Origin of the sequence: Citrobacter sp. C5_2 (genome assembly GCF_014596845.2) — a bacterium.
GTDB lineage: Bacteria > Pseudomonadota > Gammaproteobacteria > Enterobacterales > Enterobacteriaceae > Citrobacter > Citrobacter werkmanii.
This window is the reverse complement of the sequence record NZ_CP115032.1, coordinates 4,837,822-4,895,095: the sequence shown is the minus strand read 5'-3', so window position 1 is coordinate 4,895,095 and position 57,274 is coordinate 4,837,822. Positions and strand designations below refer to the sequence as shown.

Annotated in this window: 56 protein-coding genes and 1 pseudogene (2 of these 57 running past the window's edge); 25 read left to right on the top strand and 32 right to left on the bottom strand. The window is 52.4% G+C overall.

The genetic code is table 11. The annotated features are described in order from the left end of the window. Window positions 1-654, bottom strand: partial view of a formate dehydrogenase O subunit beta gene (gene fdoH, locus ICA20_RS23725; RefSeq protein WP_003028691.1) — the 5' portion only. It extends 249 nt beyond the left edge of the window; 654 of the gene's 903 nt are visible here — the first part of the coding sequence; it begins with the start codon at window positions 652-654; the stop codon falls past the left edge of the window. Window positions 655-666: 12 nt separating this feature from the next. Continuing rightward, window positions 667-3,717, bottom strand: a complete 3,051-nt coding sequence (gene fdnG, locus ICA20_RS23720; protein ID WP_137350704.1) for a formate dehydrogenase-N subunit alpha — start codon at window positions 3,715-3,717, stop codon at window positions 667-669. Between the two features lie 194 nt (window positions 3,718-3,911). Between fdnG and fdhD the strand changes: the two genes are divergently transcribed. Then, a complete protein-coding gene (gene fdhD, locus ICA20_RS23715) occupies window positions 3,912-4,763 on the top strand; it encodes a formate dehydrogenase accessory sulfurtransferase FdhD (RefSeq protein WP_071888059.1) in 852 nt (283 codons plus the stop codon). Window positions 4,764-4,876: 113 nt separating this feature from the next. Continuing rightward, window positions 4,877-5,089 (top strand): DUF1471 domain-containing protein, encoded by a 213-nt coding sequence (locus ICA20_RS23710; protein WP_038635907.1) that lies wholly within the window; start codon window positions 4,877-4,879, stop codon window positions 5,087-5,089. Window positions 5,090-5,131: 42 nt separating this feature from the next. Here the strand turns inward: ICA20_RS23710 and ICA20_RS23705 are convergent, their stop codons facing one another. Continuing rightward, window positions 5,132-5,455, bottom strand: a complete 324-nt coding sequence (locus ICA20_RS23705) for an AzlD domain-containing protein (protein WP_038635909.1) — start codon at window positions 5,453-5,455, stop codon at window positions 5,132-5,134. Next, complete coding sequence (locus ICA20_RS23700; RefSeq protein ID WP_038635911.1) at window positions 5,455-6,114, bottom strand: AzlC family ABC transporter permease; 660 nt, start codon at window positions 6,112-6,114, stop codon at window positions 5,455-5,457. Before ICA20_RS23700 ends, ICA20_RS23705 begins: the two co-directional genes overlap by 1 nt. Window positions 6,115-6,215: 101 nt before the next feature. Here ICA20_RS23700 and ICA20_RS23695 point away from each other — a divergent pair, with 101 nt between their 5' ends. Next, window positions 6,216-6,764 carry an XRE family transcriptional regulator gene (locus ICA20_RS23695; protein WP_038635914.1) on the top strand — a complete coding sequence of 183 codons (549 nt, stop codon included), beginning with the start codon at window positions 6,216-6,218 and terminating at the stop codon, window positions 6,762-6,764. 46 nt (window positions 6,765-6,810) lie between these two features. Here ICA20_RS23695 and rhaM read toward each other — a convergent pair whose 3' ends face one another. The 5 genes from rhaM to rhaB all read right to left on the bottom strand — a co-directional run bounded on the left by rhaM (window position 6,811) and on the right by rhaB (window position 11,975). Then, a complete protein-coding gene (gene rhaM / locus ICA20_RS23690) occupies window positions 6,811-7,125 on the bottom strand; it encodes an L-rhamnose mutarotase (RefSeq protein WP_038635917.1) in 315 nt (104 codons plus the stop codon). Beyond that, entirely contained in the window at window positions 7,122-8,270 is a 1,149-nt protein-coding gene (fucO, locus tag ICA20_RS23685) for a lactaldehyde reductase (RefSeq protein ID WP_038635920.1), read from the bottom strand. Before fucO ends, rhaM begins: the two co-directional genes overlap by 4 nt. Before the next feature lie 11 nt (window positions 8,271-8,281). Beyond that, a complete protein-coding gene (gene rhaD, locus ICA20_RS23680; RefSeq protein WP_038635923.1) occupies window positions 8,282-9,106 on the bottom strand; it encodes a rhamnulose-1-phosphate aldolase in 825 nt (274 codons plus the stop codon). Between the two features lie 143 nt (window positions 9,107-9,249). Further along, window positions 9,250-10,509, bottom strand: coding sequence for an L-rhamnose isomerase (gene rhaA, locus ICA20_RS23675; protein WP_038635926.1), 1,260 nt, complete (start codon window positions 10,507-10,509; stop codon window positions 9,250-9,252). Then, the gene (gene rhaB / locus ICA20_RS23670) at window positions 10,506-11,975 is read right to left on the bottom strand and encodes a rhamnulokinase (protein WP_038635929.1); all 1,470 of its coding nucleotides are present in this window, start codon (window positions 11,973-11,975) and stop codon (window positions 10,506-10,508) included. The genes rhaA and rhaB overlap by 4 nt, the downstream gene beginning before the upstream one ends. A 300-nt stretch (window positions 11,976-12,275) precedes the next feature. Here rhaB and rhaS point away from each other — a divergent pair, with 300 nt between their 5' ends. From rhaS to tssD, 5 genes and pseudogenes are all read left to right on the top strand, one after another. Continuing rightward, window positions 12,276-13,124, top strand: a complete 849-nt coding sequence (gene rhaS / locus ICA20_RS23665; protein WP_038635932.1) for an HTH-type transcriptional activator RhaS — start codon at window positions 12,276-12,278, stop codon at window positions 13,122-13,124. A gap of 79 nt (window positions 13,125-13,203) precedes the next feature. Continuing rightward, complete coding sequence (rhaR, locus tag ICA20_RS23660) at window positions 13,204-14,043, top strand: HTH-type transcriptional activator RhaR (RefSeq protein WP_038635935.1); 840 nt, start codon at window positions 13,204-13,206, stop codon at window positions 14,041-14,043. Between the two features lie 182 nt (window positions 14,044-14,225). Then, window positions 14,226-14,939, top strand: a complete 714-nt coding sequence (locus tag ICA20_RS23655) for a hypothetical protein (protein ID WP_038635938.1) — start codon at window positions 14,226-14,228, stop codon at window positions 14,937-14,939. A gap of 153 nt (window positions 14,940-15,092) precedes the next feature. Further along, a protein-coding gene (locus tag ICA20_RS23650; RefSeq protein ID WP_096755719.1) for an IS3 family transposase occupies window positions 15,093-16,240 on the top strand; the annotation gives its coding sequence in 2 pieces (ribosomal slippage) (window positions 15,093-15,330 and window positions 15,330-16,240; 1,149 coding nt in all). Window positions 16,241-16,357: 117 nt separating this feature from the next. After that, a pseudogene (tssD, locus tag ICA20_RS23645) lies at window positions 16,358-16,838 on the top strand (type VI secretion system tube protein TssD). Window positions 16,839-16,927: 89 nt separating this feature from the next. Here the strand turns inward: tssD and rhaT are convergent. Then, window positions 16,928-17,962, bottom strand: a complete 1,035-nt coding sequence (gene rhaT, locus ICA20_RS23640; RefSeq protein WP_038635940.1) for an L-rhamnose/proton symporter RhaT — start codon at window positions 17,960-17,962, stop codon at window positions 16,928-16,930. Between the two features lie 288 nt (window positions 17,963-18,250). Between rhaT and sodA the strand changes: the two genes are divergently transcribed. Both sodA and kdgT read left to right on the top strand, forming a co-directional pair. Continuing rightward, window positions 18,251-18,871, top strand: a complete 621-nt coding sequence (gene sodA, locus ICA20_RS23635; protein WP_038635943.1) for a superoxide dismutase [Mn] — start codon at window positions 18,251-18,253, stop codon at window positions 18,869-18,871. Between the two features lie 236 nt (window positions 18,872-19,107). Continuing rightward, window positions 19,108-20,091, top strand: coding sequence for a 2-keto-3-deoxygluconate transporter (gene kdgT / locus ICA20_RS23630; protein WP_038635946.1), 984 nt, complete (start codon window positions 19,108-19,110; stop codon window positions 20,089-20,091). A gap of 41 nt (window positions 20,092-20,132) precedes the next feature. Here the strand turns inward: kdgT and ICA20_RS23625 are convergent, their stop codons facing one another. Continuing rightward, complete coding sequence (locus tag ICA20_RS23625) at window positions 20,133-21,029, bottom strand: dihydrodipicolinate synthase family protein (protein ID WP_038635948.1); 897 nt, start codon at window positions 21,027-21,029, stop codon at window positions 20,133-20,135. Window positions 21,030-21,181: 152 nt separating this feature from the next. On the opposite strand from ICA20_RS23625, the gene yiiM reads away from it, so the two are divergent. Further along, window positions 21,182-21,883, top strand: a complete 702-nt coding sequence (yiiM, locus tag ICA20_RS23620) for a 6-hydroxyaminopurine reductase (RefSeq protein WP_038635951.1) — start codon at window positions 21,182-21,184, stop codon at window positions 21,881-21,883. After that, window positions 21,883-22,284: a membrane protein gene (locus tag ICA20_RS23615; protein ID WP_038635954.1), complete on the top strand. Its 402-nt coding sequence runs from the start codon at window positions 21,883-21,885 to the stop codon at window positions 22,282-22,284. Before yiiM ends, ICA20_RS23615 begins: the two co-directional genes overlap by 1 nt. A gap of 64 nt (window positions 22,285-22,348) precedes the next feature. Here ICA20_RS23615 and cpxA read toward each other — a convergent pair whose 3' ends face one another. Together cpxA and cpxR are read right to left on the bottom strand one after the other, a co-directional pair. Next, window positions 22,349-23,722, bottom strand: coding sequence for an envelope stress sensor histidine kinase CpxA (gene cpxA / locus ICA20_RS23610; protein WP_038635957.1), 1,374 nt, complete (start codon window positions 23,720-23,722; stop codon window positions 22,349-22,351). After that, window positions 23,719-24,417: an envelope stress response regulator transcription factor CpxR gene (cpxR, locus tag ICA20_RS23605; RefSeq protein WP_038635960.1), complete on the bottom strand. Its 699-nt coding sequence runs from the start codon at window positions 24,415-24,417 to the stop codon at window positions 23,719-23,721. The genes cpxA and cpxR overlap by 4 nt, the downstream gene beginning before the upstream one ends. A gap of 150 nt (window positions 24,418-24,567) precedes the next feature. Between cpxR and cpxP the strand changes: the two genes are divergently transcribed. Further along, window positions 24,568-25,068, top strand: a complete 501-nt coding sequence (cpxP, locus tag ICA20_RS23600) for a cell-envelope stress modulator CpxP (protein ID WP_038635963.1) — start codon at window positions 24,568-24,570, stop codon at window positions 25,066-25,068. A gap of 124 nt (window positions 25,069-25,192) precedes the next feature. Here cpxP and ICA20_RS23595 read toward each other — a convergent pair whose 3' ends face one another. Next, window positions 25,193-25,651, bottom strand: a complete 459-nt coding sequence (locus ICA20_RS23595; protein ID WP_038635965.1) for a DUF3757 domain-containing protein — start codon at window positions 25,649-25,651, stop codon at window positions 25,193-25,195. Between the two features lie 325 nt (window positions 25,652-25,976). Here ICA20_RS23595 and fieF point away from each other — a divergent pair, with 325 nt between their 5' ends. The 6 genes from fieF to ICA20_RS23565 all read left to right on the top strand — a co-directional run bounded on the left by fieF (window position 25,977) and on the right by ICA20_RS23565 (window position 33,039). Beyond that, window positions 25,977-26,879: a CDF family cation-efflux transporter FieF gene (gene fieF / locus ICA20_RS23590; protein ID WP_038635968.1), complete on the top strand. Its 903-nt coding sequence runs from the start codon at window positions 25,977-25,979 to the stop codon at window positions 26,877-26,879. A gap of 185 nt (window positions 26,880-27,064) precedes the next feature. Further along, window positions 27,065-28,027, top strand: coding sequence for a 6-phosphofructokinase (gene pfkA, locus ICA20_RS23585; RefSeq protein WP_006686196.1), 963 nt, complete (start codon window positions 27,065-27,067; stop codon window positions 28,025-28,027). A 204-nt stretch (window positions 28,028-28,231) separates the two neighbouring features. Then, window positions 28,232-29,221 carry a sulfate/thiosulfate ABC transporter substrate-binding protein Sbp gene (gene sbp, locus ICA20_RS23580; protein WP_038635971.1) on the top strand — a complete coding sequence of 330 codons (990 nt, stop codon included), beginning with the start codon at window positions 28,232-28,234 and terminating at the stop codon, window positions 29,219-29,221. A 104-nt stretch (window positions 29,222-29,325) separates the two neighbouring features. Continuing rightward, window positions 29,326-30,075, top strand: coding sequence for a CDP-diacylglycerol diphosphatase (locus tag ICA20_RS23575; RefSeq protein ID WP_038635973.1), 750 nt, complete (start codon window positions 29,326-29,328; stop codon window positions 30,073-30,075). A gap of 73 nt (window positions 30,076-30,148) precedes the next feature. Continuing rightward, on the top strand, window positions 30,149-31,453 hold the full coding sequence (locus ICA20_RS23570) for an SLC13 family permease (protein ID WP_038635976.1): 1,305 nt from the start codon (window positions 30,149-30,151) through the stop codon (window positions 31,451-31,453). A gap of 113 nt (window positions 31,454-31,566) precedes the next feature. Continuing rightward, window positions 31,567-33,039 (top strand): DASS family sodium-coupled anion symporter, encoded by a 1,473-nt coding sequence (locus ICA20_RS23565; protein WP_038635979.1) that lies wholly within the window; start codon window positions 31,567-31,569, stop codon window positions 33,037-33,039. A gap of 40 nt (window positions 33,040-33,079) precedes the next feature. Here the strand turns inward: ICA20_RS23565 and tpiA are convergent, their stop codons facing one another. Then, the gene (gene tpiA, locus ICA20_RS23560; protein WP_038635981.1) at window positions 33,080-33,847 is read right to left on the bottom strand and encodes a triose-phosphate isomerase; all 768 of its coding nucleotides are present in this window, start codon (window positions 33,845-33,847) and stop codon (window positions 33,080-33,082) included. Between the two features lie 111 nt (window positions 33,848-33,958). Continuing rightward, a complete protein-coding gene (locus ICA20_RS23555) occupies window positions 33,959-34,555 on the bottom strand; it encodes a YiiQ family protein (RefSeq protein WP_038635984.1) in 597 nt (198 codons plus the stop codon). Window positions 34,556-34,655: 100 nt separating this feature from the next. On the opposite strand from ICA20_RS23555, the gene ICA20_RS23550 reads away from it, so the two are divergent. Next, entirely contained in the window at window positions 34,656-35,084 is a 429-nt protein-coding gene (locus tag ICA20_RS23550) for a DUF805 domain-containing protein (RefSeq protein WP_038635986.1), read from the top strand. Window positions 35,085-35,153: 69 nt separating this feature from the next. On the opposite strand, the gene fpr is transcribed toward ICA20_RS23550, so the two are convergent. The 4 genes from fpr to ICA20_RS23530 all read right to left on the bottom strand — a co-directional run bounded on the left by fpr (window position 35,154) and on the right by ICA20_RS23530 (window position 39,523). After that, window positions 35,154-35,900 carry a ferredoxin--NADP(+) reductase gene (fpr, locus tag ICA20_RS23545; protein WP_038635988.1) on the bottom strand — a complete coding sequence of 249 codons (747 nt, stop codon included), beginning with the start codon at window positions 35,898-35,900 and terminating at the stop codon, window positions 35,154-35,156. Window positions 35,901-35,995: 95 nt separating this feature from the next. After that, on the bottom strand, window positions 35,996-37,006 hold the full coding sequence (glpX, locus tag ICA20_RS23540) for a class II fructose-bisphosphatase (protein WP_038635990.1): 1,011 nt from the start codon (window positions 37,004-37,006) through the stop codon (window positions 35,996-35,998). A gap of 140 nt (window positions 37,007-37,146) precedes the next feature. Further along, window positions 37,147-38,655 (bottom strand): glycerol kinase GlpK, encoded by a 1,509-nt coding sequence (gene glpK, locus ICA20_RS23535; protein ID WP_038635993.1) that lies wholly within the window; start codon window positions 38,653-38,655, stop codon window positions 37,147-37,149. A gap of 22 nt (window positions 38,656-38,677) precedes the next feature. Then, on the bottom strand, window positions 38,678-39,523 hold the full coding sequence (locus ICA20_RS23530; RefSeq protein ID WP_038635996.1) for an MIP/aquaporin family protein: 846 nt from the start codon (window positions 39,521-39,523) through the stop codon (window positions 38,678-38,680). A 428-nt stretch (window positions 39,524-39,951) separates the two neighbouring features. Between ICA20_RS23530 and zapB the strand changes: the two genes are divergently transcribed. Further along, entirely contained in the window at window positions 39,952-40,197 is a 246-nt protein-coding gene (gene zapB, locus ICA20_RS23525; RefSeq protein ID WP_019077914.1) for a septal ring assembly protein ZapB, read from the top strand. Between the two features lie 206 nt (window positions 40,198-40,403). Here the strand turns inward: zapB and ICA20_RS23520 are convergent, their stop codons facing one another. From ICA20_RS23520 to priA, 11 genes are all read right to left on the bottom strand, one after another. Next, complete coding sequence (locus ICA20_RS23520; RefSeq protein WP_038635998.1) at window positions 40,404-42,335, bottom strand: sigma 54-interacting transcriptional regulator; 1,932 nt, start codon at window positions 42,333-42,335, stop codon at window positions 40,404-40,406. Between the two features lie 159 nt (window positions 42,336-42,494). Beyond that, window positions 42,495-43,454: a 2-keto-3-deoxygluconate permease gene (locus tag ICA20_RS23515; protein ID WP_038636001.1), complete on the bottom strand. Its 960-nt coding sequence runs from the start codon at window positions 43,452-43,454 to the stop codon at window positions 42,495-42,497. An 86-nt stretch (window positions 43,455-43,540) separates the two neighbouring features. Beyond that, on the bottom strand, window positions 43,541-44,704 hold the full coding sequence (locus ICA20_RS23510) for a UxaA family hydrolase (protein WP_038636004.1): 1,164 nt from the start codon (window positions 44,702-44,704) through the stop codon (window positions 43,541-43,543). Between the two features lie 21 nt (window positions 44,705-44,725). After that, window positions 44,726-45,016, bottom strand: coding sequence for a UxaA family hydrolase (locus ICA20_RS23505; protein ID WP_038636007.1), 291 nt, complete (start codon window positions 45,014-45,016; stop codon window positions 44,726-44,728). Window positions 45,017-45,243: 227 nt separating this feature from the next. After that, entirely contained in the window at window positions 45,244-45,729 is a 486-nt protein-coding gene (rraA, locus tag ICA20_RS23500) for a ribonuclease E activity regulator RraA (protein WP_008787034.1), read from the bottom strand. Between the two features lie 92 nt (window positions 45,730-45,821). Continuing rightward, complete coding sequence (gene menA / locus ICA20_RS23495; protein ID WP_038636012.1) at window positions 45,822-46,751, bottom strand: 1,4-dihydroxy-2-naphthoate polyprenyltransferase; 930 nt, start codon at window positions 46,749-46,751, stop codon at window positions 45,822-45,824. A 67-nt stretch (window positions 46,752-46,818) separates the two neighbouring features. Then, complete coding sequence (gene hslU, locus ICA20_RS23490) at window positions 46,819-48,150, bottom strand: HslU--HslV peptidase ATPase subunit (RefSeq protein ID WP_038636017.1); 1,332 nt, start codon at window positions 48,148-48,150, stop codon at window positions 46,819-46,821. A 9-nt stretch (window positions 48,151-48,159) separates the two neighbouring features. Continuing rightward, the gene (gene hslV, locus ICA20_RS23485) at window positions 48,160-48,690 is read right to left on the bottom strand and encodes an ATP-dependent protease subunit HslV (protein WP_003028805.1); all 531 of its coding nucleotides are present in this window, start codon (window positions 48,688-48,690) and stop codon (window positions 48,160-48,162) included. Between the two features lie 91 nt (window positions 48,691-48,781). Beyond that, entirely contained in the window at window positions 48,782-49,756 is a 975-nt protein-coding gene (gene ftsN, locus ICA20_RS23480; protein WP_071888065.1) for a cell division protein FtsN, read from the bottom strand. Window positions 49,757-49,849: 93 nt separating this feature from the next. After that, on the bottom strand, window positions 49,850-50,875 hold the full coding sequence (gene cytR / locus ICA20_RS23475) for a DNA-binding transcriptional regulator CytR (protein ID WP_003028807.1): 1,026 nt from the start codon (window positions 50,873-50,875) through the stop codon (window positions 49,850-49,852). Between the two features lie 154 nt (window positions 50,876-51,029). Continuing rightward, window positions 51,030-53,228: a primosomal protein N' gene (gene priA / locus ICA20_RS23470; RefSeq protein ID WP_038636023.1), complete on the bottom strand. Its 2,199-nt coding sequence runs from the start codon at window positions 53,226-53,228 to the stop codon at window positions 51,030-51,032. Window positions 53,229-53,485: 257 nt separating this feature from the next. Here priA and rpmE point away from each other — a divergent pair, with 257 nt between their 5' ends. The 3 genes from rpmE (at window position 53,486) to ICA20_RS23455 (ending at window position 56,231) form a co-directional block, all read left to right on the top strand. Further along, window positions 53,486-53,698: a 50S ribosomal protein L31 gene (gene rpmE / locus ICA20_RS23465; RefSeq protein WP_038636025.1), complete on the top strand. Its 213-nt coding sequence runs from the start codon at window positions 53,486-53,488 to the stop codon at window positions 53,696-53,698. Window positions 53,699-54,036: 338 nt separating this feature from the next. Further along, complete coding sequence (locus tag ICA20_RS23460) at window positions 54,037-54,717, top strand: oligogalacturonate-specific porin KdgM family protein (protein WP_038636028.1); 681 nt, start codon at window positions 54,037-54,039, stop codon at window positions 54,715-54,717. An 89-nt stretch (window positions 54,718-54,806) separates the two neighbouring features. Then, window positions 54,807-56,231 carry an MFS transporter gene (locus ICA20_RS23455; RefSeq protein WP_038636031.1) on the top strand — a complete coding sequence of 475 codons (1,425 nt, stop codon included), beginning with the start codon at window positions 54,807-54,809 and terminating at the stop codon, window positions 56,229-56,231. Between the two features lie 53 nt (window positions 56,232-56,284). Here ICA20_RS23455 and metJ read toward each other — a convergent pair whose 3' ends face one another. Beyond that, a complete protein-coding gene (gene metJ / locus ICA20_RS23450; protein ID WP_003825168.1) occupies window positions 56,285-56,602 on the bottom strand; it encodes a met regulon transcriptional regulator MetJ in 318 nt (105 codons plus the stop codon). Window positions 56,603-56,867: 265 nt separating this feature from the next. Here metJ and metB point away from each other — a divergent pair, with 265 nt between their 5' ends. After that, window positions 56,868-57,274, top strand: the 5' portion of a protein-coding gene (metB, locus tag ICA20_RS23445) for a cystathionine gamma-synthase (protein ID WP_038636034.1). The gene runs 754 nt beyond the window's last position; 407 of the gene's 1,161 nt are visible here — the first part of the coding sequence; it begins with the start codon at window positions 56,868-56,870; the stop codon falls past the right edge of the window.

Below are 57,274 nucleotides of genomic sequence, written 5' to 3'. Positions count from 1 at the left end.
GCCTGCCGGATCGTACAGGCCCGCGTTTTCGTAGCCACGCGTTTTCAGTTCCGCCACGCGCTCACCGGCCAGCGTTTTCATCGACTCTTTGGTGCCGAAATGAATCGCCCCGGTTGGGCAAGTTTTCACGCAGGCCGGTTCTTGCCCGACCACCACACGGTCGACGCACAGCGTACATTTGTAGACGCGGTTGTCTTCCGGGTTGAGGCGCGGCACATCGAACGGACAGCCAGCAATGCAGTAGCCGCAGCCGATGCACTGCTCGGACTGGAAGTCGACGATGCCGTTGGCATACTGAATGATTGCGCCTTCAGCCGGGCATGCCTTCAGGCAGCCTGGATCGGCGCAGTGCATACAGCCATCCTTGCGGATCAGCCACTCAAGTTTGTCGTTCTGTTCCACTTCCGAGAAGCGCATCACCGTCCAGGATTTGGCGGTCAAATCAGCCGGGTTATCGTACACCCCAACGTTGTTGCCCACTTCATCACGGATGTCGTTCCACTCGGAACACGCAACCTGACAGGCTTTACAGCCGATACAGGTCGTGACGTCGATAAGTTTCGCCACCTCTTCCTGGTGATCCCGCGCCTGAGGCGCGGGGGTGAAACCGTTAGTGGCGGATCGACGAATGATGTCTTGCGATTGATAAGCCATAGGTCGTCTCCGTTACACCTTTTCCACGTTCACGAGGAAGGACTTAAATTCCGGCGTCTGCGTGTTCGCATCACCGACGAATGGCGTTAACGTGTTAGCGATAAAGCCTTTTTTCGCCACACCTTCGTAGCCCCAGTGAATCGGAATACCGATGGTATCGATATCCTTACCGTTGGCCTGTAGCGTACGAATACGTTTGGTCACCACTGCTTTGGCCTTGATGTAGCCGCGGTTAGAGGAAACTTTAACGGTATCGCCATGGGAGATGCCGAGCTTATTCGCCAGCTTCTCGCCAATTTCCACAAACTGCTCCGGCTGGGCGATGGCGTTCAGCAACGCATGCTTGGTCCAGTAGTGGAAGTGCTCGGTCAGACGATAGGTTGTACCGACATACGGGAACTTATCCGCTTTACCCAGCGCTTCCGCGTCACCTTTAAAGATACGCGCGGCAGGGTTAGAGATAACGTTCGGGTGCAGCGGGTTAGTGCCGAGCGGCGTTTCAAACGGCTCGTAGTGTTCCGGGAACGGTCCTTCCGCCATCTTATCAATAGCAAACAGGCGTCCCATCCCTTCCGGCTGCATGATGAACGGCCCGACGTCAGTACCCGGTGCGGCGGCGCTGTAGTCTGGAATATCCATCCCGCTCCATTTCGCGCCATCCCATTTCAGGATCTGACGTTTTGGATCCCACGGATTCCCCTGCGGGTCTGCGGAAGCACGGTTATAAAGAATGCGGCGGTTAAGCGGCCATGCCCAGGCCCAACCCAGCGTATTGCCAAGGCCCGACGGGTCGGCGTTATCGCGTCGCGCCATCATATTACCTTCCGGCGTCCAGCTACCGGCAAAAATCCAGCAGCCGCTGGAGGTCGTGCCGTCATCGCGCAGTTGGGCGAACGAGCTGAGCTGTTGGCCTTTCTTGACGATTACCGCGCCGGTTGCCGGGTCGATAATATCAGCCAGCGCTTTCCCGTTGCTCTCCATCGCCACTTCTTCCGAAGCCGGTTCATGCGGTGTAGAGTAGTTCCAGGTCATGCTCAGCACCTGTTCCGGGTTCGCGCCACCTTGTTCGGCATACATCTTGCGCAGACGCAGGAAGATACCGGCGAGGATTTCGCCATCGGTTGCGGCAATCCCTGGGGCATCCGCGCCTTTCCAGTGCCACTGCAGCCAGCGACCAGAGTTGACGATCGAACCGTTCTCTTCGGCAAAGCAGGTGGACGGCAGACGGAATACTTCGGTCTGGATTTTCGACGGATCAACATCGTTCGACTCACCATGGTTCTGCCAGAAGGTGGAGGTTTCGGTGTTGAGCGGGTCGATAGTGATCAGATACTTCAGTTTGGACAGTGAAGCCACGACCTTGTTTTTGTTCGGGAATGAGGCGACCGGGTTAAAGCCCTGGCAGATATAGCCATTCACTTTGCCCTGGTTCATCATCTCGAAGTACTGCAGGACGTCGTACCCTTTATCCCACTTCGGCAGCCAGTCGAAGCCCCAGCTGTTTTCCGCTGTCGCTTTATCGCCAAAGAAGGCTTTCATCATCGAAACGAAGAATTTCGGGTAATTGCCCCAATAGTTTACCTGGCCTTCCAGCAGCGGTTTTGGCGTGTTGGCGGCAAGGTAGGTTTGCAGGTCGGTCTGTTTTTCGCTTGGCAGCGTCAGATAACCCGGCAGACTCTGTGACAGCAGACCAAGGTCGGTCAGTCCCTGAATGTTGGAGTGACCACGCAGGGCGTTAACGCCGCCGCCGGCCATGCCCATGTTGCCGAGGAGCAACTGGATCATCGCCATCGTACGGATGTTTTGTGCACCCACGGAGTGTTGCGTCCAGCCCAGCGCGTACAGGAACGATGCAGTTTTGTCTTTGGCGCTGGTTTCTGCGATGTATTCACAGACCTTCAGGAAATCGGCCTTCGGCGTACCGCAGATATTCTCTACGACCTCCGGCGTATAGCGGGAGACGTGCTGTTTGAGCAGGTTCCATACACAGCGCGGATGTTGCAGAGTCACATCGCGTTTGGCGAAGCCGTTTTCATCCAGCTCATAGTTCCAACTGGTTTTGTCATACTTGCGTTTGTCCGCGTCGTAGCCGGTAAACAGGCCATCTTCGAAGCCATAATCCTCACGCACGATCAGGCTGGCGTTGGTATAGGCCTCGGTATATTCGCGGTTGAATTTTTCGTTATTCAGCAGGTACAGCATGACGCCTGACAGGAAGGCAATGTCAGTACCGGAACGAATGGGGGCATAGAAATCAGCCACCGCTGCGGTGCGCGTAAAGCGAGGATCAATGACAATCAGCTTGGCGCCGTTGTGAATTTTCGCTTCCATCGCCCAGCGGAACCCGACCGGGTGAGCTTCAGCGGCGTTACCGCCCATCACCACAACGAGGTTGGCGTTTTTAATGTCGACCCAGTGGTTGGTCATCGCACCGCGACCAAATGTTGGAGCAAGACTTGCTACCGTTGGTCCGTGTCAGACACGCGCCTGGTTGTCGACCGCGAGCATACCCAGCGCGCGGGAGAATTTTTGCGTCAAATAGCCGGTTTCGTTACTGGAAGCGGATGCACACAGCATCCCGGTAGAAAGCCAGCGGTTAACGGTTACGCCTTCGGCGTTTTGTGCAACGTAGTTAGCGTCGCGGTCTTCTTTCATCAGCTTAGCGATGCGGTCGAATGCCTCATCCCAGCTAATTTGCTGCCACTTATCTGAGCCTGGTGCGCGGTATTCCGGGAATTTCAAACGGCTTTCAGAGTGGATGAAGTCCACAAGACCTGCGCCTTTCGGGCACAGCGCGCCGCGGTTCACCGGGTGATCCGGGTCCCCTTCAATATGGAAAATGGATGCTTTGGCGTTTTTTGCTCCGTCACCGAGGCTGTACATTAACAGCCCACAGCCAACGGAACAGTAGGTGCAGGTGTTACGGGTTTCGCGGGTGCGCAGCAGTTTATATTGCCGTGTTTCCGCTAGCGCTACACCGGGTGCAAAGCCCAGTGCCGCAGCCGTGGTGCCTGCCATACCGCCAGCGCAGATCTTAAAGAACTGCCTTCTGCTGACCTGCATGGTTTGCTCCTTGTTTCGACATTGTCACGTTCCCTTCGCATTTCTGCCATGCCAACGCGTGGGAAGTGGTTGTTATTTTTCTTTGCGGACGGGACCGCAAAGGTCCAGAATTGGGTGAATTTCCCTCCGTCCAGGAGGGATTTGTAAAGAATACCACAATGTTGGTATGCGTGTTCCAATATGGTTAAAAGAAAGTGAATAAGATTATTCAAGAAAACATTAAGAATGTGACATCTCCGACAGGATCGCGCCAATTGACGCTCTGGAAGCGCGAGGATTTGCAACATCCTCAGCCTGATGAAGTCGCTGAAGAAGTGCCTGTTGCGCTGGTCTATAACGGAATTTCACACGTGGTGATGATGGCGTCACCGAAAGATCTTGAGCATTTCGCGATGGGTTTTTCACTTTCTGAAGGCATTATTGAGTCCCCGCAAGATATTTACGGGATGGACGTGGTTCCTTCCTGCAACGGATTAGAAGTTCAGATTGAGCTATCCAGCCGCCGTTTTATGGGGTTGAAGGAGCGTCGTCGCGCACTGGCTGGTCGCACCGGTTGTGGCGTTTGCGGCGTGGAGCAGCTCAATGACATCGGCAAACCGGTCCAGCCTCTGGCATTTACCCGGACTTTTGATCTGGCGCTCCTCGATAACGCCTTAAGGCATCTCCATGATTACCAGCCCGTGGGGCAACTGACCGGCTGCACGCACGCGGCGGCATGGGTACAGCTTTCAGGTCATCTGGCAGGTGGACATGAAGACGTTGGGCGTCATGTCGCGCTGGATAAACTGCTGGGGCGTCGGGCGCTCGAAGGGGAAACCTGGCAACAGGGCGCGGTATTAGTTTCCAGCCGCGCCAGCTACGAGATGGTGCAGAAGTCGGCAATGTGCGGCGTGGAGATTTTGTTTGCCGTTTCTGCGGCGACAACGCTTGCTGTGGAAGTTGCCGAACGCTGTAACCTGACGCTGGTGGGTTTTTGTAAACCGGGCAGGGCGACGATCTATACGCATCCGGAGCGTCTGGTGATAGCGCAATCTGAATTCAAATAATTTGAATAAGATTGGCAAATCCTTCCGCTTTTAGTTGTGTGATGAGATGGCTATTATTTATCACATCAAGGCACGGTGCCTTACTCAAACAACTAAGTTAAAGGGTTTATATCATGAAAAGCATCAAAACTTTTGTCGCAGTTATCGCTCTGGCTACTTCTTTCGGTTCATTCGCTGCTCAGACTGTTACCGCAACGGGTTCTACGCTGGAAAGTGCTGAAGCAAGCATTGCCGCTCAGGCTGAACGTGCAGGCGCCAGCGATTATAAAATCACCCAGGCTTACACCGGTAACCGCGTGCACATGACCGCTGAACTGCTGAAATAAGATACCTCAGTACTGTAGAAAGAGCGCCTTTGAGGCGCTTTTTTAGTTTATGCCCGCCATCCTCAACAGCGCGGTCACCACAGCGGCGGCAACGATCACCACGATCAGCGGCATTTTGCGCCAGGCGAGAAAGACCGCGAAGCCAACCCCAAGAACACGCGCCATTCCAGCAAAGTGTTCACCTTCATAAAAGGTGGTTGCCAGCGCGACGGAAAACAGCAATACCGTTGCGGCATCAGAAAGCAGGGCCTGCGAGCGTTCCGAGAACGCTAAACGACTCCCCAGTTTTGCTCCGCCTAAACGCATTAAATACGTTCCCAGAGATAATATGGCGATACCAACGATAAACAGCGTCATGTTGCCCATTATTTTTTCCTCGTCAGTAAACCAAACAGTGAGAGCAGTACCGGCAGGCCCACCGGCGCGAAAGGTATAGATGCGAGCGACAGCGCGGCACCGCTACAGGCGCGGATCAGCGTGGTCCGATTTTTAAAGGCCGGAACCACTAACGCCAGCAAAATGGCCGGGAAAACGGCATCCAGACCGATGGTTTCCGGGGCCGGGAGCAGTTTGCCGACACCTGCGCCAATCAGCGTGCCAATTGGCCAGAAAATGGCGACGCCCAGGCCGCATAGCCAGTAGGCGGCTTTACGCTGTTCCGGCGTTTTTTGCGACAGGCCGAACACTACGCTTTCGTCGTTCATGATATGGCAGCCGAGGAAACTGGCGGCCCGGGAGCCCACCAGGTCACGCACCGTGACGCCAAACGGCACGTGCCGGGCGTTCACCAGTAAACCGGCAGCCGCAGCCGCCAGGGGGTTACCGCCGCTGGCGACGATGCCGATAAACATAAACTCGGACGCGCCAGCCAGTACCGTTATAGAAAGCACAAACGGTACCCACAGCGGGAAACCGTAAGCCATTGCCAGCGAGCCATATGACATGCCGACAACGCCGACGGCCAGACAAACGAGAAATATTGCTTTCAGCGTGTCGCCTTTGAGACAGGAAAAATAATGTTTCATACCATTTTAGCCATATCGAACGAATTTCCATTATAATGAACGCAACCATTTGGCTTTACAAGTCGAACAATTCGTTCGATATAAAAAACATGGAGTCGTGAATGACCCAGCCCATCAGTATGATCGCGAAAAGCCTGGTGCGTGAACGTCAGCGCACCGGTTTGTCACTGGCAGAGATTGCCCGCCGCGCGGGGATTGCAAAATCGACGCTCTCACAGTTGGAAGCAGGAAATGGCAACCCTAGCCTGGAAACGCTGTGGTCGCTGTGTGTGGCGTTGGATATCCCTTTTGCGCGCCTGCTGGAGCCGCAGGAGCAAAAAACGCAGGTGATTCGCCGCGGCGAAGGGACAAAAGTGGTGGCGGAACAGGCCCACTATCAGGCCATTTTACTGGCCGCCTGCCCACCGGGCGCGCGGCGGGATATCTATTTGCTGCTGACGCAACCGGGCGCGGATCGTATTTCACAGCCGCATCCACCGGGATCGGTTGAACATATTATCGTGACACAAGGTAAAGCGATGGTGGGATTGACGGAAGCGCCGGAGGAGTTAAGCGAGGGCGACTACATTTGTTACCCCGCCGATCGGGCGCATATCTTTAAAGCGCTGGAGCCGGATACTCAGGCTATTCTGGTTTCTGAGCAGAACTAACTGCTATGTTGCGTTGTGCCGGATGCGGCGCATCCGGCCTACAAGATTATTGCAGATAAAACACTTCTTTTAGCTCTGTGCTGACCGGGCTGTTGTCCGGGTTGGCTGGCATAACGTCGCGCATATGTTTCCACCAACGCTGGCAAACGTCGGTGCTGGCAACGGCATTCCAGCGCTCCTCGGACTCTATCTCAACGGTGGCGAACAGCAGATTACGCTCCTGATCGAGATAAATCGCGTAGTGATGCGCGCCGTGTTCTTTCAGTACTGATTCCAGTTCTGGCCAGATGGGATTGTGCCGACGTTGGTACTCAACGTGCGCGTCGGCGTTTACCTGCATCACAAACGCTTTGCGGATCATAACGCCTCCAGATACAGCTCGCGGACTTCATCGCGGCTGGCGATGCGCGGGTTACACGGCGCGCATGGATCGGCCAACGCTTTATCTAACCAGCCTTCAATATCCTCTTTGGTCACGCCAAGCTGGCTGAAACCGGCTGGAATACCTACCCGCTTGCTCAGGGCGCGAATGGCGTTGATGGCTTCCATGCTTGCCGCTTTATCGCTCATGCCGCGGGTATCGACGCCCATCGCCTGCGCCACGCGGGCAAAGCGAGCCTCGGCGTTCGGTCGGTTAAAGTTTTCGATTATCGGCAGCAGGATGGCGTTGCAGACGCCGTGTGGCAGGTTGTGGGTTGCGCCCGGCTGGTGCGCCAGCGCATGCACCAGACCAAGACCGGCGCTGTTAAATGCCATACCCGCCAGATATTGACCAAATGCCATTTGCTCACGGGCTTCGAGGTTGTGGCCATCATCGACCGCTTTCGGTAGCCACAGATTAATCAGGCGAATGGCCTCCAGCGCATTGGCGTCAGTGAGTGGGTGCGCGCCGACGGAAACATAGGCTTCCACCGCGTGAGTCAGGGCGTCCATGCCGGTTGCGGCGGTAACGGAAGCCGGGATTTCCAGCATCACGCTGGCATCATCCACGGCGATATCCGGGATGATGTTCGGGTCGATGATCACCTCTTTAACCTTGCGAGCAGAGTCGATAATCACCGCATTGCTGGTCATTTCTGCAGCAGTGCCGGCGGTGGTATTGATGGCGACCAGCGGAACGCCGGCATTTTTCACTTTGCCCACGCCGGAGTATGCGGTAGAAGGGCCTGGGTTGGCGGTCAGGATTTTCACTGCTTTAGCGGTATCGATCGGACTGCCGCCGCCAAAGGCGATAATGTAGTCACATTCTGCGCTCTGATACGTCGCAAAACCTTTCTGCACCAGCTCTTCTGTCGGGTTTGGGAATACCTCATCAAACAGGTGGTAAGACATTTGATGTTCATCCAGCGCGCTAAACAGGCTATCCAGCAGGCCCAGTTTCACCAATTGACCATCGGTAACAATCAGCGCTTTGCCCCATTGCTTATTCGCCACGAGGTTCACCATATCGGCAATCGCTCCAGCGCCATGCAGGCTAATTTTGGGTAGTGCCAACATAAAGCTCATCACTATTCTCCTTATAATGCTAGTGCGCTTGCCAGCGGAGTCACGCCAAAACGTTTGCCGAGTGCGACCAGTTCTTCACGCGTGATGGTCTGCTTCATACCGCCCATCGAATAGATTTTGACTAAAACCTCAGCGGATTTCTCAGCGGTATCGATCAAACCGAATGCTTCATCGAGGGAGGGGCCGCTGCCGAACACACCATGGAACGGCCACAGAACAAGCGAATGCTTCTGCATTTCCTGCGCGGTCGCCTGGCCGATTTCATCCGTACCCGGCACCATCCACGGCAAAATGCCGACGCCATCCGGGAACACCACCAGGCACTCGGTGCTGCCTTCCCACAGTTTGCGGGTGATCAGCGCGGTGTTGTTTTCCAGCACATAGGTCAGGGCGATCAGGTTGGTGGCGTGGCAGTGCATGATCACGCGATCTTTGCCGTTCGTCGCTTTAATGCGTTCGCAGTGAGAGAGGAAGTGGGCTGGCAATTCGGAGGTTGGCACCGCTTCGTGGGTCAGGCCCCAAAGGATGTGATAGCCCGCACCGTCGCTGTCCACTTTCACTACGCCTAAATTTGCCGCCGGATCGAGCTGAACGTTCCGGAAAAATTTACCCGAGCCGGTGACGATAAATGGCGTATTCGCCAGCAATGGCATGGGTTGACTCAGCGAAATATAGCGCGGTTTGTCGTGGAAATCGCCGCTAAATGGCGTGATGTCTGCTTCATCCAGGCGCAGCGTCAGGTTGCCGCCGTTACGTTCATCCCAGCCTTTCAGCCACGCATCGGATGTGGCTTTGATCATCCCCTGGACAAACCAGGAATGAGTAATGTTCTGCATGTTCGGTGCTCCCATTTATTGCCCGAAGGTTATCGGGTCTTACGTAGGCCGGATAAGCGCAGCGCCATCCGGCAATCGTGTTTTATTTATTGCCGGATGGCGACGCGGGGCGTCTTATCCGGCCTACAGATCAGGTGTCGCTATTAGCTACGTTTGCTCAGGATCTCTTTTTCATAGGCGCGAACGCTATCCAGCCACTGGCTGCCCGCTGGTGTGTCGTGGCGCTGACAATACATTTCCCAGACGGCCTGCCACGGCAGTGATTTTTGTTCTTCCAGCAGGGCCAGACGTGCGGTGTAGTCGCCGCTGGTTTCGAGCTGACGCAGTTGCTCGGTTGGTTCTAACAGCGCGCGCAGCAGGGCTTTTTTCATATTGCGGGTGCCGATAACCCATGCCGCGATGCGGTTAATGGAAGCGTCGAAGAAGTCGAGACCGATGTGTACGCGATCAAACAGGTTGTGACGGACGATTTCGCTGGCAATCGCCTGAGTTTCATCATCCAGCAGCACCACGTGATCGCTGTCCCAGCGCACCGGACGACTGACGTGCAGCAGCAGGCGCGGTACATACAGCATGGCGGCGGAGATTTTGTCGGAAATCACTTCAGTCGGATGGAAGTGTCCCGCATCCAGGCACAGCGCGGTCTGGCGGCTGGTGGCGTAGCCCATATAGAACTCGTTGGAGCCGACGGTGTAGCTTTCGGCGCCGATGCCAAACAGCTTGCTCTCAACGGCGTCAATATGGTGCGCCGGGTTGAGTTTCTCGCTGATCACTTCGTCCAGTGCTTCCAGCAGGCGCTGGCGCGGCGCTAAACGGTCAACGGTGATATCTTTCATACCGTCCGGGATCCAGATGTTCATTACCGACGGCGTACCCAACTGTTCACCAAAATACGCCGAAACGCGACGGCTGGCTTTGCAGTGGTCAATCCAGAACTGGCGAATGTGGTCATCGGCATGGGCCAGCGTGAAGCCGTCGGCGCTCAGCGGATGAGAAAAGCAGGACGGGTTGAAATCCAGCCCTAACTGGTTTGCTTTCGCCCACTCAACCCAGTTTTTGAAGTGTTCCGGTTTGATTTGGTCGCGGGCAACCGGCGTATCGGATTCCAGATAGATCGCATGCAGATTCAGGCGTTTTGGGCCCGGTATCAGGCTCAGCGCCTGCTCCAGATCGGCACGCAGTTCGGTCGCGTTGCGCGCTTTGCCCGGATAATTGCCGGTAGCCTGAATTCCGCCAGTGAGCGAGCCTTCCGGGTTTTCGAAACCGGCGACGTCATCGCCCTGCCAGCAGTGCATGGAGACCGGCAGACGATCGAGCTGGCGTAAGGCCGCCTCGACATCAATACCTACCGCGGCGAAACGCAGTTTTGCCAGTTCCCAGGCTTGTTCAAGTTGAGTGGTCATGCGCAAAGCTCCTTTGTCTGTCGTAGTGATTGAAACTGCGCCTGGTAGTGGGCAATTTCACTTTCCGGATTGGGAATGAAGGTGGTCAGGTCGTAGTTGGCGCGCACTACCTGACGGAAATCATCGACGTTGTTAAGCTCGTCCAGCGTCATCAACTGGATGCCGATGTTGCCGAGCGTGGAGGCCTCAATCGGCCCGGACATAACGCGAATACCGCAGGCATCCGCGCACAGCTGATTCAGTAACGCGTTCTGGCAACCGCCACCAACAATGTGCAATTGGCTAAACGCTGCGCCACGCAGGTCCGCCAGCTCTTGTAGAATGTCGGCATACAGCAGCGCCAGGCTGTCGAAGATACAGCGCGCCAGTTCGGCGTTTTGCAGAGGAACAGGTTGGCCCGATTCACGACAGGCCGCCTGAATTTCCGCACTCATATCGTCGGGGTTGATAAAGCGATCGTCGTTCGGGTTTATCAGGAACTGGCAAGCCGGCAGCGTTTGCGTTTCGGCGATAAGCGTTGGCAGGTCGTCGATCTGACGCTCTTTTAATACGCGCTGGAGCAGCCATAGTCCCATGATATTTTTCAGTACCCGGTAGCGCCCTTCCGCGCCGCCTTCGTTGGTAATATTCGCCATCAACGCCGCATCGTTGGTATACGGCGTTCTGCTCTCAAACCCCATCAGCGACCAGGTGCCGGAAGAGAGATACGCGCTGTTTTTATCGGCGAGCGGCGAAGCAATGACCGCGCTGGCCGTGTCGTGACTGGCAACCGCCACGACCGGAATTTGATTTTTCTGCGGGCAAATCCAGTGGCCAATGACGTTCCCCGGATGCGTCGGGCGACCAAACCAGGCTTTGTCTGCCCCGGTCCACGCCAGCAGCGTGTCGTCCCAGTCGTCGGTATTGATATTGACTAACTGGGTGGTGGTGGCATTGGTGTATTCCCAGTTCATTTCACCGGTCAGGCGAAAACTGAAGTAGTCGGGGAGCAGCAGGGCATGCGCCACCTGCGGGAGCAATTCTGGTTGCTGTTCAACCAGCGCGCGCAACTGATACAGGGTGTTAAAGGGGAGAAATTGAATACCGCTACGCCGGTAAATCTCGTTTTTACCCGGTTGCACCATCGCCTGCGACATAATGCCTGTCGTGCGATTATCACGGTAAGAGATCGGCAGACCGACGCGCTGACCGGCGTTATCGACCAGCACGTAATCCACACCCCAGGTATCAATGCCGATGCTGTCTATCCGAATGCCTTCATCGCAGACTTTCTTCAGACCCAGACGAATGTCGTTTTCCAGGCTGTCGATGTCCCAGGTGTCAAAACCGTCCGTTTTTTGTAGGCAGTTAACGAAGCGGTGGATTTCACGCAGCGTCAGGGTGCGGTGTTCACTGTCGTAACGCGCCAGCATTACGCGCCCGCTGGATGCGCCGAGATCGACAGCGACACAATGGCGAAAAGTCATAGCGAGGTCCTTCTGAGTTTTATTGCACTCAGTCTAAGAACCCCCGATAAGACGTACCTTCTTAACAGTGACAGGCACAATTAGCGGCTGGCAACATGGCAAAGGTGAACGTGATGATGTTCACAGTTTCTACTCATGGGGCGGATTCGGGCAGATGTGACGCCTTCCGCAATTCCCGATCTTTCCCACCGTATCTTGAAGAATTGACCATGTTTACGCACTTTGGCGTCAAAAATTTAAGGTGAGGGTAGTAACCCTTAATTACTATTCAGCCATATTCGCTAAACAGGGGGAGCCGTCATGACTGTACTGCATTGCGTAGACTTTTTTCCGACAGGTAAAGCGCCAGTGGCTATTGAACCGCGGCTTCCTCAACCCGCGTTTCCTGAACATCATCATGATTTTCATGAAATTGTGGTGGTCGAGCATGGTACGGGGATCCACGTGTTCAACGGGCAACCGTATGCCATCAGCGGTGGTACGGTGTGTTTCGTCCGCGATCATGACCGGCATTTATATGAACATACTGACAATTTGTGTCTGACCAATGTCCTGTATCGCTCCCCGGATGCGTTTCAATTTTTAGCCGGGCTGAATCAGCTTTTACCTCAGGAACAGAATGGGCAGTACCCATCCCATTGGCGGGTAAACCAGGGGGTACTACAGCAGGTCCGACAGTTGGTGGGGCAAATGGAAGCGCTCGGTGAAGGAATGGATACGCCGACGGCGGCAAATCGTGAAATTTTGTTTATGCAGCTACTGGTCGTGTTGCGTAAAAGCAGCCTGATGGCAGCGGCAACCGATAACGATGCGCGGCTTAACCTTCTGATGGCGTGGCTGGAAGATAACTTTGCTGACGAGGTGTGCTGGGAGGCGCTGGCCGAAAAGTTTTCGCTCTCTTTGCGCACACTGCACCGCCAGCTTAAACAACAAACGGGATTGACGCCCCAGCGCTACCTTAATCGCCTGAGGCTTATTAAAGCGAGACATCTGCTTCGTCATAGTGAGGACAGCGTGACGGATATCGCGTATCTCTGCGGTTTCGGCGACAGTAATCACTTTTCGACGCTTTTTCGCCGAGAGTTTAATTGGTCGCCACGCGATATTCGTCAGGGGCGCGATCTCATTGCGGGAAGCAGCCTGCAGTAACGCGAAAGCTATCAACGTTTTTTACCGCCGAATCTCAGATAATCATGTTCCTTAACGCCGGATGGCAGGGAATATTGTGATGGCGAATCAGCTAATCCTTCTGACATCAGACTTTTTCGCGCATGAGCAGCAGGCTGTCGCCGTGGCTGACCGTTATCCGCAGGATGTCTTTGCGGAACATACCCATGAATTTTGCGAGCTGGTCCTGGTCTGGCGCGGCAATGGTCTGCATGTTCTTAACGATCGTCCGTACCGGATAACCCGTGGCGATCTGTTTTACATTCGCGCTGAAGACAAACATTCCTACACTTCCGTAAATGACCTTGTTTTGCAAAATATCATCTACTGCCCGGAGCGGTTAACGCTGAATGTTGACTGGGAAAGGGCGATCCCCGGATTTAACGGTACGCCACGGCAGCCGCACTGGCGACTCGGCAGCGTTGGCATGACTCAGGCCAGGCAGGTGATAAGCCAGCTTGAGCATGAAAGCAATCAACGCGATGCGCAGGCTTTTAACATGGCGGAACTGCTGTTCGGGCAACTGGTGACCCTCCTTAAACGCCATCGTTATGCGACAGATACGCTCCCGGCAACGTCGAGTGAAACACTGTTGGATAAACTCATTACCGCATTAGCCGGGAGTCATGAGCATGCTTTCGAACTGGATAAATTTTGCGAGCGCGAACAGTGCAGCGAACGCGTTTTGCGCCAGCAGTTTCGCAGCCAGACCGGGATGACCATCAACCAGTATCTCCGCCAGGTGCGGGTTTGCCATGCTCAGTATCTGCTCAAGCACAGCCGGTTAATGATTAGTGAGATTTCCATGCGCTGTGGCTTTGAGGACAGTAACTACTTTTCGGTGGTGTTTACGCGGGAAACCGGGATGACGCCGAGCCAGTGGCGTCATCTGGCTGAGTGAGTAACCATGATTACGTCGGATATCAAGATGATAAAATCTGACAGCGATCCCTCCAAAAATTGAAAATTTCGCGATGGCTCACTTCTGTAAATAAAGCCTAAAATAGGAATAACGACCATTATCAGGAGAGAATGATGAGCGTATGTTGAAATAATTTACCAGAAATTATTGGGCGTTAAACAATGCAGGCTTCTGACTATTTAAGAATGAAATTTCAAAATGACAGGCGGCTGGCGCTAACCACTCAGAATGCGGTTGGTGGAGTTTTGCAGTCAGCCCGGGGAGTTGCTTCAGATATATATTCGGGTATGGAGCGAGCTAGTTGGTATTCATCATGCTTTATACCGCAATACAATGATGTTTGTCAGGAGTTAAAGACTGAAGAAATAAGAACACTCTATTCCATAGAGTCTATATATAGATATCGTGATGTAATTGCATATATGCTCTATTTGTACTTCAAAATGATAAGTGATGATGTTGATGAAGGTAATCCAGAAGGTTCGGCGCGTCAGTTAATCAGAAAAATGTCAGCAATAGCTTCTCATATGAATATTGCAGGAGGGACCAGGTACGCTTTTGCTTCCGCGGCTTCTCTTGCGTTGTCTCAGTCTGGTTTCATGTCTAAAATCATTGTTGAACGTCTATCTGCAAAGCTACCACAAGCAGTATTCGTGCTTCAGTTTTTCGGCGTTCAACAAAAGTGTGCGCTTGCTGCCCGTCATCTAAAAGCAGTGGATTCAGATTATTATTGGATTTTATATCAGGCAAAGCTTGAAATGCTTTATTATTTTGTCGAACCAGCAATTTCCAAAATGATTAGCAGAGAAAAGTCTCAACTCTTCTCAAATCTTGATGACTTAGCTGATTTTTTACAGGGGGATTTTAGTGTTTAAGAGTTTGATAACACTTTTATTAGAAGGTGTAGTGTTTCCAGTTCTGGTAATAGGCTTTGGTTTATTATGGCTTCATCTGTTCCCTAAATATGAATCGCCACGGGTTTAACAGACACCTCAGAGTCATTTAAGATGGCTTAAAGAGAGGTGCCCATGAGCGGTAAGCGTTATCCCGAAGAGTTTAAAATTGAAGCAGTCAAACAGGTTGTTGATCGCGGTTATTCTGTTGCCAGCGTTGCAACACGTCTCGATATCACCACCCACAGCCTTTACGCCTGGATAAAGAAGTACGGTCCAGATTCTTCCACTAATAAAGAAGAGTCAGATGCTCAGGCCGAGATCCGCCGTCTCCAGAAAGAGCTGAAGCGGGTTACCGACGAACGGGACATATTAAAAAAAGCCGCGGCGTACTTCGCAAAGCTGTCCGACTGAGGTACGCCTTTATCCGTGACAACACCTGTTGCTGGCCTGTTCGCCTGCTCTGTCGGGTGCTGGATGTTCATCCCAGTGGTTTTTACGCCTGGCTTCAGCAGCCGCATTCACAACGCCATCAGGCAGACCTGAGGCTGACAGGGCAGATTAAACAGTTCTGGCTGGAATCGGGATGCGTCTATGGTTATCGCAAAATCCATTTGGATCTGCGGGACAGCGGGCAACAGTGCGGAGTGAACAGAGTCTGGCGACTGATGAAACGTGTCGGGATAAAGGCTCAGGTCGGATACCGGAGCCCGCGGGCACGTAAAGGCGAGGCCAGTATCGTGTCGCCCAACAGGCTCCAGCGACAGTTCAATCCGGATGCTCCGGATGAGAGTTGGGTAACGGACATAACCTACATCAGGACCCACGAAGGCTGGCTGTATCTTGCCGTGGTTGTTGATCTGTTCTCACGCAAAATTATCGGCTGGTCCATACAATCCCGGATGACAAAGGACATTGTCCTGAACGCACTGCTGATGGCTGTATGGCGGCGTAATCCCCAAAAACAGGTGCTGGTTCATTCGGATCAGGGCAGTCAGTACACAAGCCATGAGTGGCAGTCGTTCCTGAAATCACACGGCCTGGAGGGCAGCATGAGCCGTCGCGGTAACTGCCATGATAATGCGGTTGCAGAAAGCTTTTTCCAGTTGTTGAAACGTGAACGGATAAAGAAAAAAATCTACGGAACGCGGGAAGAAGCCCGCAGCGATATTTTTGATTACATCGAAATGTTTTATAACAGTAAGCGTCGGCATGGTTCTAGCGAACAGATGTCACCGACAGAATATGAAAACCAGTATTATCAACGGCTCGGAAGTGTCTAGATTATCCGTGGCGATTCAATATTGTTTATTGCTAACATTAATTACACTTATTATTCTGATGTGGTTGTTTCCCCGATTGACTTCACGGTTCACCAAGTTTAAATAAAAGGAGTTTAAATGTCTAACCCAGCTTATTTGTGGCTAACAGATGAAAATGGTTCTCCTATGTCAGGCTCATCTCTGGTTGTCGGACGTGTCGGAGCTATTGAAATAAAGTCACTGACTCACAACATCAATATCCCGGTTGATAGTAATACAGGGCGCCTAACGGGTACGCGAATTCATGCACCCATCATGTTTCAAAAAGAATTCGACCGGGTTACACCTTTTTTGTACAGAGCATTAAGTACCGGAGCTACGCTCAAATCAGCGACGATACAAAATGTACTCAATTAATGAAGCAGGGATTGAAAAGGAATATTTCAACATCATTCTTCACAACGTAAAGCTTACGTCCATCACGCCTGATTTGTATCCCGGCTCATCAACAGGTACACATCTTGAAACGGTACTGCTTCGCTACGAGAAAATCACCTGGAAGCATTGCGATGGTAATATCATCTATACCGATGAATGGAATCACCGTACTACCTATTAAAAAATTAATCTGGCAAATAAAAATTTGTGTGTATCAAACTAACGATAGATGACGCCGAGCCAGTGGCGTCATCTCAGTACCCAGCATGCTTAGCTGGCCATTCCCAGACCAACAATGTTTGCCGCGACAATAATTACCACGCAGCCAAGACTCAGTACGCTGACCGGACGTCGACCCGCATTTTTCCACTCTTTCAATACCAGACCAACAATCCCGCCGCACAGGACATAGAAACTCATGTGCAGCATCCAGCTTACATAGTCATACTGTGCCGGAATACGCGCGTGACCCCAGGCGTAGAAGAAAAATTGCAGATACCACATCAAGCCACCGAGCGCGGAGAGTAGCACGTTGCTGATGATCAGCGGTTTTGCCAGCGAGAAGTCGGCTTTTATCGACAAGTTCTTCACTTTTGCCAGACGAATAAAGCAAAAACCCAGGTTGACCAGCGCACCACCGCCCATGATAACCACATAGCTGGGCAGAGCGACATACAGTGGGTCCACACCCAATGTGGCGGCGGCATCGTGCATCGGTTTCGCGGCGTTCATCGCAAATGACATCCCCGCGGAGAAAATGCCGCACATGACCGCCAGAACCAACCCTTTTTTCAGGTTGAACTCTTCGACTTTGATGCCCATTTTGCGTTCTTTTAATTGACCCGCACGGGTAACAATGCCCACGCCAATCAATGCGACCAACACGCCAAGCAGCGTCATGCGTCCGCCGGAGGTATTGATCAGCACATCAAAGTTGCCGTTGATAATCGGGGTCATCAGCGTGCCGACAATCAGCGTAATACCTATCGCAATGCCGATACCCATCGACATACCGAGATAGCGCATGGTCAGGCCATAGTTAATGTTGCCAATCCCCCACATCGCCCCGAAAAGAAATACCGGGGCCAGTGTGGAAAGGCTGAAGGAACTGAAGTAGGCCCAGAAATTGGGAAGTAACATCGCGCTGATAGTCCACGGAAGGATAAGCCAGGAGACGATCCCGCCTACCGACCACATCGTTTCCCATGACCAATGTTTGACCTGCTTGAACGGGGCATAGAAACAAGCTGCACTGGCTGCGCCTATCAAATGCCAAAAGATACCCATCGTAATCGCGTTACTCATGACTTAATCCTCGTTATTTTTTATCGTCGGTAATGACCCCTCCGACCTGACGAGTTTAAAAATTACGCAGGGTATTAACCTTTTAACGCTTGCCGCCATTTTGCGCATGTTGGCAATCATCACGTTAAGTGGGTGATTCGGTTCACATCTTTTACAATAAACTGATCGATTAAAACCTTGTAAAAAGTACGGCATTGATAATCATTTTCAATATCATTTAATTAACTATAATGACCCAACTGCTTACGCGGCGTTAACACTGGCCGCCCGACAACACTGGAGATGATTATGAGTTATACACTGCCATCCCTGCCGTACGCTTATGATGCCCTTGAACCGCACTTCGATAAGCAGACGATGGAAATTCACCATACCAAACACCACCAGACTTACGTAAACAACGCAAACGCTGCGCTGGAAAGTCTGCCTGAATTCGCCAGCCTGTCGGCTGAAGAGCTGATCACCAAACTGGATCAACTGCCAGCGGACAAGAAAACCGTACTGCGTAACAACGCCGGCGGCCACGCTAACCACAGCCTGTTCTGGAAAGGCCTGAAAACTGGCACTACGCTGCAGGGCGACCTGAAAGCGGCTATCGAACGTGACTTCGGCTCTGTTGACAACTTCAAAGCTGAATTTGAAAAAGCAGCGGCCACCCGTTTCGGCTCCGGCTGGGCGTGGCTGGTTCTGCAAGGTGACAAACTGGCTGTTGTTTCCACCGCTAACCAGGATTCCCCGCTGATGGGTGAAGCAATTTCTGGCGCTTCTGGCTTCCCTATCGTCGGTCTGGACGTTTGGGAACACGCTTACTACCTGAAATTCCAGAACCGTCGTCCGGACTACATTAAAGAGTTCTGGAACGTGGTTAACTGGGACGAAGCAGCAGCGCGTTTCGCCGCTAAAAAATAAGTTCTACGCTTAAATAATGCCCCTGCAAGCGCTGCTTGTGGGGGCTTTTTTGTGATCAAAATCAACATGGGAACGATGATCCATTTAAATTGAAACAATGTTTTATTGTGCGGGTGGGATCACTTTTATAATTCCTCTGAATGTCTATCTTCTGTTCATCAAGACGGGCGCATCTCAAAAGCAAGATGCAATCGCCCATAAAAATTGCCCCATTTTTATGTCTACAGGTGATGGAAATGCAGATCAAACGAACGATAGAGAGAATCCCTGGCGGGATGATGCTGGTGCCGCTTTTCCTCGGCGCGTTATGTCACACCTTTTCACCCGGCGCCGGGAAATATTTCGGCTCATTTACCAACGGTATGATCACCGGTACGGTGCCTATTCTGGCGGTCTGGTTTTTTTGTATGGGCGCGTCGATTAAGCTAAGTGCAACCGGCACCGTGCTGCGTAAATCCGGCACGCTGGTCATCACCAAAATTTTGGTGGCGTGGGTGGTGGCGGCAATTGCCTCACGCATCCTGCCGGAACACGGTGTGGAAGTCGGGTTCTTCGCCGGGTTGTCCACGTTGGCGCTGGTGGCCGCCATGGATATGACCAACGGTGGGCTGTACGCCTCGATTATGCAGCAGTATGGCACCAAAGAAGAGGCCGGGGCATTTGTCCTGATGTCTCTGGAATCAGGCCCGCTGATGACCATGGTTATTCTGGGAACCGCCGGGATTGCTTCGTTTGAACCGCACGTGTTTGTGGGGGCTGTATTACCATTCCTGATTGGCTTTGCGCTGGGTAATCTGGACCCTGAACTGCGGGAGTTCTTCAGCAAAGCGGTGCAGACGCTGATCCCGTTCTTCGCCTTCGCGCTGGGTAACACCATCGATTTGAGCGTGATTGCGCAGACCGGCGTGCTGGGGATTCTGCTGGGCGTGGCGGTGATTATCATCACCGGGATCCCATTGATTATCGCCGATAAACTGATTGGCGGCGGCGATGGAACGGCGGGGATTGCCGCTTCCAGCTCAGCGGGTGCGGCGGTTGCCACGCCGGTACTGATTGCTGAAATGGTTCCGGCATTTAAACCGATGGCGCCAGCGGCAACCTCTCTGGTGGCGACCTCGGTGATTGTGACCTCCATTCTGGTACCGATTATCACGTCCATCTGGTCGAAAAAGGTCAAAGCCAGGGCGGCGGAAATTGATCTTCGTGGTACCGTGAAGTAAGCCTCTTTTGCCGGATGGTCTGCGCCATCCGGCTTAGTCAGTTAACCTTTGACGACGAACACCTCATCAATAGTCCGACATTCCCCCTCATTCAACTCTCCGCCAGCATTACGTGACACGCCGGTGCAGTAGCCAAACTTACGCGATACCACGGTTTTGATGGTGGTGACAAAATCTTCGCCAATGGCGTAGATGGACATATAGGTGCCAATCTGGTCCTGAATATCGCGAAGCGTCGCCAGGTCGCCCTGCTTAAACGCCTCCCGCGCGCTGACAAACAGTTCCGGCATGACGTTGTTCAACCCTGAAATAATCCCCGCCCCGCCTGCCAGCAGGTTAGGAATGTAGTATTCGTCATAACCGGACAGTACGGCAAAATCTTCCCGCACGGCGCGCGTTGTCTGAATCATACTGCGGGTATGTGACTGACAGTCGACGGTATCTTTGATGCCTGCGAAATTTGGGAACTCGGCAGCGAGAGTGGCAACCAGCTCCGGCGTTAAATCACAGCCGGTACGCGCCGGGAAATTATAGGCAAACCATTTACCGCTGAGTTTCTGTCCCAACTGGCGGAAGTAGCTCAGCAGCTGTTTCGCCGTTTGTCCGTAGTAGTAAGGCGGCAGGATCATCACGGCATCATAACCTGCGCGATACGCTTCCTGCGCCATCAACAGAACATCATTCTGGCAGGTGGATGAGACGTTGGCGACCATCTTCAGCGAGCTCATGGCCCGGGCTTCACGGATCAGCAGCAGTCGTTCTTCGAGCGTAAAGGAAGCAAACTCCCCGATGCTGCCCATCAGCAAAATCACGTCGATTTTGGCCTCGGTTAAACGTTTGAGATGCTGGCTCAGACCGTTGAGATCGATCTTGCCGTCATTGTCCATTGGCGTAATGGCAGGGCACCAGACGCCAGCAAATTGCGATTGACCAGTCACGTAGTCGACTCCTTATTTGAAATGATGTTTCAAAACCAGCTTACATTGATAGCATGTGTCCCTAAGCTTCATGTGAACCGTGCTCTCATTTTGAGCGACTGGGATAAAATAAATATGGTGTAATGGGGGAAATTTATCGGGAGAGGGAACAGATGCGATATCCGGTCGATGTTTTTACAGGCAAGATTCGGGACTACACGGGAAGTCGTCCCAGCGCGATTGCTAAAGTTCAGGTCGATGGTGAGCTGATGCTGACCGAACTGGGCCTGACGGGGGATGAACAGGCGGAAACGAAAATTCACGGCGGGCCGGATCGCGCGCTGTGCCACTATCCGCGTGAACACTATCAGCACTGGAGACAAGAGTTTCCGGAGCAGGCGGAGTTGTTTGTCGCGCCCGCTTTCGGCGAAAACCTCTCCACTGAGGGGCTGACGGAAGAGAATGTGTATATTGGCGACATTTTCCAGTGGGGAGACGCGCTGATTCAGGTCACACAGCCGCGCTCGCCGTGCTTTAAGCTGAATTTCCATTTTGGCATTAGCGATATGGCCAGCCAGATGCAGAATGCGGGCAAGACGGGCTGGCTATGCAGCGTCATCGCTCCCGGTCAGGTTTCGACGGACGCGCCGTTGATCCTGGCGTCACGCGTCAGCGACGTCAGCGTGCGCGAGGCGATTGCCATTGCCTGGCATATGCCGTTTGATGACTCGCAGTATCACCGTTTACTGTCGGCTGCCGGGTTATCGAAGAGCTGGACCAGAACGATGCAAAAGCGCCGTTTAAGCGGCAAGATCGAAGATAATGCCAGAAGACTATGGGGCGGCAATCCCCCTCAGGAACGAAAGGAAGAGTAATGACTGAATCTGAAAATGCGGTGGCGATCGTTAAAGAATTTTTGATTGCTTCTATGATCCCAGACGCTGAACGCGCTGCGACGTTTATGCACCCAGCGGTAAAAATTACCTTTACCGGGCGGCGTGAAATGGCGGGTGCCGCAGATATTGTTCTCTTTAACGGCGAACGCTATAAGCGGGTAAAAAAATTGTTGGGCGAATTCGATGCGGTAATGCGCGAAGAATGTGTGGTCGTTTATTCTAACGGCACGCTGTATGGCGAGTGGCCGGATGGACGTGCATTTGCGGGTAATCGTTATATCGATCGTTTTGAAGTCCGAGGCGGTAAAATTACCCATATGGATGTTTGGAACGACAGCGCTGAGTGGATCCTCGCACCGGAAATTTCCCGTCAGGCATAAAGCCCACAGTTCGCTTGTGTAAGATAATTAAAAAATTGGCCTACATAACGTAGGCCGATAGCTGTTAAGCACGTTTGTACAGCGGTAACCAAATCACCAGCCGTAAACCACCCAGCGGGCTGTCTTCGGCCTTCACCCAGCCACGATGCTGCTGGATCGCGGTTTCCACAATCGCCAGACCCAGCCCCGTTCCGCCAGACTCGCGATCGCGCGCCTCATCGGTACGATAGAACGGACGGAAAATCTGCTCCCGGTCTTCAGGGCTAACGCCCGGGCCATCGTCGTCCACGGTGATGGTGATCCCGTCTTTATCCACCGCGAAGCCCACTTCAATCTGCGTGTGTGAATAGCGCAGGGCGTTGCGCACAATGTTTTCCAGTGCGCTTTCCAGCGCATTTGGGTTACCGTACAGCGGCCACGGACCCGGCGGGAAATTCACCGTGAGCGATTTACCCATCTGCTCGGCTTCAAAGGCGGCGTTATCCAGCACTTCGCCCCATAGCTGATTGGCTTTCACCGTTTCACTGACCAGCGCGTTTTTCTGCTGATTACGTGACATCACCAGCAGGTCGTTGATCATGCTGTCCAGCCGGTGCGCTTCTGTTTCAATGCGCTCCAGCTCCTTGCTCTCGCCATTACGACGACGCAGCAGGGCAGTGCCCAGTTGCAGACGCGTCAACGGCGTTCTCAACTCGTGAGAGATGTCCGACAGCAGGCGTTGCTGCGTGGTCATCATCCGCTCCAGCGCCGTCACCATCTGGTTAAAGCTGGCGCCCGCCGCCAGAAACTCCTGCGGACCGGCTTCCAGTTCCGGATGCTGGCGCAGGTTGCCCTGGGCCACTTCATCTGCCGCGTTTTTCAACTTACGCGCCGGTTTCGCCAGACTCCAGGCAAGCCAGAGCAATAACGGAGAGCTGACTAACATGGTGACGATCAGCAACAACAGCGGTCGGTCGAACAGCAGGTTGATAAAGTCAGATTGCGAGCTGCTGGCAGGTCGAATGAGATACAACTGGTAGTTATCTTCACCGTCTCTGACGGAAAAAGGCCCGACCATCTCAACGCGACCGTATTTTTTCTTTTGCGGATGGTCGGCGTTATCGGCCTGACCAATAAAGTTACGAATGATCTGCATTTCGTTGCGTTCTGCGCCGATCACGCGTCCTTCCGTGGTAACAAGTAATAACCGCTGTCCTGGCGGCGCCCACTTGTCTATCGCCCGAAACAAGCGACGCCACCACATCAAATCGTTGGGTGGATCGTTCGCCAGTTCAGCTTCAACGTGTTGCTCAATCATCAACCCCTGACGCTGCTCGCTGTCCAGTAGCTCGGTCATTTGACGTGAGTCGAGCTTGGGTAGCATCAGTACCAACATCAACACCAGTGCCAGCGTCAACCAGAAGATGGCAAAGATGCGTGCGGTTAAACTCCCTATCATGAAGCGGAGACCATCAGGTAGCCGCGACCACGCAGCGTTTTAAACCACGGATGCCCATCTTTACGCTCTGGCAGCTTACGACGCAGGTTCGAGATATGCATGTCGATCGCGCGATCGAAAGGCGTCAGGCGTTTGCCCAGCACTTCCTGGCTCAGATGTTCACGCGAAACCACCTGGCCGAGATGCTGCGCCAGCAAATAGAGCAGGGTGAATTCGGTGCCGGTTAGCTCCAGAGTTTGCCCGTCGAAGCTGGCTTCCTGGCGACCAGGGTTGAGGCTTAACGCATCCACTTCCAGAGTCGGCGAACCGTTGTCGCTGCTCTGCTGCTGTTCGCTCCAGTGCGAGCGACGCAGAATAGCGCGGATGCGCGCGACCAGTTCGCGGTCGTTAAACGGTTTCGGTAAATAGTCGTCCGCGCCCAGTTCAAGGCCGAGAACGCGATCCAATTCGCTGCCGCGAGCGGTCAGCATGATTACGGGGGTCTGGTGTGTCTGGCGAAGCGCTTTCAGTGTATCGATGCCGTTTTTCTTCGGCATCATGACGTCGAGCAAAAGTAAATCGATGCTGTCATCCAGAAGCTCGAGCGCCTGTTCCCCATCATGGGCAACCAGCACATCGAAACCTTCCATTTCGAGCAACTCCTTTAACAGGGAAGTCAGCTCTCGGTCATCATCAACTAACAGGATTTTATTCATTGTTTACGTACCTCCGAGGCAGAAATTACGTCATCAGGCGTCGCTAATCTATGACTTTACGTTGTTTTACACCCCCTGACGCATGTTTGCAGCCCGAATCGTAAACTGTCTCTCGTTGAATCGCGACAGAAAAGATTTTGGGAGCAAGTGATGGGCAAAGTTACCGCTGCCGTCATGGCCTCAACGCTGGCATTCAGTACCTTAAGCCATGCAGCTGAAGTCGTCACAGGCGATCACTGGCACCTGGGTGAAGGCTCCGCGCAACGCAGCGTACAGAGCCACATGTTTGACGGTATCAGTTTAACCGAACATCAACGTCAACAGATGCGAGATTTAATGCAGCAGGCAAGACACGAACAGCCTCCTGTTAATGTTAGCGAAATGGAGACAATGCATCGCCTTGTCACCGCAGAGAAATTTGACGAAAGCGCTGTGCGCGCTCAGGCAGAAAGAATGGCGCAAGAACAGGTTGCCCGCCAGGTTGAAATAGCCAGGATTCGCAACCAGATGTATCGCCTGTTAACGCCCGAGCAGCAAGCGGTTTTAAATGCGAAACATGAACAACGAATGGAGCAACTGCGCGACGTCGCGCACTGGCAAAAAAGCTCATCGTTGAATTTATTGAGTAGTAGCAACTCACGTTCCCAGTAGTAACCCTGTTTTCCTTGCCATAGACACCATCCCTGTCTTCCCCCACATGATGTGGGGGTTTTTTTTTGCCCAAAAAACGGTCTCTGATGGGGCGTGCTTGGGTGGCAGGCGAAGGGAGAAGGGATCAGTTATTGACTGTCTGCAGTGGTTCGAATCCGCAGGCGTCTGCTGACTTGTCGCAATCATAAAAACGTTCGGTTTTTGCGGCCGATTCAGGATACCAGTTATCGTTTCCTTCAATCGACACAATCAGATTGCTGAGTATATTCTCTTTCCCTTTACGGCTATACGTCAGGTCAATTTCCTGGCCGTTTGCCAGTTCGTAAGTGCAGTTGACTAATACGCCTTCAGCCAGTTTATTTTTTGCAAAATAAAGTGCAGTGACGAAGCGTTTAATGTCCTTCTGTTGGTGTACTTGAGAATTCCAGCTCCCTTCCCATCCGGATAAGGTAACGGGAGAGGTATAAATATGGTTTTCATAAGTGATGTTTTCTGGCGCTGGGCATTGCATGCTTTCCGTCGCGGCTGCCGCAGAGCCTGAAAGCAGGGCGAGCGTAAGCGCAGTATATATACTATGTTTCATTATTTTTTCCTTTATATTCGCTTGACTTATCTATTATAGAGTGAATAAGTGACCTGCAAGGAAAATATAAGAATAAAAGAGTAGTAAAGGCAATATTAATTATGAGTAATTCAGAGGCTGTGCCGATTTTTATTATTGTTTAGGTCGTTTGATTTTTAATTGATGCTAAATGATATATATATAAAATGTTTTCTATTATTCACTTTGTTGATAATTGTTTACTCAGGCTGGTGCTAAACGGTTATATCTCATTTTCTACACTTCGCTGTCGTCAGACGATCATCGCTATGAGTTATACTACGCCAAGATGATGGCAGGAGTGTTTATGAATCAAACCTATGGGCGGCTGGTTAGTCGGGCGGCAATCGCGGCGACCGTGATGGCATCGCTGTTACTTTTGATCAAAATTTTTGCGTGGTGGTACACCGGATCGGTCAGTATTCTGGCTGCACTGGTGGATTCTTTGGTGGATATCGCGGCGTCGTTAACCAACCTGTTGGTGGTGCGCTATTCTTTGCAACCGGCCGATGATGAACATACCTTCGGACACGGTAAAGCGGAATCATTGGCGGCGTTGGCGCAAAGTATGTTTATTTCCGGCTCAGCGCTGTTTTTATTCCTGACCGGGATTCAGCATCTTATCCAACCCACGCCGATGAAAGATCCCGGCGTCGGGGTGATTGTTACCATCATTGCGTTAGTGTGCACCATCATACTGGTCTCGTTTCAGCGCTGGGTGGTGAAGCGTACGCAAAGTCAGGCTGTTAGGGCGGATATGCTTCATTATCAGTCTGATGTTATGATGAACGGTGCGATTCTCATTGCGCTTGGGCTGGCATGGTACGGCTGGCATCGCGCAGATGCCTTGTTTGCGCTCGGGATTGGCATCTATATTTTATATAGCGCATTACGCATGGGGTATGAGGCGGTGCAGTCATTGCTGGATCGCGCTTTACCCGATGAAGAACGTCAGGAAATTATTGATATCGTGACGTCATGGCCGGGAGTCAGCGGCGCTCACGATCTTCGTACGCGGCAGTCAGGGCCGACCCGCTTTATTCAGATTCATTTGGAAATGGAAGATAATCTGCCGCTCGTTCAGGCGCATGTAGTGGCTGAGCAGGTCGAGCAGGCAATTTTGCGACGTTTCCCGGGATCGGATGTCATCATTCATCAGGATCCCTGTTCGGTCGTACCCAAGGAAGGCAAGATGTTTGAGCTTTCATAATTCGTTGTAAAAAAAGTGAACCAGGCCAGCATTTTGTGTATAAATTACCACCATTTGGCCTGACCTGAATCAATTCAGCAGGAAGTGATTGTTATACTATCTGCATATTCGTTGGATCGTTTCGATATGCGGAATCGACTTCCGGCAGCAGATTTCATTTTGCATTCCAAAGTTCAGAGGTAGTCATGATTAAGAAAATCGGTGTGTTGACAAGCGGCGGTGATGCGCCGGGCATGAACGCAGCAATCCGTGGTGTTGTGCGTGCAGCGTTGACGGAAGGGCTGGAAGTCATGGGGATCCATGATGGCTACCTGGGTTTGTATGAAGACCGTATGGTCCAGCTTGACCGCTATAGCGTGTCCGACATGATCAACCGTGGCGGTACCTTCCTCGGTTCTGCCCGCTTCCCGGAATTCCGCGACGAAAACGTGCGTGCGGTGGCTATCGAAAACCTGAAGAAGCGTGGCATCGACGCCCTGGTTGTTATCGGCGGTGACGGTTCTTACATGGGTGCGAAACGCCTGACTGAAATGGGCTTCCCGTGCATCGGTCTGCCGGGTACTATCGACAACGATATCAAGGGCACCGACTACACCATCGGTTATTTCACCGCGCTGGGTACTGTCGTCGAAGCGATTGACCGTCTGCGTGATACCTCTTCTTCTCACCAGCGTATCTCTATCGTTGAAGTGATGGGCCGCTACTGTGGCGATCTGACCCTGGCGGCAGCGATTGCCGGCGGTTGTGAGTTCGTAGTGGTTCCGGAAGTAGAATTCAGCCGTGACGATCTGGTTGCTGAAATCAAAGCCGGTATCGCGAAAGGCAAAAAGCACGCGATTGTAGCGATCACTGAGCACATGTGCGACGTTGACGAACTGGCGCATTACATCGAGAAAGAAACGGGCCGTGAAACGCGTTCAACCGTACTGGGTCACATCCAGCGTGGTGGTTCTCCGGTTCCTTATGACCGTATTCTGGCGTCCCGTATGGGCGCGTATGCCATTGAATTGCTGCTCGAAGGTCACGGTGGCCGTTGCGTAGGTATTCAGAACGAAAAACTGGTTCACCATGACATCATCGACGCTATCGAAAACATGAAGCGTCCTTTCAAAGGTGACTGGCTGGACTGCGCGAAAAAACTGTACTAATTGTTTTTTGCGCGCCTGATGGCGCTACGCTTATCCGGCCTTCAGGTTGCTGAGACTTGCAGGCCGGATTAGGCGCTAGCCGCCATCCGGCAATCCCTCAGATTTATTCCTCGAAGTTATAGCAAATCTTTTTTTATTCTTTAATGTTTGGATCGCTTTCTGGCACGCTTTGCTCATCACAACACCACATAAGAGAGCTGGGCGATGAACAAATGGGGCGTAGGGTTAACATTATTGCTGGCATCGACCAGCGTTCTGGCAAAGGACATTCAGTTACTAAACGTATCGTACGATCCAACGCGTGAACTGTACGAGCAGTACAACAAAGCTTTTAGCGCGCACTGGAAGCAGGAAACTGGCGATAACGTCGTGATCCGCCAATCGCACGGCGGTTCGGGTAAACAGGCGACTTCCGTCATTAACGGCATTGAAGCCGATGTTGTGACGCTGGCGCTGGCTTACGATGTGGACGCTATTGCTGAACGTGGTCGTATCGATAAAAACTGGATCAAGCGTCTGCCGGATAACTCAGCACCTTACACCTCCACCATCGTTTTCCTGGTCCGCAAAGGCAATCCAAAACAAATTCATGACTGGAACGATCTGATCAAACCGGGCGTATCGGTCATTACGCCAAACCCGAAAAGCTCAGGCGGCGCACGCTGGAACTATCTGGCGGCATGGGGCTACGCCCTGCACCACAACAATAACGATCAGGCCAAAGCCCAGGACTTTGTCAAAGCCCTGTTTAAAAACGTCGAAGTGCTGGACTCTGGTGCGCGTGGCTCAACCAATACCTTCGTTGAACGTGGTATCGGTGATGTGCTGATTGCCTGGGAAAACGAAGCGCTACTGGCGACGAACGAACTGGGTAAAGATAAATTCGAGATAGTGACCCCGAGTGAATCAATTCTCGCGGAGCCGACCGTTTCCGTGGTCGACAAAGTGGTGGAAAAGAAAGACACCAAAGCGGTAGCGGAAGCCTACCTGAAGTATCTCTACTCGCCGGAAGGTCAGGAGATAGCAGCGAAAAATTTCTACCGTCCGCGTGATGCTGAAGTGGCGAAGAAATACGAAAATGTCTTTCCGAAGCTGAAGCTGTTCACCATTGACGAAGAGTTTGGCGGCTGGACGAAAGCACAGAAAGAGCACTTCTCTAACGGCGGTACGTTCGACCAGATCAGCAAGCGTTAAATAAATCTGTGAGTTACCAACCCGGTGGCATAACGCGACCGGGTTTTTTATTTGTCATGGTTTTGCGTTACTCTTGCCCCTCAATAGGATACAGGGAACGCGTAATGAAAAAAGCAGGCTATCTTTTACTGGCGGTGATTGTGGTGGCTGCCGCTGCTGGCATTGGTTACTGGAAATTCACCGGCAACCCGGACGCGTTACGCCAGATTGTTCTCCAGCAATGCTTGCCGCACCAGTTGCAGCAGCAGGATCCCGCACCGTGCGTGGAAGTGAAACCTGACGCCGGATATGTGGTGTTCAAAGATCGTAACGGTCCGCTGCAATATCTGTTGATGCCTGGTTACCGTATCAATGGTACGGAAAGCCCGTTGCTGTTGGAATCAGGCACGCCGAACTTTTTCTGGCTGGCCTGGCAGGCGCGTAGCTTTATGAGCCAAAAATACGGTCAGGAGATCCCTGACAAAGCGGTATCGCTGACCATTAACTCGCGTAGCGGTCGTACGCAAAATCACCTACACATTCATATCTCCTGCCTGCGGACCGATGTCAGAAAACAGCTGGATGACAACATGGCGAAAATCAGCACCCGCTGGTTGCCTTTGCCGGGTGGATTACGTGGGCATGAATATCTGGCGCGTCGCGTCACGGAGAATGAACTGGCGCAACGCAGCCCGTTTATTATGCTGGCGGAAGAAGTACCGGATGCGCGAGAACATATGGGCAGCTATGCGCTGGCGATGGTGCGCCAGAGCGATGAGTCCTTTGTCCTGCTGGCGACTCAGCGTAACTTGCTGTCGCTGAATCTCGCCTCTGCTGAGGAAATTCAGGATCATCAATGTGATATTCTGCGCTAACCCTACCTAATCTGGCGTTTACTCCGCATGCCTGTCCCCGTATTCTTGTTGAAAAAAACAACAGGAGACAGGCATGTCGCTCTGGCTTTCGCACCCTCTGTTTATCCCTTCTCTGGTGGTTGGCATCACCATTCTTCTCTGGGCGACGTCGCTGCTGCCGGAATTTATAACGGCGCTGCTGTTCTTTGCCGTGGCGATGGTGGTCAAAATCGCGTCACCGGATGTGATTTTTGGCGGCTTTGCGTCGTCGGCGTTCTGGCTGGTCTTCAGTGGATTCGTGCTGGGTATCGCGATTCGTAAAACGGGATTGGCGGACAGGGCGGCGAGGGCGCTGTCATCGCGATTGACCGACTCCTGGCCGTTAATGGTAGCGAGTGTGGTACTGCTAAGTTATGCGCTGGCATTTGTAATGCCGTCCAACATGGGGCGTATTGCGCTGCTGATGCCGATTGTTGCCGCGATGGCGAAACGGGCGGGAATTAACGACGGCACGCGAGCCTGGTATGGTCTGGCGCTGGCCGTCGGGTTTGGGACGTTCCAGCTTTCCGCGACGATTTTACCCGCTAACGTGCCGAATCTGGTGATGAGTGGCGCAGCGGAAGGTTCCTACGGTATCCACCTGAATTATCTGCCTTATTTACTACTGCATACGCCGGTTCTGGGCTGGCTCAAAGGCGCGATACTCATCGTACTTATCTGCTGGCTGTTTCCTGGTAAGCCCCATGCGCCGCGAGATTTAACGCCGCCTGAGCCGATGAGCCGGGATGAAAAACGTCTGGCATGGATGTTAGCGGTGGTGTTGTTTTTGTGGGTAAGCGAAAGCTGGCACGGCATTGGTCCAGCGTGGACCGGACTGGCGGCGGCGGTTATCACGCTGCTACCTCGGGTTGGCTTTATTAATGGCGAGGAGTTTTCCAGTGGGGTCAATATCCGTACCTGTATCTACGTGGCGGGTATTCTGGGGCTGGCGATCACCGTCACGCAGACCGGTATTGGCAGTGCGGTGGGCGAGGCGCTGTTACAGGTGATGCCGCTGGACGCGGAAAAACCGTTCACCAGCTTCCTCGCGCTGACCGGCATTACCACCGCACTCAATTTTATTATGACGGCAAACGGTGTTCCGGCGCTGTATACCACGCTGGCGCAAAGCTTTGCCGATGCCACGGGATTCCCGCTGCTGTCGGTGATTATGATTCAGGTGCTAGGGTATTCCACACCGCTGCTGCCGTATCAGGCTTCACCCATTGTTGTGGCGATGGCGCTTGGGAAAGTGCCTGCGAGGGCGGGGATGCTGCTGTGTATGGCGCTGGCGGCGGCAACGTATCTGGTGCTTCTGCCGTTGGATTACTTCTGGTTCAGTATGCTGGGTAAATTATAACTGTATCTAAATGTTAATTTTTTGTTTTGTGAGATGATGAATTGTTTTATTTGGGCTGATGGCGGTTAATACCGGGGCGCAGATTTGCGCACTGGAAACTCAAGGATTGATTCATGGACAGTTTGACCCCTATCCGCTGTTGGCCTGCCATCATTTCGCTCGCGATCACGCTGACCATCTGGTTTGTTATCCCGTGTCCGCCTGACGTCACTCCGCAAGCGTGGCATCTGCTGGCGTTGTTCATTGGTACGATCGCAGCGATTATCGGTAAAGCCATGCCCATTGGCGCCATTGCGGTTGTGGCGATTATGCTGGTGGCGATGACCGGCGTCACTAACCCCGGTAAACCCTCGGCCGCGCTGAACGATGCCTTGAGCGGCTTCTCTAATCAACTGATTTGGCTGATTGGTTTATCCATCATGCTGTCGCAAAGCCTGTTAAAGACCGGGTTGGGCGCGCGTATTGGCTACGGGTTTATTGCGCTGTTTGGTAAAAGAACGCTGGGTATTGCGTGGGCATTAACCCTTGCGGAAACCCTGATTGCGCCGGTTACGCCAAGCAACACGGCGCGTGGCGGCGGTATTATTCACCCGGTAATGCGGGCGATTGCGGAAAGCCTCGGATCGCAGCCGGGCAACAACGAGAATGGCTCAACGGGCCGCTATCTGGCGCTGGTGAATTACAACATTAACCCCATCAGCTCGGCAATGTTCATCACCGCGACCGCGCCTAACCCTTTAATTGTTAGCTTTTTAACGAAGGGAACCGATGGTGTGCTGAATATGACCTGGGGAATGTGGGCTATCGCCGCGCTGCTTCCCGCGGTGGTCTCACTGGTCGTTATGCCGATTGTTATCTGGTGGCTCTACCCGCCAGCCATCACACGCACGCCAAATGCGCCTCAGTTCGCACGACAAAAACTGGATGCGCTAGGTCCGCTTTCACTGGCAGAGAAAATTACCCTGGCCGTCTTCATTTTGCTGCTCTGCCTGTGGGCGGGAGTGCCCGCGATGTTGATGGGTAGTGGCTGGAGTGTAAACCCTACCAGCGCCGCGTTAATTGGTTTGTCGATTCTGTTGATGGCGGGCGTATTAAGTTGGGATGACATTCTTAAGTGCCGTGGCGCGTGGGATACCATAGTCTGGTTCGCGGCGCTGGTAATGATGGCGGATTTTCTCAGCAAGTTGGGGCTGGTGGGGTGGCTGGCAACCAGCGTGGGTAGCGCAATCGACCATCTTGGTGTGCACTGGAGCATCGCGACGCTATTGCTGATCCTGCTTTACGTCTACTCGCACTACTTTTTCGCCAGTACAACCGCGCATATCACGGCGATGTTCGCTGCATTCTTCGCCGCAGGATTAGGCCTCGGCGCGCCGCCGGCGCTGCTTGGGTTGATGCTCGGCTTCTCCTCCTCGCTGATGATGTCGCTCACGCACTATGGCACGGGTACTGCGCCTATCATCTTTGGTTCAGGCTATGTCACGCTGGCGGAGTGGTGGAAAACGGGGCTGGTAATGAGTGTGGTCAACCTGACCATTTGGGGGATAACCGGCGCCTTCTGGTGGCACTGGCTGGGATACTGGTAAACCTGATGCGACGGGAGGAGTGCTCCTCCCGCCATACAACTTAAGCCTGTTTAGCGGCTTCTGCTGCTTTAACGATAACTGCGAAGGCGTCTGCTTTCAGAGAAGCACCGCCAACCAGCGCGCCGTCGATGTCCGGCTGAGCGAACAGTTCAGCAGCGTTGCCCGCGTTCACGGAACCGCCGTACTGGATGATAACCTGTTCAGCGATTTTCGCGTCAGCTTTAGCAATGTGGTCACGGATGAATTTGTGAACAGCCTGAGCCTGAGCCGGAGTTGCAGATTTACCGGTACCGATAGCCCATACTGGTTCGTAAGCGATAACTACGCCTTCGAATGCCGCAGCGCCCTGAGTTTTCAGAACGGCGTCGATCTGACGTGCGCAGACTTCTTCAGTTTTGCCCGCTTCATTTTCTGCTTCGGTTTCACCAATGCACAGAACGGGAGTCAGACCCTGCTCTTTCAGCACAGCAAATTTCTTCGCGATCAGTTCGTCAGACTCTTTGTGGTAAGTACGGCGCTCAGAGTGACCGATAATGATGTACTGCGCGCCGATATCTTTCAGCATTTCAGCGCTTGTTTCACCGGTGAATGCGCCAGACAGGTTCAGGTCAACGTTCTGCGCGCCCAGGATGATGTGGCTACCGGCAGCGGCATGTTTCGCCAGGTCGATATACATTTCCGGCGGAGCAATCGCTACTGCACAGCCAGCAACGCCAGCCAGTTCTTTACGCAGATTAGCAACCAGTTCGTTTACCATATGGCGGCTGCCGTTCAGTTTCCAGTTACCCATCACTAAAGGATGTCGCATTTCATTTCTCCACGCTTGTCAGCGAATTAAGGAATATGGCCGCCCGTCAGGGCAGCATGGTCTGTGAAACAGTATAGAGATTCGTCTGCGGAAAGGCTTTGCTTTTTGTCATCAATTCGCCTTCTCAAGACTTTCTGATAGTGCCAGCTTAATCGGTTCAACAGCGAAGGTCAGCCCCTTTTCACCGTTATCTGCTATGACATAGCGAATAGCGCCTTCTGTTTCGGCGTAATAGTGCTTACCTTTGCCAGCGGCGAGCAATTTTTGCAGCTTTTTCTGACTTTGTTCTTTTGTCAGCAGCGGCGCGACGGTGTGAATGACGGCGGTCATGTATTCCAGCGCTTTCGCTTTCGCCGCCTTTTGTTCAGGCCCCTGAATCGGTAGCCAGGTGATCTGCATACTTTTGATTTTCAATGTACCGCGTTCAAGCGCGGATGACGCATACAGATTTTCGTTGATTTTGCTGGCGGCGCGGGTGAGATTCGCCCGGTCGCGGCTGCTGTCGATGGCACGGAATTCATTGAGGATAAGCTTTGGATTCTGTGTATTAAAGTTTTCACGAAACTGGCTAATCGATAGATCAAAAGTCGGCGCGCCCGCCAGCAAATAGGGGGCCGTGATTGCCGTCGATGGCTCTTCCGCCTGCGCTGTAGTGCTGACGGTTAAGGCTGAAAACAGTAATAAAAACAGTGTAAATCCTTGCTTCATCAATTGTACCTTTCATTCTCACTGCTCACGATTAAAACGGTAACCGTCCGGCTTGTCAAAAGGGTAAACTGTCCTGGAAGGTAATAATAAAGGAACCTACATGACCATACAGCAGTGGTTATTCTCATTTAAAGGGCGTATTGGACGCCGTGATTTCTGGATTTGGATAGGTCTGTGGATCGTCAGTATGCTGGCGTTGTTCTCCCTGGCAAGTAAGCAATTACTCGATATTCAAACCGCAGCATTTTGTCTGGTGTGTCTGCTATGGCCGACGGCGGCGGTGACGGTAAAGCGTCTGCATGACCGAGGGCGTTCAGGAGCGTGGGCGTTGCTGATGATTCTGGCGTGGATGCTGCTGGCCGGAAACTGGGCGATGTTACCTGGCGTCTGGCAATGGGCGGTAGGCCGTTTTCTTCCGACGCTGATTCTGGTCGGCATGCTTATCGATCTGGGCGCGTTTGTCGGCACCCAGGACGAAAATAAATACGGTAAAGATACGCAGGACGTAAAGTACAGAGCTGACTCGTAGGCCGGATAAGGCGCGTTAGCGTCTTATCCGGCAAAATGCCCGGGGTGCTTACCGGGCAGTAAAACGTTCTTACCAGTAGTGTTCAGCGGTCATATGGCCTGGTCGACGGCGCAGGTGTTTGGTCATCTGCCGGGTCTCTTTCAACAGTTGCTGCGTGTCGCGCACCATTTGTGGATTTCCACACAGCATTACGTGGCTGGTTTCTTTATCCATTGGCAGACCTACCGCTTTTTCCAGCTCACCGCTTTCAATCAGCGCTGGCACTCGTCCGGTCAACGAATTTGCCGCAGTTTCACGGCTAACAACGGTCTGGATACGTAATTTACCTTCGTAGCGTTTTTCCAGCGCCTGCATCAATGGCAGGTAGCTTAAATCGGCGGCATAGCGCGCGGCGTGGACCAGCACCAGATTTTTAAAGCGATCCAGATCTTTGCCTAACTGCAGAATCGACAAATACGGGCCGATAGCCGTGCCGGTCGCCAGCATCCATAGCGTGTCGCAATCGGGGACCTCATCCAGCACGAAGAAGCCAGCGGCTTCACTGACCACCTGAACGTCATCGCCAGGCTTCAGCGCGGCCAAACGAGGGCTGAGTTTGCCGTCGGGAACCGTCACCAGATAAAACTCTAAATCGGGATTGTCGGGCGCATTCACGTAGGAATAGGCGCGCTGGACGCGCTCGCCGTCGATTTCCAGGCCAAGCTTGGTAAACTGGCCAGCAGTAAAAGGAAGAACCGGAGCTCGCACGGTCAAACTAAATAAGGCATCGGTCCAGTTCTGCACCTTTGTGACTTTGCCTGTTACCCAATCTGCCATGGTTTTCTCCTGTCTGCTTTGATTGCCTTATCTTCGTTCGTTGGACGAAAGATTTCCAGCCCGGATGGGCTGGAAGGCTCTATTGATCAAATCAATTACAGGATGTGCGCCTGCACATCGGGATCTTTGCGATCGAGATAGTGAATCGACTGAATGCGGCGGATTGTGCGCGATTTGCCGCGGATCAGCAGCGTTTCGGTGGTCGCGATATTGCCTTTGCGGCTAATGCCTTCCAGCAGATCGCCTTTGGTGATGCCGGTGGCAGAAAAAATGACGTTGTCGCTGCGCGCCATTTCGTCCAGACGCAGCGCTTTGCCCGCTTCAATGCCCATCGCGGTGCAGCGGGCCAGTTCCTGTTCGCCAATGCGGCGGTTTTCTTCGCTGTCGCCTTTGACGTCATGACGCGCCAGGAGACGGCCCTGCATATCGCCATCCAGCGCGCGGATAACGGCGGCGGAGACCACACCTTCCGGTGCGCCGCCAATGCCGTACAGCACGTCAACTTCGCTGTCAGGCATGCAGGTCAGAATTGAAGCCGCAACGTCGCCGTCGGGAATAGCGAATACGCGCACGCCCAGTTTCGTCATCTCTGCAATAACGTCATCATGGCGAGGTTTTGCCAGGATAGTGACGGTCAGGTCACTCAGGGGTTTGTTCAGCGCGGCGGCAATGTTACGCAGGTTGGCTTCCAGCGACAGATTCAGGTCAATGGACCCTTTTGCGCCTGGGCCGACAATCAGCTTTTCCATATACATGTCCGGCGCGTTCAGGAAGCAGCCTTTATCGCCCACGGCCAGTACCGCCAGCGCATTTGCTTGGCCCATTGCCGTCATACGCGTGCCTTCGATAGGATCGACTGCGATGTCTACCGCATCGCCAAGACCCGTACCGACTTTCTCACCGATAAACAGCATCGGCGCTTCATCGATTTCACCTTCGCCAATCACGATGGTGCCGTCGATGTTGACCTGGTTGAGCATAATACGCATGGCGTTCACCGCCGCGCCGTCAGCGGTATTTTTATCGCCGCGGCCCAGCCATTTATAGCCAGCCAGCGCGGCCGCTTCGGTCACGCGTGAAAATTCAATGGCAAGTTCTCGTCTCATTGCAAACTCGTAGCTGAAAGGAATGGCGCGAAGTGTAGCACAGGGGAGGGGGCGAGATTATTGATGTGTGTGCGGGGTTGTCCCCGCACGAAGATATTGCCGGATAAGACACCTTAGCGTCGCTATCCGGCAATGACGTATTACTCGTCGTGATCTTCCCACGCCATGGCGCGTTTGACTGCTTTTTTCCAGCCGCTGTAACGGAAGTTACGTTCGGTGGTTTCGATGCCAGGACGGAATTCACGCTCGATGACCGCTTTTTCCTGCAGCTCATCCAGGTTTTGCCAGAAGCCGACCGCCAGACCGGCCAGATAAGCCGCACCCAGCGCAGTGACTTCGCGGACTTCCGGGCGCTCAACGCGTGTGCCGAGAATGTCCGACTGGAACTGCATCAGGAAGTTGTTGGCTACCGCACCGCCATCGACGCGCAGGGCGTGCAAGCGAATGCCGGAGTCAGCCTGCATCGCTTCCAGTACGTCACGGGTCTGGTAAGCGATAGACTCAAGCGTTGCGCGAATGATGTGGTTGGAGTTTACGCCACGGGTCAGACCGAAGATGGCGCCACGCGCATACGGGTCCCAGTACGGTGCGCCCAGACCGGTGAATGCCGGAACGACGTACACGCCGTTGGTGTCTTTCACTTTAGTCGCGAAATACTCAGAGTCGAATGCATCGCTGATGAGTTTCATTTCATCACGCAGCCACTGGATAGAGGCACCCGCCATAAACACCGCGCCTTCCAGGGCGTAGTTCACTTCTCCGGTCGGTCCGCAGGCGATGGTGGTCAGCAGCCCGTTTTCGGACTTAACGGCTTTCTCGCCGGTGTTCATCAGCATGAAGCAGCCGGTACCGTAAGTGTTTTTCGCCATCCCTTCTTTCACGCACAACTGGCCGAACAGCGCCGCCTGCTGGTCACCGGCGATACCGGAGATAGGAATACGAATGCCGCCCTTACCACCGATGTTGGTCTGACCGTACACTTCAGAAGAACGACGTACTTCCGGCAGCATGGCGCGCGGAATATCCAGCGCATCCAGCATCTTGTCGTCCCAGTCCAGGGAGTGAATGTTGAACAGCATGGTACGTGAGGCGTTGGTGTAATCGGTGACGTGTACGCGCCCCTGCGTCATTTTCCAGATAAGCCAGGTATCTACGGTACCAAACAGCAGTTCACCGCGACGGGCGCGCTCACGCGAACCTTCTACGTGGTCGAGGATCCACTTCACTTTGGTACCGGAGAAGTACGGGTCAATCACCAGACCGGTGTTGCTACGGATGTAATCTTCCATACCGTCGCGCTTGAGCTTCTCGCAGATATCCGCGGTACGACGACACTGCCACACAATGGCGTTATAGATAGGTTTACCGGTCTCACGTTCCCAGACGATGGTGGTTTCACGCTGGTTGGTAATACCGATCGCGGCAATTTCATCGGAACTGATATCGGCTTTCGCCAGCACTTCTACCAGCGTGGAGCTTTGGGTCGCCCAAATTTCCATTGGGTCGTGTTCTACCCAACCTGCTTTCGGGTAGATTTGCTCGAATTCGCGCTGTGAAACGGCAACGATATTTGCATCGTGGTCCATGACGACCGCGCGGGAGCTGGTAGTGCCCTGGTCGAGCGCAACGATATATTTTTTTTCAGTCATAATTTTTTGTCCCGTAGTCACATTACTGCGAAGCTTTTTGTTGAGTGTTGGCCGCAACGTCTTTCTCTTCAATCGCGCAGACATCGCACGGCAAATGACGACCAATCAGTTTGCGATAGGCCCATGCGCCCAAAATTGCGCCGGTAATCGGTCCAAACACCGGTACCAGGAAGTAAGGGATATCACGACCACCCGTGAAGGCAATCTCACCCCATCCGGCCAGTCCGGCGAAGAGTTTCGGTCCGAAGTCACGTGCCGGGTTCATCGCAAAACCTGTTAGCGGGCCCATGGAAGCACCAATAACGGCAATCAGTAAGCCGATCAGCAGTGGCGCCAGCGGACCACGAGGTACACCGTTACCATCGTCGGTCAGGGCCAGAATCAGCCCCATTAGAATAGCGGTAATGACCATTTCAACCGCGAAGGCCTGCACAAAATTGATATGCGGGTTCGGATAGGTGGAGAAAGTACCTGCCAGACCCAGGCTCTCGGTACTGCCGCGCACGATATGATTGGTTTGTTCGAAATCGAGGAAAAGATTGTAATAAAGCCCGTAAACCAATGCCGCTGCGCAAAAGGCGCCGGCAATTTGCGAAATAATAAAAGGGACGACTTTGCGTTTATCAAAACAGGCAAACAGCCAGAGTGCGATGGTGACCGCTGGATTCAGGTGTGCGCCAGAAACGCCTGCGGTCAGATAGATAGCCATCGCTACCCCCAGACCCCAGATGATGCTGATTTCCCACTGACCAAAAGTAGCCCCGGCCACTTTGAGTGCAGCGACACAGCCCACACCGAAGAAAATCAACAACCCGGTACCGAGGAATTCAGCAATGCACTGGCCTTTTAAGGTTGATGTTTGACTCATAATCGGATCCTGAAGAGAGTTTAATGTTTATTGTGTGCGAGAAGGTCACTGACATCCCCGGAGCCGGTAGGCACACTGTTAATTTATCGTTAACGCTCAAAAACGAGAAATATCGAAATTAAAATGTGTGTACTGCATCAACAAAATGAGCGTTTTCGCGCCATTGCGCGGTATTTGTTATACAAAAATAGTGTGAGCTGAATCATTTCACCGATCAATCTCTTAACACTTAAGCGTTATGACAGTCATGTCACCAGGAGAAAGACTAAAAGTGTTGCAAACCGCAATCTGCGCGGGATGCCGCTGGACAGGGATGACGCGGCTTCATACAATCGGTGTTAAGTAGAGTGCGCTCGTTTTTATTAAGGCGTCGCCGGTTATCGGGGCGAGGATTTTTATCCATCAACGCCTTGCAATTCAGGAGAGGTATGACGATGTCATTAGAAGTGTTTGAGAAACTGGAAGCAAAAGTACAGCAGGCGATTGATACCATCACGCTGTTGCAGATGGAAATCGAAGAGCTGAAAGAAAAGAACAACTCACTGTCGCAGGAAGTTCAGTCTGCACAGCAGCAGCGTGAAGAACTGGAGCGTGAGAACAACAATCTGAAAGAACAGCAGAACGGCTGGCAGGATCGTCTGCATGCCCTGCTGGGTCGTATGGAAGAAGTCTAATCCTCGTCATATTTCACGTTATGGCGGCGTTGGCTGCGTGCGTTCACCCCAGTCACATAGTGGCCTATGCTCCTGGGGATTCACTTACTTGCCGCCTTGCCCTGACGCGAAATCTATAGAGGTTTTAGTTTGTAGGCCGGATAAGGTGTAAGCCGACATCCGGCAATACTTATCTTTGATAACGGCCTTGCTTGCGGGCTTTCCCATCAATCACCAAGCCAACGGGTGAACGAGCTACGGTCAATATCCAGTTGCTTCGCTGCACGGCTTTTGTTGTTTTGCTGTCGTAGTAGCACCCCTTTGAGAATACGGCTACGGATCCGTTTATACGGCCCTTCGAGCAACTGGCAGTCCGGGCAGTGATGGCGAGGTTGTTGGGGGGAAGACGCTTTATCGGCTTGTAAATCCTCAATCAGTAACGTGGCGGCAGAAAGAGACACCACGCCGGATGAAAACGATAACGCCAGGCGCTCCATAATATTATTCAACTGACGTACGTTACCCGGCCATAAATATTTTTTCAGCTCACTCCATAAACTTTCGCTCAATGCAATGGGAGGCAACTGATAGGACTTTCTCAGCGCATCTAAAGTTGTTTGCCCGATAAGTTGGATATCGTCCGGGCGTTCACGTAACGGTAATGTGGTGACCTTGAGCACATTCAAGCGATAAAAAAGGTCTTCTCTAAAATCACCGGCTGCAATCATTGCCGGTAAGTTTCGGTTTGTGGCCGCAATAACGCGGACGTTGACCGGAATCATGTGATCTGCGCCCAGGCGCATCAGTTGGCGCTCTTGCAGAATGCGTAAGAGTTTTGCTTGTAAGAACTTATCCAGTTCGCTGATTTCATCAAGAAAGATGGTGCCGTTATGCGCCAGTTCAAACATCCCTGCGCGGCCTTTTTTAGAGGCACCGGAAAACGCGCCATCGACATATCCAAAGAGTTCGCTTTCCATAATTGAAGCGGGGATTGCGCCGCAGTTAACTGCAACAAATGGCCCATTGCGATGTGAACTGGCGTTATGAATGCTCTGCGCCAGAACCTCTTTGCCGGTACCATTTTCACCGAGTAGCAGTATTGTTGCTTCGGTTTCCGCATATATCCTGGCTAACCTTAAGCGATCCTGCATTTCACGGTTGCAGGTAATAAAATCTTCGAAGTGATACCTGGCGTGAAATCCTAACTTTTTCGCTTCTTTGATTCTTATCTTCTGCTCAGCTTTCTGTAAGTTAGATGATGTCTGGAGGGTGATCACCACGCGGTTGAGATTTTGGTTTTCTACAATGGGGAACTGGTTAACCACAAATTCGCCATAGGGTGTGTTGATTAACTCATTTTCTATCGGGATATTATTTTGCAGATCTTCCCAGTTTAGCGTTAAGGAAGGTATTTTTTTACTGATTAAATCATGTTTACTGAGTTGTAAAAGCTCGACGGCTTTATGATTACAGTGAATGACATTACCGCAATTATCAATGAGAAGAATGAATTTATTGGTGTGGTCAAGTAACAGGTTTAGCTGGTTTTGCTCAATGCGCTCATTAGCGAGCGCCTGATACAGCTGAATTGCCTCATGTAATGCCAGTTCTATGGACTCGACACCCGAATGGAAAGGGATGAAATGTTCCATGCTGTGTGTGCCAAAATAAAGCGGGCAAATGGCATCGCCAATAATAAGATCTATCTGGTTATTTTGTGTGTAATTGACAAAGTCATTTCTGACATTCTCAATGCAAGGGTTGGCCATTTCGTCAATGATAAACTCAGTGAGTTGCAGATTAAGCATCCTGGCTATTTTCATACAACCGTCGATAACGCTGCGAAACCCAATAACCCCAATATTTTTATTGAGCCCAAGATATGGCCTGAGGGCATCGATAATATCATAGGCGGATGTTTTTATTTCAATGACAGGCTGCGGTATTTTTTGTTTAAGCATCCATGCCATGCCACCGCGACTAATCACAAGATCAGGAGGATTCGTGCGCAATATCGGGATCACGGAATCAACATCGTCGAGGGTGGCATTTAATATCGTTATATTTGCGATGTGATTATATCGGATAGACAGGCGTTCAGCTTCGAGAGAGAGCGCTTGTAAAGGAGAAACGATGTAAATATTAGGTAATTTTAACATGTTGAATCCAGCATGATCATGATGTGAAGTCGATAACGGTGGAAACAGTTGTCGGCATTATTGCAAAAACAGTAATCCATTCACGACTTACTGTTTCTGCAATCTTTTTGTCACATAAATGGTGAACAGCGGAATTGTTTTCGATCAACTCTGTGGAATTTATGTTTTTGATAACTGCTGGCGTTGGGCGATTCTCCTTTGTTCGCGGCGAGCAACCCAGGCGGTTATAAACGGTACGACTAAGGAGGTGACGATCGTAGAGGCGGCAATCTGCGGCGTCGCTACGGCGATTAATGCTGACACGCTGGGGTCAACTGCGGCGATAGCTGCGGGGGTCGCAACGGCGTTACCGGCCGTCGTGGAGACTGCCGCTCCGGCGATGCCTGAACCTCCGACAAAACGGGAGACGGCAACATTAATCAGCGCGCCAATGAATGCGGTCATGAGACCCAGAATAACCCCTGCGAATCCGGCCATCAGCAGGGTGCTGAAATCGATTCCGGTACCCAGACCAAAAGAGAAGAAGGGGATCAGCATCGCGCCGCCGCTTTTCAGGAACGAACGCATATCCTCATCCAGATTTCCGAGCAGCATACCAATCAGTATTGGTAAAACAACGGCGAACAGCTCCATTATTGGGATCGACACCAGCCCAGCGGCACCCATCGCCACCATCGTCAGAAAGGGGCCTTCAAGTACGGAAAGCACAGCGATAGCGCCCGCATCGGTTTCATTGCCAAACTGTTTGGTCAGTGCAGCGTAGAGGCCCATATTCGCATTGGTCATAGCCGCGATAATGGCGAGTGCAGACAAACCAAAGAAGCCGTTGGCGCCGCAAAACTTTGCGACCAGTAAGCCAATTGCTGTCCCGACAACCAACTTGGACAGCATAATGGCGAACCCTTTTTTCAGGGCGACCGGCGCGGCCTGTAGGCGGATTTCAGCGCCCATACAGACAAAAAATACGCCCAGGATAGCGAGAGCGCCATGAGCTACCGCCGTCGAAAAGCTCCCTATTTCTAAAGCACCAGGACAAAATGTCTTTAATAATGCTCCGATCAATAACGGGATTACCATCATCCCGCCTGGGAATTTCTCAATTGTTTGTTTTATTTTCATGAGGAGACTTCCGTGTTTTCGTAACGGATATAAGTGATGGGAATATGTTATTTATTCCCACCGTATAGGGTTATATTTCTATCGTCTTAAAATGTTGGTGCGATCTTGTAAATAGAGAATTCCTTATGCCCAAGATCTTCAGCTTTGGTTGTTTTACCATTAGAAACCTTAATGATTTCCTGATAAATCACCTCGCCCATCTCATTAATAGAAGATTCTCCCCGCATAATCGATGAAACATCAATATCAATGTTGTCGCGCATTTTGGTAAATGTTTCTTCGTTGGCGGTGATTTTGATCACTGGCGCAATCGGGTTTCCCGTGGGGGTTCCGCGCCCGGTAGTAAAGATAATAATTTGTGCGCCGCCGGCCACCATCCCGGAGATGGATTCGATATCTTGTCCAGGGGAGTCCATCACCCATAGTCCACGACCGCCAGGGAAATCTGCGTATTGCAGGACGCCCTGTAGCGGTGAATGACCCGCTTTGTGCATGCAGCCCAGAGATTTTTCCTCAATGGTGGTGATACCGCCCTGGATATTACCTGGCGTCGGTTGCCCGCCCCTGATATCTGCGCCCAGGGCTTTCGCTCTTTCTTCACACCCCACAACCAGCTTGATTAAATCGTCTGCGACTTGTGAATTAATGGCCCGACGAGCAACAACGTGTTCTGCGCCAATGAATTCGGTGGTTTCTGAAAGAATCGATGTGCCACCATCGTTAACTAACAAATCAGATGCAACACCACAGGCAGGGTTGGAGGCGAGGCCAGAGGTGGTATCAGAACCTCCGCATTCCATTCCGAGGATCAACTCGCTGACGCTTATTTCTTCGTAGTCTTGCTGGGACAAATCCTGCGCATACTGACGTGCGATTGAAATTCCGCGCGCCTGACACTGCAAGGTCCCCCCTTCATTCTGAATTGTGATGCAGGAAACCGGCTTACCAAATTTCGTGATTTCTTGCGCAATGTGAGTAGGTTCAGCGCCTTCACAACCCAATCCGACAACGAGTATGGCGCCAACGTTGCCGTTCCTGGCAACGTTGATCAGTGTTTTTTCGGTTAATGCAGCATCACCAGCAATCTGGCAGCAACCAAAATCATTATTAAGCCAGGTTGAGCCATGAACCTGAGCGGAGATGTCCTGAGCCACTTTATTGGCGCAAACGCTGGTAGGTAAAATTAAGACGTAGTTGCGAATACCCACGCTGCCATCCGGACGACGATAACCTTTGATTGTTTTTTTCATTTTCACTTGTTCCTTCAGCCTTTATTTCCAATCCCCACGGCCACGTTCACTTTCAACATTATGAACATGAACATAATCTCCGGTCTGGATAGGCTTTGTTGCCCGACCAATGGATTCACCGTATTTGTAAACTTCGCCATGAAGCGCAACGGCTTTAATGGCAAATTTATGACCGTAAGGGATGTCATCCCGTAAGGTGATGGTCAGATTTTCATTGCCAACAAACATGTTGGCGACGTCTCCGGCCTTGAGGGGCTGGATAGCAGTAGCAACGCTATCTTGCGGGTTAATAACCACTGCATTTTTCTTCATAAAAAATCCTTATGCGCTTTGATTGGATACAGTGGTATAAAGCATAAGGCGTGCCATGTTTTTAACTTATTGTTTATTAAGACAAATAATATGCAGAGTGGGAAGGGGTGGAGAGAGCCGCTGTAAGTAGCTTCATCAGTTGCGGCAAATAGCTACAGTTGCAAGGCGTGCAAAAGGTGGGTACGACGGAAACGCATAAAAAAAGGCACCTTGCGGTGCCTTTTTGATCACTCGATATCGAGCGGGTCTTCGGAGAGGATTATCCCGGTGTTGTCGGCGTACAGGTGGTCGCCGGAGAAGAAGGTCACGCCGCCAAAGTTGACGCGCACATCGCTTTCCCCAATGCCTTCACCTGAAGCGCCTACCGGAATTGCGGCAATCGCCTGAATGCCGATATCCAGTTCTTCCAGATCGTCTACCTGGCGTACTGAGCCGTAGATGACCAGACCTTCCCATTCATTCTGTACGGCCAGCCGCGCCAGTTCGGCATCGACCAGCGCGCGGCGAACAGAACCGCCACCATCGACCAGCAGAATGCGACCACGGCCGTTCTGTTCGAGCAGATCGTACAGCAACCCGTTGTCCTCGAAACATTTTACCGTGATGATTTGTCCGCCAAACGACGACCGTCCCCCAAAGTTAGAGAACAGCGGTTCCACGACGTTGACATCTTCCTGATAGATGTCACAAAGCTCGGATGTATCGTATTTCATAGGCTTAACGTTTAGTTGCTGCGAGAATTTTTAGTATATCGCGCTATGTGTACTGTTGGCAAAATCATCAATTGTTAATTGATATTTGTCAGTTAAAGAGACCACTGACTTAAGAAAATTCCAACGACAAACAGCAGGTTAGTTAATAGTGCCGCTTTTACGGTGCGTTCCAGCATCGGGCGCATTGCCTCAGGGTTCATCTCACGCATCACGTAACGCGCCTGTTTGAAAAGCAGCGGAGCGGCGAGAATAAACAGCCATCCCCACAGGCTTTGCAGCGAGAACAGGTTAAACAGCGCCAGACAGACCAGCGTACCCATCAGCAGGCAGGCATGGTAGCGGCGGGCATTCACGGCGCCTAAACGCACGACCAGCGTGTTCTTGCCATTCTCTCTGTCGCTGTTGATATCGCGCAGATTGTTGACGTTGAGCACAGCGGTTGCCAGCAGGCCGCAGGCGGTGGCAGGCAGAATCAGCGCCGGAATCAGCGTATGGGCCTGTAAATACCAGCTTCCCATCACGCTGAGCCAGCCGAAGAATACCAGCACGGAAATATCGCCCAGACCGATATATCCGTAAGGGCGATTACCCACGGTGTAAGTGATCGCGGCGATAATCGACAGGCCCCCGAGCACCAGGAAACCGACAAAATCCGCCAGCGTGTGACAGGCCACGGCAACCAGGGCCAGACCAGACAGACAGATCAACACTACGGTGACGATCAGCGCGCGCTTCATCTGCTCTTGGGTGATAACCCCTTTTTGCATCCCGCGCAGCGGTCCAATGCGATCGGGCTTGTCGCTGCCTTTGACGGCATCGCCATAGTCGTTAGCGAGATTGGACAGAATTTGCAGCAGTCCCGCCGTAATCAATGCCAGCAGAGCAACCAGCGGATCGAAGTATCCTTGCCACCATGCTAATGCCGTACCGACGATGATCGCCGCGAAGGCGAGCGGTAAGGTCTTAGGTCGTAAACTTTCCAGCCAGGCTTGTGAGCGGCTAATTTGTTGTTGTTCAGTCATATTTAGCGCCAATAAAAATGGGGCTTTATCAGCCCCATCAACAGTGATGAAAATGCATTGAACGCGATTATAGGATAAAACGGCTCAGATCTTCATCTGCGACCAGCGCATCCAGATGTTTGCTCACATAATCGGCATCAATTGTGATGCTTTGGCCGTTCAAATCGCTCGCATCATAGGAAATATCTTCCATCAGACGTTCCAGAACGGTGTGCAGACGACGCGCACCGATGTTTTCGGTGGTTTCGTTAACCTGCCAGGCCGCTTCGGCAATGCGTTTAATGCCCGATTCGGTGAAGTTAATGTCCACACCTTCGGTCGCCATCAGCGCTTTGTACTGAACGGTGATGGAGGCATTCGGTTCGGTCAGGATACGCTCAAAATCGCTGGTGGTCAGCGCCTGTAGTTCAACGCGAATCGGTAGACGACCCTGCAGTTCCGGGATCAGGTCCGACGGTTTCGCGACCTGGAATGCGCCAGAAGCGATAAACAGAATGTGATCGGTTTTCACCATGCCGTGCTTGGTGGAGACCGTGCAGCCTTCAACCAGCGGCAGCAGGTCGCGCTGTACGCCTTCACGGGACACGTCCGGACCAGAGGATTCGCCGCGCTTACAGATTTTGTCGATTTCGTCGATAAACACGATCCCGTGCTGCTCAACGGCGTCGATAGCTTCCTGTTTCAGCTCTTCCGGGTTCACCAGTTTAGCCGCTTCTTCTTCAATCAGCAGCTTCATCGCGTCTTTGATTTTCAGCTTACGCGGTTTTTGCTTCTGACCGCCCAGGTTCTGGAACATGGACTGCAACTGGCTGGTCATCTCTTCCATGCCCGGAGGCGCCATGATTTCAACGCCCATCGGTGCGGCGGCGAGATCGATTTCGATCTCTTTATCGTCGAGCTGGCCTTCGCGCAGTTTTTTACGGAACGCCTGACGCGCGGCAGAAGGTTCCTGCGGCTGCTCAGACTGTCCCCAGTTATTTTTAGCTGGTGGGATCAGCACGTCGAGAATGCGCTCTTCCGCCATCTCTTCAGCGCGGAAGCGGTTTTTCTCGATGGCCTGAACGCGAACCATCTTAATGGCAGCGTCGGTCAGATCGCGGATGATCGAGTCAACTTCCTTACCAACATAGCCAACTTCGGTGAATTTGGTTGCTTCAACCTTGATGAACGGCGCGTTGGCCAGTTTTGCCAGGCGACGGGCGATTTCGGTTTTACCGACGCCGGTCGGGCCAATCATCAGAATATTTTTCGGCGTCACTTCATGGCGCAGCTCTTCGTTGAGCTGCATACGGCGCCAGCGGTTACGCAGGGCAATCGCCACGGAACGCTTAGCGTTATCCTGGCCGATGATGTGTTTGTTCAGTTCGCTGACAATTTCGCGTGGGGTCATTTCAGACATGGGGGATCCTTACGCTTTGGAGTTCAATTCTTCGATGGTATGGAAGTGGTTGGTATAAATGCAGATATCCCCTGCAATATCCAACGCTTTCTCAGCAATCTCGCGCGCGCCAAGCTCGGTGTTTTCCAGCAGAGCGCGTGCAGCAGCCTGGGCGTAGGGACCGCCGGAGCCGATGGCAATCAGATCGTTTTCTGGCTGGATGACGTCGCCATTACCGGTGATGATGAGTGATGCCGTTTCATCTGCGACGGCCAGTAGCGCTTCGAGTTTGCGCAGCATACGGTCGGTACGCCAGTCTTTTGCCAGTTCAACGGCCGCTTTCACCAGGTGACCCTGGTGCATTTCCAGCTTGCGTTCGAACAGTTCAAACAGCGTGAATGCATCCGCAGTACCGCCCGCAAAGCCCGCAATGACTTTGTCGTTATACAGACGGCGGACTTTCTTCACGTTGCCTTTCATTACGGTGTTACCCAGTGTGGCCTGACCATCACCGGCGATTACCACATGGCCGTTACGGCGTACGCTTACTATTGTTGTCACGAGCAGACCCCTTGGTTACAAATGCAGAATACAGGCCCCGCACAGGATGCGGGGCGTAATGCAAGTATAGATGGGGGGGATTTTGGGGGTTTCAACCCCCAGTGGCGAGTCGAATGCAGTTTGTGTGACCAGCAACCTTCAGGCGGCTGATGGTATTGTCGGCATTCTCTTTGCCTTTGAGCGGACCAATAACCACGCGATTCCAGCCGTTATTAGTGGTAATTCGCGAGTTGAACCCTTCAAAGGCCAGCTGTGCGCGCACGGTTTCTGCCTGCTCAGCACCTTTAAATGACCCGCACTGAACCATCCAGCGGCGTTCATCTTTTTTCTCGACCGTCTGTTTTGGCGGCTGCGTTTCATTCGTTATTGGCGCGGCCGGTTGCGTTTTCGGCTGAGCGGCGGTGGTATGCGCAGGCGTTTGCAGCAGATCCTGATACGGCTGTTGCGCCGCCGGTTTTGGCTGCGGTTTCGGCTGTTGTACCGGTGCGGTTTGCGCCGTACGCGTTTGCGGCTGCTGGTACGGCTGTTCCGTTGCCCGTTGGCGTGGCTGTTGAGCCTGCTGCTGCGTAGTGTTCCACTGCTGCTGTTGCACCTGACGTTGACGCTGCAGCGTTTGCTGGCGTTGCTCAGGCGTTTGTTCGTTCCATGGTACTTCGTTGAGCTGCGTTGGCTGTTGACGCATATCAGCCTGCATTTGCGCTAACAACTGGCGCTGCTCATTGGTTAACTGGTCGGCGTTCAGCACCTCGCCGCCGGCAGACGGTTCGGTAGGCGCGCGTACGCCAGGCTGACGGCTTTCCAGCTCTTTGATGTATCGCCAGCGCTCTTCCGGTTTTGGTGGAATGCCATTCCCGGTGACTTTCTGGTTTTGCAGCGTTTCGGACTCTTCTTTCTTGTGATGCGTAATGAAGTACAGACCACCGATAAAGGTCACGAGTACGGCTGCAGCAATAGCAACCATAGCGGGCGATACCGCAGGCGTATTGCGTTGTTTTTTCCGTGATGTGCTCTTTTTGCGCCGCGAAGGTGCCGGTTGGCCGCGACGTACATAATCTCGTTGTGCCACTATCGTTTCGCTGTATTTATTCGTTCGTCAGCCCGCCATGTTACTTAAGCGGCGGGCCTTTGACCAGACAGGGGAGTCCGAAAGCACTTTACTTTACGTCAGTGCCCGGGTTGTACCCCGAATAATAAGCTCGCAGTCCAGTAAACGTGAGCCACTGCTGACGTTCTGCCCTTGTAATTGATCGAGCAGTAACAGCATAGCTTCGCGTCCGATATCGAAACGCGGCTGTGCGACGGTTGTCAGGGGTGGATCACAAAATTCCGCGAGCGAAATGTTATCGAAGCCAATGATCGATAAATCGTCGGGTACTTTCAGGCCCTGACGTTTGGCGTAAGAGAGGGCGCCAAGCGCCATGACATCGCTGTGGCAGAAGACTGCGGTAGGCGGCTGTGGTAGCGCCAGGAGCTGTTTAAGCGCATTAGCTCCCGCTTCATAGGTAAAGTCTCCGCGCGCGATGAAATGCGGATCGACCGTAATTCCGCTGCGGCGCAGTGCCTGAACGTAACCTTGCAGACGGTAATGGCACAGCGGCATATCCTCTGGTCCGGCGATACAGCCAATGCGTTTATGTCCCAACTCCAGCAGATAATTCATCGCGTTGAAGGCGGCGGTGAGGTTATCAATGTGCACGGTGGGGAGTTCCAGCTCTGGCGCGAACTCGTTGGACATAACCATCGGCGGTAAATTACGCTGCTCTTCAACGCTGGCATCAAACGGCAGGCGCGAGCTGAGCAGGACCATGCCATCGATCTGCTTGGTGATAATGAGGTTAAGAAAGGTCTTTTCCTGCTGATTCTGGTGCGCGCAATCGCCGATAAGCACCAGATATCCCTGTTCTGCGGCGGTGACTTCTATGCCACGAATGACTTCGCTAAAAAACGGATCGCAGATATCAGGCACAATCACCAGAATGGTACGTGACTCATTACGCTTTACGTTGCGTCCCATCGATTGAGGTAGATATCCCACTTCCAGAGCTGCCTGCTCAACCTTGTTACGGGTTGACTGCGAAACTTTGTCTGGATTCATTAATGCGCGGGATACGGTTGCCGTTGAGACTTTCGCCTTCAGGGCAACATCTTTCATCGTAGCGGCGGCAACCTGCTTATTCGGTTTCACTCTTTCTCCTCGCCAGGGCGGCTGGCACAGACTCGTCCCTGGATAACCTTCATCTGAAACATTTTTATCAGATAGTGAATGGAAGCGGTTACAGAATTTTCATAAAAAGTGTGATGGATCTTTAATTTTACGATCCGCCTCGCATCGTGAGGGATTATCCCTCGATGGGATCGACATCCAGCACCCATTTAACTTTACGCGCATCGGGTAACGTATTGATCAGCGCCAGTGTGCCGCTGACGATATGCTGCAGGCGAATTCGCGATGGGTGCTGCAACAAAATTTGCCAGCGATAGCGACCGCCACGTTTGGGCGCCAGGGCGGGAACCGGGCCTAACACCCACAGTTTTTCATCGGCCAGCGGACTGGCCTGAATCAGATTTCGTAACTGCTGCAAGAACATCGGCGCATGCTGGTTGTTGTGATCTTCTGCCCGCACGATCACATGGCTGGTCCATGGGGGAAGCTGGAGCGTTTGTCGCTCGGCCAGCGCCTGCTCGGCAAAAGCGTCATAACCTTTATACAGTAAGGTTTGCAGTAGCGGATGTTCAGGGTGGTGCGTTTGCAGCACCACTTCACCCTGTTTCCCGGCGCGACCGGCACGCCCGGAAACCTGCGTGTAGAGCTGGGCGAAGCGTTCTGCCGACCGGAAATCTGCGGAGAACAGCGCGCCGTCAACGTCCAGTAGCGCCACCAGAGTGACGTCCGGGAAATGGTGGCCTTTCGCCAGCATTTGTGTGCCGATCAGGATTCGCGCGCCGCCGCGATGCACTTCCGCCAGATGCTGCTCCAGCGACCCTTTACGGCTGGTCGTGTCGCGATCGATGCGTGAGATGGGCACGCCGGGGAAAAAAGGCGCCAGAACCTGCTCAAGCTGTTCGGTGCCGAGTCCTACCGGAACCATATGCGTTGAGCCGCAGGAAGGGCACTGACGCGGTATCGGACGCTGACTGTCGCAGTGGTGGCAGCGCAGATGGTGCTGCGCCTGATGCAGCGTGTAGTAGTGATCGCAGCGCGGGCATTCAGCAATCCAGCCACAGTCGTGGCACAGCAGGGCAGGAGCAAAACCCCGGCGGTTTAAAAACAGGATCACCTGGTTATCCGCCTGCAGGTGCTGACGCATACGGGCGATAAGCGCAGGGGCGAGTCCGGCCTGTACCTGCTGACCTTTCAGATCCAGCACGTGCTGAGTGGCTGGGCGCGCATTTCCGGCGCGGCGCGTCAGGCGCAGCATGCGGTATTTTTTCTGCCGCACGTTGCACAGCGTTTCCAGCGCTGGGGTGGCTGAGCCGAGAATAATGGGAATTTGTTCGCTATGGGCACGATAAACCGCGAGGTCGCGCGCATGATAGCGCCAGCCTTCCTGCTGTTTATAAGAGCTGTCGTGCTCTTCGTCGATGACAATCACGCCCAGATTTTTAAACGGTGTAAATAGCGACGAGCGCGTGCCGATGACAATCGCCGCTTCGCCATTTTTCGCCTTCAGCCATGCCGAAAGACGTTCGCTGTCATTTAAACCCGAGTGCAGGACTTCGACCGGCGCATTGAAGCGCTCGCGAAACCGGGCAATAGTTTGCGGCGTCAGGCCAATCTCCGGCACCATCACCAGCGCCTGTTTGCCCTGGGCGAGCACATTTTCCAGTACGCTTAAATAGACCTCTGTTTTACCCGATCCCGTCACGCCCGCTAATAGCCAGGCGCTAAAACTGTCCGAGGCGCTGTGGATCGCCCCGACGGCGGTAGCCTGTTCGGTATTCAGCCGCAGACGCTCACCGGAAACCGCGTAGTGTGTACGCCAGTCGCTAAAGTCTGGTGTTTCGCTTGCCAGATCGCACAGGCCTTTTTTACGTAGCGCCTGCAAGGCGGCGTCATTAAATTCCAGCTCTGCCACCTGGTCGCGCCAGATTTTTCCCTGGCGTAATGCTGCCAGCGCCTGCTGCTGCTTGGGAGAGCGTTTCAGGCCGTTGAGATCAATAACCTGGCCCTCTTCAGTGGCAAACCAGTACCACATGGGCGCGTTGGCAGCCGGGCGTCCCTGGCGTAACAGAATCGGCAGGGCATGAAACAGCACGTCGCCAATAGGATGATGATAATAGTCTGCTGCCCACAACAGCAGACGCCAGACGGAGGTCGAATAGACCGGCTCACTGTCCAGCACTTCGAGAACGGCTTTCAATTCGTTGAGCGGCAGTTCGCTGTGCTCGCTAACGGAAAGGACGATGCCCACGCGCTCCTGCTGCTTGCCAAAAGGCACGCGTACACGACACCCGGCTTTGGCGCTCATGCCTTCCGGCAGAAGGTAGTCAAAGGTGCGAGGTAGCGGAACGGGTAAGGCAACGTGCGCAACGGGCATTGAATCATCCTGACTTGAAATCTGGCGGGTTAGTATACACATTAGTGAAGGGTAGAATGCGGATCAGTTTGCATGAGCAGGTTAATTTCTGTATGATTCGCCGCCTTTGATGCAAATTGATTGCGTCAAACAATGACCATTACCCGAGAATTTCAAGCTGTTGATGCAGTGTGAAAGGTGACGGGGAATAATTAACATCGCGTGGTGTCTGGCGTTAGGGCTGGAAGAGCGACGCGGCCTTAAACTGAGGTTTTCCCATGAAAAAAGATATTCACCCGAAATACGAAGAAATTACTGCAAACTGCTCTTGCGGTAACGTCATTAAAATCCGCTCCACCGTCGGTCACGATCTGAACCTCGACGTGTGCAGCAAGTGCCACCCGTTCTATACTGGCAAGCAGCGTGATGTTGCTACCGGTGGCCGCGTTGATCGCTTCAACAAGCGTTTCAACATCCCAGGCAGCAAATAAGTTTCAGCTGTCAGAAAAAAGCGCCTTTCGGCGCTTTTTTTGTTTCTGCATCTGAAGAATGAAATTCATATTGATGTGTTGAATAGTGTCTTTTATTTAATAAATAAAACAGCGTTTTTATTTTTTAGGTAAAATGTTTCTACTGGTGATCTGCATCCTTTTTATCTTCTGATTTTTGCCACTCATGCCAATTGTTGGCAAAATACCAAAGGTTTCTGCTTTCTTTCTAAAATACACTTTCGTGGAAATATAAAATTATTCTTAATCCTTCATCGTTTCCCATTAATGGACGGAACGAGATGGATAATTTCCTTGATTTTGTGTGAAGAGGGATGGTCATGAAATTTAAATCTGCGTTATTACTGATTCCATTATTCTCTGTGACCGCGCAAGCGGGTTATGTTGATTATCGTCATGAATATTATGACGATGGGCGCAATTACGATCGTGTTTATATGTCTCATCGTTTTGCGACTGGTTTTGGTGTAGCCGTTGAAGCCATTTCACGTTCCGAAGATACGCAATCTAATGATGCGTGGAATAATATGGAAAGTAATGGCAACGAGTATACTGCAAGCTACCAGTTTACCTGGCGGGATCTTATCTGGCAGCCGGGTATTGCGATCGAAACGGGCGATAACATCACGATTTATAAACCTTATATCCGCGTACAGTACAATATCAATGACAGCTGGTGGACTGCGTTCCGCTATCGTCAGGAGTACATGCGCAGAAACACTGACGGCAAGGATGATCGCATGGTCTATCGTCCGGAAGCATGGCTCGGTTATAACATTCATGACTGGATGTTTGAGCTGAACGGTATTTATAAAATTGCCGATAGCGAAGATTTATATAACAACCGAAAAGACGATTATGAATATAACTTCCGTGTAGCTTATAAAATAGGTTCCTGGATTCCATTTGTTGAGGTGGGTAACGTTTCCTCCGGTTATAACACCACCACCACAGACGATCGCCAGACTCGTTATCGTGTCGGTCTCGGTTATAACTTCTGACCGTTAATACTCTTCATAGCGGTTTATTACGCTGAGCATCGGTATATCCATATAGTTTGCGTGAATAATGAGTCTAAGGAGTTGATATCATGTCTAATGATGGAACTATAATCGGAAGTAATCAAAGTATTGCTGTCAGGCCTTTCGGATTAAGAGATAAATTTGGTTATTTGTGTGGCGACCTCGGAACCTGTTTTATTCTTGGACTGGTGAACAGTTTTTTAATGATTTATTACACCAACGTACTCGGTATTTCCGGGGTTATTGTTGGCTCGCTCTATTTTGTGACCAAACTCTTTGATGCGTTTGTCGATGTTGGCGTAGGGCGCTTATGTGATACCTCTAAACTAACGGTACATGGACGGTTTAACCCGTGGGTGCGCCGTATGAAATATCCGTTCTGCATCATTGCGGTCGTCCTGTTCCTGCCATTTGTGAATGATTTCTCTTATACGGCGAAAATTATCTACATCTGCTGCTCCTATTTTATCTACGGTTCGTTGTTATCGACGGTCAGTATTCCGTATGGCGCCATGTCTGCGGCGATTAGCTCGAACCCGGAAGATCGTGTTTCGCTCTCAACCTGGCGCAGCGTTGGGTCTGCCATCGGCGGTGGGGCAACCGGCTTTTTTATTCCCATTCTGATGTACACCACCCTGGTGGACGGAAGCCAGGTGATTTCCGGGCAGCATTTCTTCTGGATCGCCATGGGTTGCGCAGTACTGGGTTTTCTCTTTTTAACCCTGACCTGTCAGTTAACGACAGAACGTGTGCGTGTGGAGAGAAAAGAGAGCATGCCCGTGTCGGTACTGCTGAAGGGGCTATTACGTAATAAGGCGCTGATTGTTTTGGTTGTGGTGGATCTGCTGATTGTGATTAATCAGGGGTTGTCCGGGACCAATATGACCTACCTGTTTAATGACTATTTCCATAACAAAGAGGCCATGTCCGTTGCATTGCTGTTTACTTTTGGTTCTCTGGTTTTGCTGGCGCCATCGGCATCCTGGCTCACGAAGCGGTTTGGTAAAAAAGAAGCAAGTGTAGGCGCGTTGCTCTTTGCGGTAGCGATGTATCTGATTATGTACTTCGTCCACATTACCGACGCGAAAGTCTATTTGGTTTTCCTGTTTCTGGCGACGCTGGGGGCGGGGTTATTCAACCTGATGATATGGGCGTTTATGACCGATGTTTGTGATTATCACCAGTATGTCACTGGCGATCGTGAGGATGGTACCGTTTATGGCGTGAACTTCTTCGCCCGCAAGGTTGGTCAGGCGTGCGCCGGGGCTATTGGCGGCTTTATGCTGGCCATCATTGGTTATCAATCTTCCTCAACGGGTGGGGCTGTGCAAACCAGCATCGTGCAGGAAAATATTTATACGATGGCGAATCTCTTGCCGGCTTTGTGCCTGTTTTTGGCGGCGGTCATTCTGATTTATTGCTATCCATTGAACCGTAAAGAAACGCTCAAAATGGAAGAAACATTGAATAAACTCAATGGGATTAGTAAGTAACGTTGTGAAAGATGGCGGGAGCAATCCCGCCTTCTTTCATCTTTCTCTAACGATCAGTATTCCCACGTTTCCGGGTTGATACCCAGTTCACGCATGATTACCTTTGCTTCTTCCGGGATTTCATCACTGCGTTCTTTACGCAGGTCGTCATCGTTGGGTAGTGGTTGCCCGGTAAAAGCATGCAGAAACGCTTCACACAGCAGTTCGCTGTTGGTGGCGTGGCGCAGGTTGTTCACCTGACGACGCGTGCGTTCATCGGTAAGGATTTTTAACACCTTCAGAGGAATGGAAACCGTAATTTTTTTTACTTGCTCACTCTTCTTACCGTGCTCAGCGTATGGGCTGATATATTCGCCGCTCCATTCAGCCATGAGATACCTAATCCTCTTCGTCATTAATATTGAGGCCAGAACCTGAGCCCGGACCATAATTGCGCGTAGTTTATCGTAGTGGCGCGGCCCTGACACGAAGTAAGCCGACGCGGATGTACGCTAATGCATATAATTTTAACGGCTATTTGCGGTTTGCTCAATCTATACGCAAAGAAGTTTAGATGTCCAGATGTATTGACGGCTATCGTAACTATGATTAATCTGGTGCCTGACTTTTCACCGACTCAGCCAGGATCTCCTCTCTATGACGCGTAAACAGGCCACCATCGCAGTGCGTAGCGGATTAAATGACGACGAACAGTACGGTTGCGTTGTCCCGCCGATTCACCTCTCCAGTACCTATAACTTTACCGGTTTTAATGAGCCTCGCGCCCATGACTATTCACGCCGCGGTAACCCGACGCGCGATGTGGTTCAGCGCGCGTTGGCAGAACTGGAAGGTGGCGCGGGTGCGGTACTAACCAATACCGGCATGTCGGCGATTCATCTGGTGACGACGGTATTCCTGAAACCTGGCGATCTGCTGGTCGCGCCGCACGACTGTTACGGCGGCAGCTATCGCCTGTTTGACAGTCTGGCAAAGCGAGGCTGTTATCGCGTACTGTTTGTTGATCAAGGTGATGAGCGGGCGTTGCAGGCGGCGCTGGCGGA

Coding starts and splice junctions, on each gene's coding strand:
- rraA (WP_008787034.1), bottom strand. CDS start 45,729: ATGAAATACGATACATCCGAGCTTTGTGACATCTATCAGGAAGATGTC.
- fieF (WP_038635968.1), top strand. CDS start 25,977: ATGAATCAAACCTATGGGCGGCTGGTTAGTCGGGCGGCAATCGCGGCG.
- rhaT (WP_038635940.1), bottom strand. CDS start 17,962: ATGAGTAACGCGATTACGATGGGTATCTTTTGGCATTTGATAGGCGCA.
- ICA20_RS23615 (WP_038635954.1), top strand. CDS start 21,883: ATGACTGAATCTGAAAATGCGGTGGCGATCGTTAAAGAATTTTTGATT.
- sbp (WP_038635971.1), top strand. CDS start 28,232: ATGAACAAATGGGGCGTAGGGTTAACATTATTGCTGGCATCGACCAGC.
- rhaB (WP_038635929.1), bottom strand. CDS start 11,975: ATGACTTTTCGCCATTGTGTCGCTGTCGATCTCGGCGCATCCAGCGGG.
- cpxP (WP_038635963.1), top strand. CDS start 24,568: ATGGGCAAAGTTACCGCTGCCGTCATGGCCTCAACGCTGGCATTCAGT.
- rhaS (WP_038635932.1), top strand. CDS start 12,276: ATGACTGTACTGCATTGCGTAGACTTTTTTCCGACAGGTAAAGCGCCA.
- ICA20_RS23695 (WP_038635914.1), top strand. CDS start 6,216: ATGACCCAGCCCATCAGTATGATCGCGAAAAGCCTGGTGCGTGAACGT.
- ICA20_RS23460 (WP_038636028.1), top strand. CDS start 54,037: ATGAAATTTAAATCTGCGTTATTACTGATTCCATTATTCTCTGTGACC.
- ICA20_RS23555 (WP_038635984.1), bottom strand. CDS start 34,555: ATGAAGCAAGGATTTACACTGTTTTTATTACTGTTTTCAGCCTTAACC.
- ICA20_RS23530 (WP_038635996.1), bottom strand. CDS start 39,523: ATGAGTCAAACATCAACCTTAAAAGGCCAGTGCATTGCTGAATTCCTC.
- ICA20_RS23705 (WP_038635909.1), bottom strand. CDS start 5,455: ATGGGCAACATGACGCTGTTTATCGTTGGTATCGCCATATTATCTCTG.
- fucO (WP_038635920.1), bottom strand. CDS start 8,270: ATGAGCTTTATGTTGGCACTACCCAAAATTAGCCTGCATGGCGCTGGA.
- ICA20_RS23505 (WP_038636007.1), bottom strand. CDS start 45,016: ATGAAGAAAAATGCAGTGGTTATTAACCCGCAAGATAGCGTTGCTACT.
- ICA20_RS23700 (WP_038635911.1), bottom strand. CDS start 6,114: ATGAAACATTATTTTTCCTGTCTCAAAGGCGACACGCTGAAAGCAATA.
- metJ (WP_003825168.1), bottom strand. CDS start 56,602: ATGGCTGAATGGAGCGGCGAATATATCAGCCCATACGCTGAGCACGGT.
- pfkA (WP_006686196.1), top strand. CDS start 27,065: ATGATTAAGAAAATCGGTGTGTTGACAAGCGGCGGTGATGCGCCGGGC.
- cpxR (WP_038635960.1), bottom strand. CDS start 24,417: ATGAATAAAATCCTGTTAGTTGATGATGACCGAGAGCTGACTTCCCTG.
- kdgT (WP_038635946.1), top strand. CDS start 19,108: ATGCAGATCAAACGAACGATAGAGAGAATCCCTGGCGGGATGATGCTG.
- ICA20_RS23595 (WP_038635965.1), bottom strand. CDS start 25,651: ATGAAACATAGTATATATACTGCGCTTACGCTCGCCCTGCTTTCAGGC.
- sodA (WP_038635943.1), top strand. CDS start 18,251: ATGAGTTATACACTGCCATCCCTGCCGTACGCTTATGATGCCCTTGAA.
- glpK (WP_038635993.1), bottom strand. CDS start 38,655: ATGACTGAAAAAAAATATATCGTTGCGCTCGACCAGGGCACTACCAGC.
- rhaR (WP_038635935.1), top strand. CDS start 13,204: ATGGCGAATCAGCTAATCCTTCTGACATCAGACTTTTTCGCGCATGAG.
- ICA20_RS23455 (WP_038636031.1), top strand. CDS start 54,807: ATGTCTAATGATGGAACTATAATCGGAAGTAATCAAAGTATTGCTGTC.
- ICA20_RS23575 (WP_038635973.1), top strand. CDS start 29,326: ATGAAAAAAGCAGGCTATCTTTTACTGGCGGTGATTGTGGTGGCTGCC.
- ICA20_RS23710 (WP_038635907.1), top strand. CDS start 4,877: ATGAAAAGCATCAAAACTTTTGTCGCAGTTATCGCTCTGGCTACTTCT.
- rhaM (WP_038635917.1), bottom strand. CDS start 7,125: ATGATCCGCAAAGCGTTTGTGATGCAGGTAAACGCCGACGCGCACGTT.
- ICA20_RS23520 (WP_038635998.1), bottom strand. CDS start 42,335: ATGTTAAAATTACCTAATATTTACATCGTTTCTCCTTTACAAGCGCTC.
- hslU (WP_038636017.1), bottom strand. CDS start 48,150: ATGTCTGAAATGACCCCACGCGAAATTGTCAGCGAACTGAACAAACAC.
- ICA20_RS23570 (WP_038635976.1), top strand. CDS start 30,149: ATGTCGCTCTGGCTTTCGCACCCTCTGTTTATCCCTTCTCTGGTGGTT.
- ICA20_RS23510 (WP_038636004.1), bottom strand. CDS start 44,704: ATGAAAAAAACAATCAAAGGTTATCGTCGTCCGGATGGCAGCGTGGGT.
- menA (WP_038636012.1), bottom strand. CDS start 46,751: ATGACTGAACAACAACAAATTAGCCGCTCACAAGCCTGGCTGGAAAGT.
- tpiA (WP_038635981.1), bottom strand. CDS start 33,847: ATGCGACATCCTTTAGTGATGGGTAACTGGAAACTGAACGGCAGCCGC.
- fpr (WP_038635988.1), bottom strand. CDS start 35,900: ATGGCAGATTGGGTAACAGGCAAAGTCACAAAGGTGCAGAACTGGACC.
- ICA20_RS23515 (WP_038636001.1), bottom strand. CDS start 43,454: ATGAAAATAAAACAAACAATTGAGAAATTCCCAGGCGGGATGATGGTA.
- rhaD (WP_038635923.1), bottom strand. CDS start 9,106: ATGCAGAACATTACTCATTCCTGGTTTGTCCAGGGGATGATCAAAGCC.
- rhaA (WP_038635926.1), bottom strand. CDS start 10,509: ATGACCACTCAACTTGAACAAGCCTGGGAACTGGCAAAACTGCGTTTC.
- yiiM (WP_038635951.1), top strand. CDS start 21,182: ATGCGATATCCGGTCGATGTTTTTACAGGCAAGATTCGGGACTACACG.
- glpX (WP_038635990.1), bottom strand. CDS start 37,006: ATGAGACGAGAACTTGCCATTGAATTTTCACGCGTGACCGAAGCGGCC.
- priA (WP_038636023.1), bottom strand. CDS start 53,228: ATGCCCGTTGCGCACGTTGCCTTACCCGTTCCGCTACCTCGCACCTTT.
- cpxA (WP_038635957.1), bottom strand. CDS start 23,722: ATGATAGGGAGTTTAACCGCACGCATCTTTGCCATCTTCTGGTTGACG.
- zapB (WP_019077914.1), top strand. CDS start 39,952: ATGACGATGTCATTAGAAGTGTTTGAGAAACTGGAAGCAAAAGTACAG.
- ICA20_RS23655 (WP_038635938.1), top strand. CDS start 14,226: ATGCAGGCTTCTGACTATTTAAGAATGAAATTTCAAAATGACAGGCGG.
- ICA20_RS23550 (WP_038635986.1), top strand. CDS start 34,656: ATGACCATACAGCAGTGGTTATTCTCATTTAAAGGGCGTATTGGACGC.
- ICA20_RS23565 (WP_038635979.1), top strand. CDS start 31,567: ATGGACAGTTTGACCCCTATCCGCTGTTGGCCTGCCATCATTTCGCTC.
- rpmE (WP_038636025.1), top strand. CDS start 53,486: ATGAAAAAAGATATTCACCCGAAATACGAAGAAATTACTGCAAACTGC.